A 57,671-nucleotide genomic window follows, 5' to 3' on the forward strand; every position below is an offset into this window, starting at 1 on the left:
TCCAGCCACCAATGGCCGCTAATAAAATGAAGCTAAAATGGTTGATCATATTCATGCTCGGCCCCATCATACCCGAAAGTTGTTGAGCACTTGTGCCAGCTACACGAAGCTGCTTGTTAATCGCATCGAGTTGATCGACAGCGGCGGCTTCGCGGCGGAACGTTTTCACAACCTTTTGCCCAGAAATCGTCTCCTCAATTAAGCCATTTAGCTCACCTAACCGCTGCTGCTGCTCTTTGAACAAGCGCTGTGTATGTTTCGTGATTTGCTTGGTGGTGAAGAGAACGATCGGAACCGTGATTAGCGCGATCAGCGTAAGCCAAATATTCAAAGTAATCATCATGATCAAAGACCCGACAATCATAATGATACTGGTCATGATTTGCGTTAAATTTTGACTGAGCGTGGTTGCAACGTTATCGACATCATTGGTCGTGCGGCTCATGAGTTCCCCGTGAGAGGTCTTATCAAAATAACTAATAGGCAGCTTGTGCAGGTGACGAAACAAATCCTGTCTCATTTGCCAAACGGTCCGCTGGGAAACCCCAGCAATCAGATAGGATTGGATCCAAGATGCGGCTCCGCTGACGACGTAACAACCGAGCAGCAGGAGGCAAAGCCCCAATAGTCCGCTCCGATCTCGCGGTATGATATAATCGTCAATCGCGACGCCAATTAGATAGGGTCCGAGCAGGGCAAGGCCGCTGCCGAGTACCGTCAGGATCGCAACGGTGAGCAGCCCAGCACGTTGAAGTCGAAGGTAGCCCCACATGCGCAGAAGGGTTGCGCCGATGTTCTTTGCGCGTGGTTTTTGTTTTTTAGCCATGAAGGGCAGCCTCCTTCCCTTGCTGGGAGTTGTAAATCTCTTGGTACAGCGCGCTTGTCGCCATCAGCTCCTCATGCGTTCCTCGTGCAGCGATGCGTCCCTCTTCCAAGACAAGAATTTGATCGGCCTGCAGGACCGATGAGACACGCTGCGCGATAATGATGCGGGTGCTGCCAGCCATTATCTCTTGCAGGGAACGCTGAATGCGTTTCTCCGTACCAAGATCAATTGCGCTGGTGCTGTCATCAAGCACAAGCAGTGGCGAGCGTAAAAGCAAAGCCCGTGCGAGCGCAATCCGCTGCTTCTGACCGCCAGAAAGGTTAACGCCACGCTGTCCCAGCTTGGCCTCGTAGCCCTCAGGCAGCTTGCGGATAAAGCTATCCGCTTCTGCTGCTTGGGCGGCTGCCTCCATCTCTGCATCTGACGCCTCCGGCTTGCCGAAAAGAATGTTGTCGCGAATCGTCCCGCTAAACAAAATGGATTGCTGCAGCACAATCCCAATCTGGCTACGCAGATGCTCGACAGGCAGCTCTTTCACATCCACGCCATTCAGACGAATATATCCGCTGGAAGCCTCGTAAAGTCGGGGAATTAAGCTAACAAGTGTGGATTTACCGGAACCTGTCGCCCCAAGAATCCCAATCGTTTGCCCTGGCAGAGCCTTGAACGAAATATCCTTGAGAATAGGCTGGTCGGGCGCCGTTTCGTACACAAATGATACCCGCTCAAATTCCAACTCACAGCCTACCGGTGGGGATGAGGTTGGTGTTTCTAGCGCCTCAGGTTTATCCAGAGCAGGCTCATTCGGATCCACCTTCGTATCGAGCACTTCACGAATGCGTTCGGCAGAAACCTGCGCACGTGAGATGTTCATCAGCGTATTGCTGATGGAAACCAGCGAAAACAACACTTGGCTAATATAGATGATGAACGCAGCCAAATCACCAATGGCCATCGAACCGCTCCATGTTTGGGCGCCTCCGAACCAGAGAACGGCTACGATACTCACGTTCAAAATCAACGTCATCAGCGGTCCGCTTGTAGCTAAAGCGCGTGCGGAGCTAAGACTGGCGTTCAGCAGATCCGTGTTCGCTTTGCCAAAACGAGTCCGCTCGAAGGCAGCGCGTACAAAAGCTTTGATCACACGAATCCCTGTGGTGCTCTCCTGCATAACCGTGTTCACGCGATCGATCTTCGTCTGCATCTGGCGAAAAAGCGGCGTAGACCGTTTCATCAATACATACAGAATGACGAATTGGATGGGTACGACGGCCAGAAGAATTAATGAAAGTCGCGGTGAAATGACGACGGCCATGATGATACTGCCAATAAGCAACGATGCTTCACGTATGAATTGACGCAATAGAATTTGCAGGATATTCAGCATTTGCATCACATCGCTAGTCAAACGTGTGATCAGAGATCCGGTTGAGAATGTATCCAATTGTCGGAACGACAAGGATTGAACCTTCTCGAAAACGCTAATCCGCAGGTCAGCGCCAAAGCTTTGAGCGGCTTTCACCGTGTAAAATGTACAGCCCACTCCGCCTATGAGACCAATGAGGGCAACGCCCAACATATGTAAGCCTGTCGACCAAACCAACGCGAGATTTCCCTCAGCAACCCCGTGATTCACAATAGTCGCCATAAGTCGAGGCTGCGATAAATCCATGCATACCTCCATCACCATCAGCAAGGGAGCAAGCAGCGTTATGAACCAGTAAGGTTTAACAAACGATCGTAGTTTCCACATGGCATGATGTCCTTTCCTTTGTTTGTCGGCTAACTAATTTACTCATCTTTGGGGCGAAGATTATCTTTCATTTGAAGCAGAAGACGGCGAAGTAGCAGCATTTCCTCTGGCAGAAAATGTGAAAAAGTGATCTCATCTGTCGTCTTGATCGCCTCTTTGACATGGACGGTGACTTCCTTCCCCTTCTCGGTCAGGTAGACACGCGTCACCCTTTGGTCGTTCTCGTCAGGGCGGCGTTCGACGAGGCCCGTTTTTTCCATCCGGTCCACCATGACGGACAGAGTGGCGCGTTTATTGTGAATGCGAGCGGCAAGCTCGCTATGGCTAAGTCCATCCTCTACGGACAAAGCAAGAAGTAACGGGGGCTGCCCTGGATAAACATCATAGGGATGAATGATTTGATCGATTGTATGTCGGTGCATTTTCAGCAAATGTGACATCAAATGCGTAAGCGATTCTGGATTATGGTGACGTGACAACAGAGCACTCCCCTTTTAGTTAGTCGGCTAATCAATAGTTTAGATAGATCAGCTCGTCCTGTCAATATGAGATTTAGCCATTTCACGTTGTTGCGGGCACTACGGATTTGAAGGATTAGTAGGGCAAGATGAGGATTGGGTGGGGTGCTGGCTGGTGGAGGACGGGAAGTTAAAGTAGCCCAGTTACCGCAGCCACGCGCATACCACCTCGCACGAGCACAAAAAATCCCTGGTCCACCGACCAGGGATTCCGCACTAACTTACTGCTGCGCGAAGCCTGCCGCAGCCAAAAACCGTCCGAACGCCGCTTGACCGGCTTCGTCTCTCTTGAAGACGCCTGCGTCGAGCAGGACGTCCATGAACTTGCTGCCGACCTCGGTCTGCAGCACCGCATTCGCCGCGTCGGCCGACAACGCCGCGCCATGCTTCGCGAGCAGCGCCGCGATCCAATCCGCATGCTTATGCAGCGGATGTCCTGCGTCGCTCAGCGTCTCGCGGCTTAGCTCGGCTTCGCCCGTGAGCAGCTTGGCGATGTCCGCCAGCTCCTCTTGCAGGCGGCCTGGCAGCACTGCCAGCCCCATGACCTCAATCAAGCCGATGTTTTCCTTCTTGATGTGGTGCAAGTGCTGATGCGGATGGAAGATGCCATCCGGATGCTCTACGCTCGTGCGGTTGTTCCGCAGCACGAGATCAAGCTCGTACTCGCCGCGCGCATTGTTGCGGGCGATCGGCGTGATCGTGTTATGCGGGATCCGCTGTCCGTCCTTCTCGCTGAACGCGAGGATGTCCGCTTCCGCATCACTGTAGGCACGCCAGTCTTCGAGCAACTTGCTAGCCAGCTTGTACAGCTGCTGCTTGTTATGCCCGCTCAGGCGCAGCACCGACATCGGCCACTTCACAATAGCGGCCTTCACGCTTGCAAACTCCGCATGTGAGAATGCTTTCTCACTAGGCGCTTTTTCCATAGGGAACTTGTGGCGTCCCCCTTGGAAATGATCGTGGTTCAGGATGGATCCCCCGACGATCGGCAGGTCCGCATTGGACCCGATGAAGTAATGCGGGAATTGCTCGATAAAGTCTAGCAAACGGTAGAACGTATTCGCCGTTGTTTTCATCGGAATATGCTTCTCATGGAAGATAATGCTGTGCTCGTTGTAGTATACGTAAGGTGAATACTGCAGGTACCACTTCTCGTTATCCAACTCGAGTGGGATGACGCGTAGATTCTGTCTAGCCGGGTGATTCACACGGCCTGCATAGCCCAGATTGTCTACGCAAAGTAGACATAGGGGGTAGCTGCTTTGTGGCAGCGTTTTGAGCAGCGCAATCTCCTTCGGATCCTTCTCCGGCTTGGAGAGGTTGATCGTGATTTCCAAATTCCCGTAGGCCGTTTCAGCTAGCCAGTAGGCATTCTTGGCAATACGATCCATCCGAATGTAGTTAGAGTTGATGGACTGCTTGTAAAAATACTCCGTCGCCGCTTCAACATTCTTCGTCTTAGCCAGTGTCCAGAATTGGCGCACCACTTCGGAAGGACGAGGCATCATCAGCCCCATAATGCGTGCATCCAGCAAATCGCGGTATGTCGTCGTATTCTCTTCCAGTAGTCCCGCTTCCCAAGCTGCATCCAACAGCTCTTCCAGCAAACCAACTGGACTGCTCAATTTCTCCGCAGGCACTTCGCCTTGGAAAGGCTCCGCCAGTCCGAACAGATCCAGCAAAGCATTGCGCGAGGTATAGACATCCAGCTGTTCGATCAACCCATTCTGGGTGGCGAATAGCAGAAGTCTTTCTATCGTTAACGCTGCGTATTGCGGCGTTTGTCGTGTGCGTTCCATCATGCCACTCCCCTTTCTCCTAAATAGTCCGAAATTTCCCACTTATACGCACCCTATCCGCCTCAAAAGGTAAGATAGTTCGATTTCGCCGAACTAATCGGCCATATTTCATGATGACAGCTGGTTTAGGGCCTTTTAAGTGGGTGAAATCGAACTAATAGCTCTCAATCCCGCCCACAGCTGTAATTAAGTAGGCAAAATCGAACTATTCCCTTAAAGTTCGACTTACAAACTCGTCACTTCCGCCGCATACCCCTTCGGGTGCTTCTGGTGCCAGTTCCACGCGCTCTCGATGATTGCTTCCAAGGAATCCAAAGCCGGCTTCCAGCCAAGCTCCGCTCTTGCACGCTCTGAGGAGGCAATCAGCGTTGCGGGGTCGCCCGCTCTACGAGGCTCAACAACCGCAGGGATCGCATGGCCTGTGACTTTGCGCGCGATATCGATCACTTGCTTCACGGAGAAGCCCGTGCCATTGCCAAGGTTGTAAATGTTGCTGTCCGCACCGCCACGCAGCTTCTCTACTGCAAGCACGTGTGCGCTCGCTAGATCGCTAACGTGGATATAGTCACGTACGCAAGTGCCGTCTTCTGTCGCATAATCCTCGCCGAAAATCGAGATGTGCGCTCGTTGACCCAACGCGACCTGCAAAATAATCGGAATCAGATGCGTTTCCGGGCTGTGGTCTTCACCGATTTTGCCGCCAGCATGTGCGCCAGCTGCATTGAAATATCGCAATGACACATATTTGATACCATGCGCAGTGTCGAACCATTTCATCATTTTTTCCATCGCCAGCTTCGTTTCGCCGTACGTATTCGTTGGCAAAGTACGATCGCTTTCCAGGATTGGAATGTTCTCAGGCTCGCCATACGTGGCAGCCGTCGAAGAAAATACGATGCGTTTTACGCCGTATTGTGTCATTTTTTCAAGTAAGCAAAGCGTGCCGTACACGTTGTTGTGGTAGTATTTCGCCGGATTGGTCATGCTCTCACCAACAAGAGAATTCGCTGCAAAATGAATAATGGCATCGATATTATTTTCAGCAAAAACTGTATCCATAAACTCCCCGTCGCGCAGATCCCCAACGTATAGCTTACCGCCAAGCACCGCGTCCTTGTGACCTTGCTGCAAATTGTCAACGATAACGACTTCCTCGCCTTTGGCCAAAAGCTCTGCTACCGCATGCGATCCGATATATCCCGCTCCACCAGTAACTAGAATTGCCATTTACAACGCCTCCTCAAGTTGCTCTACACCGTTGCCAATATCACATACGTAGAAGCTTGGTGTAAGCCCTGTAATTTCTGTATACTCCGCGCCGACTTGATCAATAAACGTTTGAACGCTGTCTTCATGCACCAAGGAAACCGTACAACCGCCGAAGCCTGCACCCGTCATCCGCGCACCAAGTACACCTGGCACTTTCAACGCTGCTGCTACCATCGTATCGAGCTCCACGCCCGTCACTTCATACAGGTCACGCAGGGAATCGTGGGATCCGATCATCAGCTTACCGAAGGATTCAAGGTCATTCTTTTCAAGTACTTCGATAGATTTCAAAACACGGTCAATCTCTTCCACAACATGCTCCGCTCTGCGACGAACGGTTTCGTCTGAGATCAGATGTTTATATTCGTTAAACTGCTCAAGGTTCAGTTGACCTAGCAGTGTGATGTCTGGGAATTGCTTTTGCAAGTAGGTCACCGCCTGCTCGCATTGGCTTCTTCTCTCATTGTAGGCGGAGTCGACGAGACCTCTGCGTTTGTTCGTGTTGCCGATCACCAGCTTATAGCTGCCGCTTTGAAAAGGAACATGACGATACTCGAGCGTATCGCACATTAGCAAGATCGCGTTGTCCTTCTTACCATTCGCTACAGCGAATTGGTCCATGATGCCGCAATTGACGCCGACGAATTGGTTCTCTGTTTTTTGAGCGAGAAGCGCGATTTTGACGGTATCGATCGGATATTTCTCTAGCGTCAGCAAGCCGAAGGCTGTAACAACTTCGATGGAAGCCGAGGAGGAAAGACCTGCACCATTCGGGATTTCACCGTGGAACAATAGATCGTACCCCTGTGTAACTGGGAAGCCTTCTTTGGCCAAATGGAAGAAGATCCCTTTCGGATAATTGATCCAGTCATCCGCTTCTTGATAGGACAAGTCATCTATGGAAATTTGTTTGCGCAGTGCCAAATTGGTGGACGCGAAGCCGATTACACGATCTTGTCTTGGACGAATGATCAAGGTCGTTCCGAACGTCAAAGCTGCCGGGAATACATAACCGCCGTTATAATCCGTATGCTCGCCGATCAAATTCACTCGACCAGGAGCGTGAAATGCTGAAATCTTCGCTGCCGTTTCTCCGTAAATTTCAATAAACGTGTCTTTTAGAGCTTGCAAATCTGCCATGTGTGGCACCGCCTTTAGTGGTTTTGGTATGTTTACTTGGTTTCATTCAAAATTAGTTGTGTAAGTTAATAACTTAAGTATAAGAGATGCGCCATGTATTGGCTATGGAGGCATGTAATTTCTACATGGAAAAATGTGATTTTCAAATTCCGTTTTATGTGTGATTTATGATACAGTGGAAGGAACGAATAGTCTTCGATCGGAGATGAAGCAGCGTCATGAATAAGCCAGAGAGTTATTACGTCGTATCGAATCCCCTTCCTGCTGGGGAGAGCGATTTCACGGTATTATTCGCAGGGGAAAGCCAGACTAAGCCTGAGCATCGACTAGGTCCGAAAGTCTATGATTACTACTTAATCCATTATGTCATCTCGGGTCGCGGTGTATTCTCCTCACATGGAGAAGAGTATGCGATTGGCGCTGGCGACAGCTTCGTCATAGAACCTGAACAGCTCATTAGCTACGTCTCCGATGAGATCGTTCCTTGGCATTATTGTTGGATCGCCTTTACGGGCGCACAGGCGGCAAAGCTCGTTGGAGAGGCGGGGCTCACACCTGCCAACCCCATCATCCATATCGCGCGCAATCGGCATATACCTGTGCTTTTTCGCCAGATCCAGCAGGCGCTCAAATCCAAAAAATCAAACGCTCAACTGAAAGCGACCGGATACCTAAGTTTACTGCTCGGAGAGTACTGCGAAGTCTTGTCTGCCCCCGTCGTAACCGGGATGGTTACTGATGCCGAAAGCGACCGTATCGTGCAGCAGGCGATCCACTACTTGTCCACGCAATATGCGGAGCCCATCACCATTGAAATGATGGCCGAGAGCTTAGGCTATAATCGCGCTTATTTATCGCGCATGTTCAAACGGCACACCAAAGTGACGCCGGTCACGTTCCTGCTCAAGCTGCGCGTGGATAAAGCACGCTTGCTGCTGCGGGAACGGCTGGAGCTCACCATCGAGCAGATCGCAGCCTCCGTCGGCTTCTATGATCCGCTGTACTTCTCCAAGCAGTTCAAGCGCTGGTATGGCGTCTCGCCGAGCGAGTATCGGAATCAGATCAAATCGCTCTGATTCTCGGTACGCAGCAATCGTATTGAATACGATTGAAGATACTTCTCTTACTGGGATAGTCTACGAATTTATTTATTTGTTAAAATGGAAGAGAGCCACATTGTTTATTCTAATTAGGGCATTCGTCTAATTCTATAGAACTTGATCTTATAAGACGACTCCTAGATGAAGGGAAATACCTATGATCGCTAAGACGAAGCTTCATATCCCCCATATACGCCAAACATTGGTATCCCGACCGCAGCTCCTTCGCAAATTAGACGGCGGGATAGACGTCAAGCTGACGCTTTTGTCCGCGCAGGCCGGCTACGGGAAGACGACCGCGCTTAGCGAATGGGCGAAAAGGTGTGGAGCCAAGGTGGCATGGCTCTCGCTGGATCAATCGGACAATGATTGGAAGCCGTTCTGGAGCTGCGTTAGGGCTGCCATTCAAGAGACGGTTCCCGGCTTCGGAGAGGCATCGAAATCTCTGATCGAGCAGGCGTCGGCTACTTCGATGGAGCAAGCAATCGCGATGTTGTTGAATGAGCTGCAGACAATAACTGACGAGCTGGTCATTATTTTGGATGATTATCATTTCATTTCCCTCCCTGCGATCCACGATTCGTTCGCTTTCATGCTCGAGCGGTTGCCTTCTCATGTTCATATATATATGGCAAGCCGTACCGATCTGCCGATTCCGGTCGCTAGACTGCGTGCTAAAGGCGAGTTTCACCACATCGACATGAATGATTTGTGCTTTGCATGGGACGAAAGCGTTGCTTTCTTCCGCGATACGATGGACGTAACGCTGACGCAAGAGCAAGTCCGAGAGCTTTGTCATCGGACGGAGGGATGGGTGAGCGGGCTGCAACTAGTGGCAATTTCCTTGAAGCGCAGCGGCAACATCAGCGAGTCCATCCGACAATTTTACGGGGGGCACCGTCATATCTCCGATTACTTGCTGGAAGAAGTGTTTCGGCATCTGCCTGTGTCTATGCGTAAATTCTTGTTGGAGACGTCCGTACTCGCCCGAATGAATGCTTCGCTGTGCGAGGCTGTAACTGGTCAACAGAACAGTCAAGAGCAATTGGAGAAGCTTGAGCGCATGAATTTGTTTCTCGTTCCATTGGACGAAGAGCGGAACAGTTATCGATATCATCATTTGCTATCCGATTTCTTGCAGCAATACGGCTCCGAAGAGAACCCAGATCGCTGGTTGCAAGCCCATAGGCGCGCGGCGAATTGGTACGAGCGTAACGGAAATTATGAGGAATCGGTGGAGCACTACATGAAGGGAAGACAGGCTGACGACGCGGTACGGCTGATCGAGCGTCATCTTCTTCATTTGAAAATGCAATCGAATAGCAGTATCTTGGTCCGATGGTTATCGGATTTGCCGGAAGAAGCCTATGCGGACAAGCCGAGAATTATGATGTTCTACATCTCGGTATTGGTCGTCGAAGGGCAATGGACCCACGCATTTGGACAAGCAGAGCAAGCACAACCTCGATTCGAGGCGTTACGAGAACGATTGGCCGAATCCGAGTGGCGCAGGCTGATGGGGGATCTCTATTATTTCTGCGGAATTATCTCCTATCTGCAACGAGATCTGTCGCGAACGTCTCAATACTTCGAGCTGATGGATGAATATCTTCCGCAAGGCAGCAGCTATCAGGCTTGGGGAGGCACGCGGTATCAAGCGCACGATCAGTTTAATAATCTTCTCGCGTTAAACAACGATCTTCCCGTGGTAGAACAATTCCTGCTGAAATGGATTAGCGCTTGGGAGCATAAAGAACCATATCCCTTCATCGGATTTATGTATGTGGCTTATTGTTCGCTGTTGTACGAGTGGAATCGATTGGAAGAAGCGGCTCTATATCTGCATCGGGCGATGGGACGAAAGGATCTCCTATCCTATGTCCGGATCGGTCTTCAGTTGACTTTCGCTTCTTCATGGCTCCATCAGTCGTTAGGGAATCCAGGGCGGGCATCGGAACTACTCTTTCAGTTGAAGGACAGTATCGATTCCCCCGATTTGGATGTCATCCTACGCAAGATTGAAGCTGAGCAAGCCCATCTTTCCCTACGTCAAGGCAAGCTTGGAGAATCGCTAACATGGTTAGCGCAATGCGGACTTGCGCCCACGGACGAGGTGTCGCTGTCTCGCATGGATGAGCATCTGATTCTGGCAAGAGTGCTTACTGCGCACGGTCGTACAGAAGAGGCGTTGGATTTATTAAATCGGATGTATTCTTTACTTGGCAAAGAGGAACGTCTGCGGGATCGAATTAAGCTTCTGATTCTACATAGCGTTGTACTTCAGCTTGCTGGCCAGCAGGCAACTTCGCTCGACAAGCTGGAGAGTGCGCTGTACTTTGCGGAGCCCGGCGGGTATATCCGCAGCTTTGTCGATGAAGGGTCGGCGATGGCAGAGTTGTTAACCGACTATAAAAAGCGGCTTTACGACGGCCGAATTTCGCAAGTATCGTTAGCTTATGTCGAGCGAATCCTTGGCGCGATGCCGGACCAATTCGAAATAGGCAATACGCACGGGAGGCTGTTAACGGAGCAGGAAGCCAAGGTGCTGCGATTGATGGCGGACGGATTGATGAGCAAGGAAATCGCAGCGGAAATGAATGTCGCGTATGAGACGGTGAAGTTTCATATGAAGAACATCTACCGCAAACTTAACGCGCATAGTCGCGTACAAGCGCTCCAGCGTGCCAAGCAACTGCGGGTACTTCTGTAATAATCCCATTCTATACTTCGTGGATACCTCCCCTTATGGGGAGGTAATTTTTTTGGAAAAATTGATTTATGATAGGGATGTAGCAGGTGCGTTGCAAACTGCAATTGCACCAGAATCACAGGGTTCTCGCTTGTAAAGTATCATTTATTCCTATGATAAGAAGAGGAGAATGACAATGGATTATAAGAACATCACGGTTGCCGGCAGCGGCGTCTTGGGTAGCCAGATTGCTTACCAGACTGCATTCAAGGGATTCAGGGTCACGGTATACGATATTAATGAAGAGGCACTCGCTAGCGCTAAGGATCGTATCGCGAAGCTCATGCCCCGCTACCAGCAGGATCTGGGAGCAACTCAGCAGGAGTTGGAGACCGCGTACGAACGTCTATCCTTCAGCTGTGATCTCACGATAGCAGTCGCTGATGCCGATCTCGTGATCGAGGCGGTTCCGGAGATCTTCCCGATCAAGAACGGCTTCTATAAGGAGCTCGGCGAAGTGGCTCCCGCGAAGACAGTGTTCGTAACCAACTCATCCACGATGCTGCCTAGTCAGCTCGCGGAAGTGACCGGCCGACCGGATCGATTCTTAGCCTTGCACTTCGCGAACGAGATCTGGAAGAACAATACGGCAGAGGTCATGAAGCATCCCGTCACCGATTCGAAGGTATTCGAAGATGTGATTGAATTCGCACGCGCGATCGGCATGGTCGCGCTGCCGCTACACAAGGAACAGCCGGGTTACATTCTCAATTCCCTGCTCATTCCACTGCTGGGAGCGGCTCAACGACTCTTGGTGAATGAGGTCTCAGATCCAGAGACGATTGACAAGACCTGGATGCTTGGAACAGGGGCCCCACTCGGTCCGTTCGCGATTCTGGACATCGTAGGGCTGACAACTGCATACAATATTGGACTCGCCAAGGCGAAGGTAACCGGGGATCAAGAGATGGAGAAGGTAGCGAGCCTTCTTAAGGAAGAATATATCGACAAGGGAAAGCTTGGGGTTGCTACTGGTGAGGGATTCTATAAATACCCGAATCCGAGCTTCCGCTCACCTGATTTTTTCAAGAACTAAGCCTTTGATCATCCATGTAGGGAACGGTCTCGTAGTTTCGTTACTTGTAAAAATAGAAAGGACGACTGGCTATGAGTAATAAGTTTCTGATTATTAATTGTGATGATTTCGGTCAAAGCGAACCGACGAACAAGGCCATTATGCATTTACTTGAGGAACGCAAGGTTTCATCGGCTACTATCATGGCTCCTGCCCCCGGGTTTGAAGAAGCGGCGGAATGGACGAGGAAGAGACGGCAGTCCAACATTGGACTGCACTTGACCTTAACCAGTGAATTCGACACGCTACGCTGGAAGAGCTTGACGGGTGACGCTTCCTTACATGATGAGAACGGATATATGCACCAAACAGTAGAGGCATTCGAGCGAAAGGTCAATACAGCTGCTGTTGTGAGGGAACTCGATGCGCAGTATGAGCTCCTGCGGAGATATGGCATTGCCATTACGCATGCTGACAACCACATGGGCAGCTTGTATGGCGTAGCTACAGGAAGAAGTCATCTCCCTCAGGTGTTGAGGAAATGTGCCAAGTGGAACCTGCCCTTCCGACTGTTCCGTAAAGTGCATCCTAGCGACACTGTGTTAGCCTCGATTCCGAACGTGGAACGGATCGTCGCTAAGACGTCAGCGCTGGCAGGTCTATTCGGTGTTGCGATCCCCGACTATTTGTTATCCCATCCTATTGCCATGGAAGATGGGGAAACGTATGAAAGCTTTAAGCGAATGATGATTGCCAAGATGTACAATTTGCCGGAGGGTATTAGTGAGACTTACATTCATCCAGGCGTAGAAGATACAACGATGCTGCAGACCATCCCTCACTGGGAGAAACGTGTCTGGGAGTACCGCCTCATGCTAGAAGAGGATTTCTCCTATGCCATTAAGGATGCCGGCGTCGTCTTAACCGACTACAGCTATATCCGCGAGCATGGAAGAGCATCCAAAGTATCCAGAGTAGGATCTGCCTGGACGCTAGCACGTGAGCTGATAAGAGGATGAATGGATTTTGAGAATAAAAAAGCGGTAGCCTAGGACTTTATTACTCGTCCTTGGCTGCCGCTTTTTCTTGTACCTAGAAAAAAATAATAAAGAACCGAACCTTTTTCTGATAGAGAGGCAATATAGTGGTGTAAGCTAACTCAGGAGGGCCCTCCGAATGCAGAATGACTATATGTACCAATTACTTATAAAAATGAAAGATGGTGATCAACATGCGTTTCATACCATGTACGATGCCACCTATCAAGACATCTACCGGACGGTCTCCTTTCTGGTGGATCATCACCAGGATCGGGAAGATGTCATGAATGAGATCTATATGCAAATGTGGACCTCACTTGCTAACTACGATACGAACCGTCCTTTCCACTTCTGGCTACACGGCTTGGTCATTCGTCAGGTGCAGAGATTTCGGGTCAAGAGCTGGCGGAGATTCCGAATTTTCGAACGCATCCGTGGCTTCTCTCGGGAAGAGTCTCATTGGGATCAACATACTGCTTTGATGGATGAGACAAGCCAAATGATATCGCAGACAATACGCAAACTGACCGACAAACAGCGGACAGTGATTATCCTCCGCTTTTTTCACGACTATACGCTTGAGGAAATTGCAACTTTGCTCGATATCCCGCTAGGTACAGTCAAGTCCAGATATCATGCTGGTCTCCAGGCGCTTCGAAAAAACTTATGGAATCTCCCCCCGGAAAGGATGGAACAAATCAATGACTATTGAACGCAAAATCCGTGAACATCTGCATAATGAGGCAGAAACTATGGAATGCCCTCCGGCCATTTCCAAACGAATAGAACAATCCTATTCTCAATATTCGCAACCAAAAAGGAGCAAAAAAAACATGAAAAAACGATTAGTTAGTGGAATAGTTGCTGCTGCACTTTTGATTCCAACCGCAGCATTTGCGGCCCCTACCCTGATTGAAATGTTGACTAGAACACCAATGACTGCTGAACAAGTTAAAGAGGATAAGGTTGGTAATGCTACCCTTGAGAAGTTGTATAGCGCATTTCCCGAAACAAAATTATTTGAGATTATCGATGCAAGCAGCGTTCAAGGCGTCCAAACAAGCATCATCCTGCAGGAAAAAGGAGGAACCGGCAAAAAGTTTATCCTACATACAAACAGTAGTTCGGGTAAGATTGAACACGTGAATCAAGAGAATTGGGAGCCTAAGGAGAAGCCACTCATCGCTTTAACTGATCAGGAAATCAGGGCAAAGGTAGATTATCTCATTGATAAAATGTATGGCCACATCGAAGAGTACGAGTTTGCTATGGAGCAAATGGAGGACACTGATCAGAAAACGTTGATGTTGAATTACACCAAAAAGGGATCAAAAGCACCGTTCTACCAGGTATTTGTTCAGGGCAATACGATCAGTCTTTCTCTGGTCGGAGGTGAAAAGACACCTTCAAACATGAAAGCAGAAGGTTTATTCGCTAAAGATGGTAAGCCTGATTATTATGCTGATTCCTTTTTAAATAATGAAGAACTGTTTTCTTTACTAAAAATGAGCCCAACCGAATTAAAAGAAGAGTTAGCAAAAGGTAAATCTGTAGAGGAAATTGCAGCATCCAAAAATATCCCTAAACAACAAGTGATTGATGTCATTGCAAAAGCACAGGCTGATTTGCAAATTCAAGGTGAAAACAAAGGTACTGTTCCTAAAAACAATCTTTCAAATGAACAATTGGCTAAAGCTATTGAACCAAAAGCAGCACGAGTTATTGAGCAGAAAACAGAAACACCATCGAAGAAAAATACGATCGTAGGCGAGACTACTACACCTTCAAACATGAAGGTACAAGGTTTCTTCACTAGAGATGGTAAGCCTGATTATTTTGCTGATGCCTTTTTAAATGATGCAAAGCTGTTTTCTTTACTAAACATGAGCCCAACAGAATTAAAACAAGAATTAGCAAAAGGTAAATCTGTTGTGGAGATTGCTGCATCTAAAAATATCTCTAAACAACAAGTGATTGATGTCATTGCAAACACACAGGCTGAATTACAAATTCAAGGTGAAACTAGTGGTGCTGTTCCTAAAAACAATCTTTCACATGAACAAATGGCAAAAGGTATTGAACCAAAAGTAGTACGAGTTATTGAACACAAATCTGAAACAACATTGAAGAAATAACAAGTCAAAGCGCATGAGGTTGGCACTAAACTCCCAATAACCTCAACGCTGAATAGTGACCCGTAAGCTGGCATTTTTAAAAAACGCCAACTTACGGGTCTTTTGTGTTTGAATAGAGCCTCACCTTAGTCTAAGCACTAAGATAATCCTTTATTTCCCTTGAACCTTTGCCGCCAAAAGCTCCGTAATTGCTTGATTCACCAACGCCAGCCTGCTCTCCGCCGTGTCCAATAGTCCCTCCAGCAATTCGGTAGAACCCTTATGTAAAGCGGCCTGAAGCTCATCCGCCGTCTCACTTAGTCGTGTCGCTCCGATGTTGGAAGCCACACCTTTCAGCGTATGCGCGAGCAGCAGCGCTTCGGGATAGTCTTCTTTCGAGATGGCATCTCGAATGCCTTCTACGGCGTTTGCGTGATTGGATATGAATTTATTCAATATCCGTTCGTACAGATTCGTATTTCGCCCTAGACGTCCCAAAGCTTCCTCTACGTTCAGAGCGGGCGACGCTTCAACTTGCTTAGCTGCTGCGACTTCCGAATACGCCTTCCCTCGCGAGCTCTGAATCGTTCTTTGTAAGACGCTGAATAACTGAATCGGTTCAAAAGGCTTTGAAATATACGCATCCATGCCGGCTGCTAACACCTGCTCCTTCACTCCCTGCATAGCGTCAGCTGTCATCGCAATGATCGGTGTCTCTTGATCAAACTCCCTAATATGTCTCGTCGCCTCAAAACCGTCCATGAGCGGCATCTGCAAATCCATTAATATTGCGTCGTACCGCTTGCTAGCCGTTCGCTTCAGCGCTTCGATGCCATTCTCCGCTACATCCACGCGAATATCCATCTCTTGGAGGATCGCCTGTGCCACCTGCTGATTGATTTCATTATCCTCAACCAATAATACCTCTGTGTTTCGAAGCAGGTGAAGCTTCTTCGCATCATCTTCGCCTTGCGGCAAGGCTTTCTTCATTTGGAGCTGTTCTTGAAATAAATTCGTGATTTGGTTGTACAACTGTGACTGACTCATCGGATAATACAGGACCTTTTTCACTGATGTCGTCTGAGACTTCAACTGAAGCTCCGATTCATGATAAGAGCTAATCAGCACGATCACCTGCACAGGTGTAGCATATTCCAGCTTTATTTTCTCCGCTAGGGAGTGAGCTTGCTCATCCTGCAGCTTCCAATCAATCATGACCAGATCATAACGGCCGTTAGAACGAATTTGTCCCAGTGCGTCTTGGGCAGAATCCACGGCGTTGACGATGAACTGAAACTGCTCTAGCTGACTCTTCAGAACTAGGCGCATTTCCTGATCAGCGCAAACGAGAAGAACGCGAAGGAATTTCAAATACGACGCAACCGGCGCGCTAAACACGTGCCCTGAGCCCTCATCGAACTTCACTGTAAAGATGAAGGAGCTTCCTTTGCCTAGCTCACTCTCTACATGAATGGTTCCTTGCATCAATTCCACGATACTCTTACTGATGACAAGCCCCAGTCCAGTTCCCCCATACTTACGGGTCGTCGACATATCGGCTTGCGTGAAGCCGTGGAACAACAGCTCTTGCTGTGCAGCTGTCATCCCGATTCCGGTATCCCTGACTTCAAATCGAAGCGCTACCCCGCTATCGTCTCTTGAAGAGACGCTTACCGAGATGGCGATTTCACCTTCATCTGTAAATTTCAAAGCGTTGTTCACTAAGTTGAGCAAAATTTGATTCAACCGAAACGGATCGCCATTCAGCACCTGTGGAACTTCATGATGAATCGAGAAATGCAGCTTAAGTCCCTTCTCATACAAAGAAAACCCAATAATATTCGAAATATTGCTCATAATTTCATACAAATCGAAATCGATGCGTTCCAGTACGATTTTCTTGGCCTCGATTTTCGAGAAATCGAGAATATCGCTAATGATCGTCAGCAAACTTTTCGCAGAAAGCACAGTCTTACCAACATAATCCTTCTGCCGCTCTGTTAAGTCCGTTTGCTGCAGCAAATAGTTCAAACCGAGGATCGCGTTCATCGGAGTTCGGATTTCATGGCTCATATTTGCAAGAAACTCGCTCTTCGCCCGATTAGCGGATTCGGCAGATTCCTTCGCATCAGCGAGCAGCATATTCTTACTCTCCAGCTCTGATGTGCGTTCCTCAACAAGCACTTCCAAATGATCTTTGTACTGATTCAGCGTAACTTCCGCCTGTTTGCGTTCTGTGATATCTACACCAGCAAGAATAGCTCCGCCAATTTGACCAGACTCATTCCAAATCAAGCTATTGTTCCACCCGAGAAGGCGCTCTTCACCTGAACTAATGGTGATCACAGACTCATAATAATCTTGTGCTGAATTACCATCCATAATCCCCTGATAATACTGTTTTCGCACTTCCCACTGTTGCTTGGGCACACAAATTTCAAACCAATTCTTACCTATGATCTCATCTTCCGCATACCCGAGCATACTGCAGCCTTTCCGGTTTAACAGTTCAATCCTGCAATCCCGGTCCAGCACAACGATCATAACGTCAACGAGATCTAGGTAGCTCTGCGCCTTCTCCTTCTCCTTCAGCAGCTTCCGCTCACCTTTCATCCGTACCGAGCGTGTCTGCATAGCAAGAGCAACACCGATTGCGATCGCCACAATGGTGAAAATACTACCCATCCACAGTGCGAGCTCACGCTGATTGGACGTTCTATCTACATCCCTTTGGGTACCTGTCAAATTGTAATCGATCCACTGCTTCAAGCCTGCATCCGCTTGCTCCCTAATGGGTGTAAGCCTATCCAGCAAGCTCTTGCCCATCACATAATCGCCTGATTGAACGGCATCAATGATAAGTTGGCCTTTCTGCAAATAGTCGATCGTTTTAATAGAAACAGACTTATAAATCGCCCTCTCTTCATCCGAGTTGAGGTAAGGCACATAGTTTTTATATTTCTCATCGAACTGTTTCCGAGCATCCTGATAAGCAGTTATCACCGTGAAAAGACGATCTTTGTCGGTTTCAAGCAACATCTTGTGCAAAAGTACTCTTTCCTGCGTAATAATGGCTTGCATTTCTACTATTTCGGCAATACTCGGCATCCAATTCGTTTTCACATGATCAATCGTTCCTTTGAGTGCAAACATTTGATAGAAGTTCGTGCCAATCACAGCGATCAATAATGCAATGATGATGCTAAAAGTCCAAATTGACTTTAACTTAGTAAGCGCTTTCATGATTACCCACCTCTCTTTCCCGATTATATCATATCGTCTATCATTCTTAGTTAAAAAGGCCAACCAGAATTTTCTGATTGACCCTCTAATTACCTACATCCCCTGTGTGATGCTAGTTCATATGTCTTACGCCTAACGCGTTTTGAATCGAGCCAGCGATTCTTGCAGTTCCTGTGCCATATGGCTTAAATCTTCCGCCGAGGTAGATATTTCTTCCATCGCAGCAAGCTGCTTCTCGGAGCCTTTCGAGATCCCCTGTCCATGCTCGTGAGACGCTTTGGTCATGTAAACAATTTCGCTCATGGATGCCGAAACCTCTTCCGTACCCGCCGACATTTCCTGTGATGCTGCGGAAACCTCTTGGATTTGGTCCGATATTTCTTGGAACGTCATCGTCACACGGTTAAAGACTTGTCCAGCCGCATCAATCAGCTCGGAGCCTTTCTCAACATCCTTCACACCATTGTTCATCGCTTGTACGGCTCTTGCTGTCGATGATTGCACCTCGCGAATCAGCCCGGAGATGTCCTTGGCAGAAGAGGACGACTGCTCAGCGAGCTTCTTCACTTCGTTCGCCACCACTGCAAATCCGCGTCCCTGCTCACCAGCGCGTGCTGCCTCGATTGAAGCATTGAGCGATAGCAACTGGGTCTGGTTCGTAATTTCGGTGATGACCGAAACGATTTCCCCAATTTTCTGTGAGTAGGCTTCGAGTGCTCTCATATCTTCAGCCGATCTGCCAACCGATTCATTGATGTATTTCATCTGTTCAACGGCTTGATTGATGGCTACGCGTCCTTGCTGCACTTCCAACATTGATGTATGCGAGGCTTCTGTCACAACAGAGGAAGATTCAGCAATCCGCTGCACGCCTACGGCCATTTCACCCATCGCGATCGATGTTTGCTCGGCCCCCATCAATTGGCCTTCACTTGCATTGAACACCGCTTGCATCGACGCCACAATCCGATTGGATATGCCGACAGACTCAGTTGCTGCTGCAGTCAGCTCCTCCGATGAAGCACCGAGTTGCTCTGCTGTGAAGCTAGCTTTGCCAACGATATCCGAGAACGAATCCAACATCTGATTCATGTTATTGCCTAGTTGTCCTAGCTCGTCACTGCGATTTATCGTAAGTCGAGGCGTCAAATCACCCAAGGCCATCTTCTTCACAGCTGCTGTAATGGCTAGGATTGGCCTCGTCGTCGCATTTGATACCACCACTGCAATAGCCGCTACTAGAATAGTCGTGATGACGGCCAGCCATACTGACACGCGATTCGCCGTTTTTACCGAGCTGTACACTTCCGAATCGACCACATTTGTGATCAAACGCCAGCCTGTTGAGGGAATCGTATCAAAGCTGATTTCTCGCGCAACGCCATCTTCACCTGTAAAGTTAAACTTACCGCTCTTTTCTTTCAACACTGTTTCCTGTAATTTAGCTACTTCCGACTTCGAAAGCACATCCGCTATATGCTTACCCGCTTTATCTTTGGCAGGATACGTAAGCAGTCCACCACTAGGCGACATTAAGTAGCCATATCCCGTTTCTCCTATTTGAATGGTATCGGTGTACACATTGAGGTTATTCGTGGTCAGCGGCGTGAAAATCCCGCCTATAAAATTTTGCTTATCATCCAGCATCGGAACAAATAAAACAATAATGTTATTCCCTGTTGCCTTACTGACGAGAAGATCCGTACTCACGGGCTGCTTAGTTTGCTTCGCTTGCTTGATGTAATCACGATCGGATACAGGTATTTTCTGTCCGGCAGAGGTCACAGCAACCTCGTCTTTGCCCACATAGACATACTGTTCCACGTCTTTATTGGCCTGCTCAAATTTCAGGAGTGTTTTAATAATTTCCTTCTCGTTGCCACTCTTGATCTCCTCGAATTTCAGCATTTCTTTCAAAATCGCGATTTGACGTTGGATAGAATAATCAATGGCCGTTACGTTAGCCTTCAGGACACTTTCTTCCTTGGAGTGAACCTCGTCTGTCACTACATTTTTCAAATAATAGGACGAAAAGATGGTGCTAAACAACATGGGTACCAATGCAATCACTAGAAACATGATTGTCATTCTTGCTTTGAACGAAGTAAAGGATACGGCTTTCACCCACCCTTTGACATTCATTCCTCGTTGCGTATTCATTTTCTCTTACTCCTCCTTCGTGCTAGTCGCTTCCTCATTATGTATGCCAATTACTGACTATTTAAGAAATTCAGATTTGTTTCGACATTTTCCTGCATAATGCGACATTAGCAGATTTCCGCCTCAAGTCTATCGGCTTAGATATAGGGGGACACAACTAAAAAAGCCAGCGAGGATACGCTGACTTTGAGACAGTTATGCTACTGGTTAGTAGTTATGCTTCGTATGATGAACGATTACCTTGTGCCAAATGCTTTTCCAATTCTTCTTACCAATACGTTCCTCATAAATGGTTGCTCTTTCTTTTGTTGCTTCAAAATAGGGTGTTGGTTTTAACCATACATGTAACACGTCTTCAATTCCACATGGAGCGGCTAAGATCACGTTATTTTGATCGTCCAAAGTTAGCCCTAATGCGGTCGCTGTTTCTGGAAACTTCGAGATCGCGTCAACGGATGATGAATACGGTGGCAGGTTATTTACAACGTGCATTCTCGCTTCATTTTTGACCGACCAAGGGATTGCGGGATTTATCTGTTTAAGCTTTTGTTCTAATTGCTTTTCCACAGCTTCATCGAGATTGCTCCTATCGAAATAGATGACATCCACATCAGGCATGGGAGTTCTTTCTGTAAAATCATGAAGCGTATCCCAAATCTTAGAACGAACAAATCCCGCACATACCCACCAGTCAGGCAAATTCAGAGATTTGGCGTTATGTAAGATCCCCATCATCCACTCATCCTTTTTTACGAGTTGAATGATATCTTGTTCACTGTGTAATTTCAGAACTATCGCCTCCCGAGTAATTAGTTACATTATATACCATCTGCTTCTGTTCGTGGCTATCGAGACCCATTCGCACCGTTACGCTAACGGACCTGACGGACACTAAGACCAAGGAATCGAGCGAATTTGAATGCTAACGGACACTCGAAACGTTATTTGCCGAATGGTGAGTTAAATAGCGGCTAGTATGTCCGTTAGAAACTGGGGGTGATCGAGCGGGAGGGTTATTTAGCGGAGGAAGGCCGAGCAAACCCGCGGAGGATGGCGCGACGTAAAAAAAAGAACAACCACTCCTCCGGAGTGACTGTTCTTTGCCCTTGCTATGTCTATCTCTTACCTGGATCGTACGGCTCACCTAGAGCCGAAGGTGCTTTCGCGCGGCCTACAGCCCCTGCCAATACAAGAATTGTCAGGACGTACGGCAGCATGTAAAGGAATTCCTGCGGAATGTTTTTAGAGAAATCGAACAACCGCATGAAGTTGTTGAGCGCTTGCGCCATCCCGAAGAATACCGCGGCGCCCAGCGCGCCAAATGGATGCCATTTGCCGAAAATCATCGCAGCCATCGCAATAAAGCCTTGGCCGGAGATCGTGTTATGCGAGAACGCACTTGTCGTCGTCAACGTAATTGTCGCCCCGCCAAGTCCGCCGAGGAGACCGCTGATCAGTACAGCGAGATAGCGGACGCGTTTCACTTTAATCCCGACCGTATCCGCGGCACTCGGATGCTCACCAACGGCACGCAGGCGCAGGCCGAACGGTGTTTTGAACAGCACATACCAAGTTACGAAGACTAGTATTAACGCAATATACGTTGTTGGATAGGCTGTAAAAAGTGCATAGCCGATATACGGAATTTTGGACAGCAGCGGTACTTCCCATTTGGAGAATACATCGTTCAATGTCTCGGTTTGACCTGCGCCATTGAACAATACTTTTACCAAATACAAAGTAACACCGGCTGCCAAGAAGTTGATGACCACGCCGCTGATCACTTGATTCGCTTTGAACGAAATCGTCGCAACCGCATGAATCAAAGCGAAGATCAGGGCGAATAGCAGCGCACACAGGAGTCCAAGCCATGGAGACCAGACACCCATATTAGCTTCTTCCGCGTAGTAAGTGCCGACCGCCGCAGCGAACGCACCGGAAACCATCAAACCTTCGATCCCGATATTTACAATCCCGGAGCGCTCTGAGTAAATACCACCTAAAGCCCCGAAAATAAGCGCTGTGGAGTACACGAGCGTTGTATTAATAAGCTCACTAAATTTCGTAAAAAACGCATTGAGCATACTGAGCAGGTCCATGTTACGAAGCCCTCTCTTTCTTGCGTTTGCCATAGAACGGGAGCAGTACCCATTTAACAATACCTTGGGTAGCCACGAAGAAGATCACCGATCCAATAACAATACGGATAATTTCTGGTGGTACATCCGCACCAAAGCTCATCCCCGCAGAGCCATAAGATAATCCACCGAAAAGGACAGCGCCCAGCACGACCCCTACCGGATTGTTTGCTCCGAGCAAGGATACCGCGATACCATCGAACCCATACCCCGGCGTGCCTGCAGCAACGACTTGATAATGGAATACGCCCAGTACCTCGAATACACCGGCAAGTCCTGCAAAAACCCCGGAAATAAACATCGCCTTAATGATGTTCCTATTCACGTTCATGCCCGCATATTTCGCTGCATCGATATTATGCCCTACCGCGCGCAGTTCGTAGCCTTGCTTCGTTTTCCAAAGAATCAAGTAGAATACCACTGCGGCTAGAATCGCAATCAAGACGCCCCAGTGGAGCCTCGCGTGATTCGTCATTTCTGACAACCATCCAATACTCAGCGATGCCGAGTCTTGAATCATATAGGAGCGCTGTTGCTTCGGCTCAAGCAGGAAGGTGTTCACGATATAATTGGACAGGAACAATGAAATCCAGTTCAACATGATCGTCGTAATAACTTCATTAACGCCGCGCTTCGCCTTCAAATAACCAGCAATAGCGCCCCAAAGTCCGCCAACTAAAGCGCCGACAATAACCGCAAGCGGCGCATGAATGATCCATGGCAGACCATGGATTTTGACACCAATAAAGGTAGCTCCCGTCATTCCCATCACGAACTGACCTTCTGCACCGATATTGAATAGTCCCGTACGGAACGCGAACGCAACGGATAAACCGGTCAAAATAAGTGGCGTAATCGCCCGAATCGACTCACCGATATCATACGGACTGCCCAAAATGCGAGAGAACAGTGAGCCATAGGCAGTAATCGGATTGTACCCGCCAGCCAGCATGACAAGCGCTCCGAATAGCAGTCCCAACACAATCGCCACAAGGGGATTTACTGCAGATTCACTTGTGAAAATGCGAACAACTTTATTCATGTCGGGCTCCTTTCTCGGTACGCTTACTGCCTGCCATCAGCAGACCGATTTCCTGATCGTTCGTATCCTGCGGCATCACTTCGCCCACGATCTCTCCTTCGTAAATAACAGCAATTCGATCCGAAACATTCATAATTTCATCCAGCTCAAAAGAAATCAACAGAACGGCTTTTCCTTTGTTCCGCTGCTCAATCAGCATACGATGAACGAATTCGATCGCACCTACATCCAGACCACGTGTTGGCTGTGCCGCAATTAACAGGTTTGGATTCTTATGTATTTCCCTCGCAATAATCGCCTTTTGCTGATTACCGCCTGACAAGGAACGAGCCTTGTTGTAAATACTCGGTGTGCGCACGTCGAACTGCTTAATCAACGCCTCTGCATGCTTATCGATGGCCTCATAGTTAAGGAAGCCGCCTTTGTTATACGCAGGGTGGAAATACGTTTCCAGCACCATATTTTCGCTCATCGTAAAATCAAGCACAAGCCCGTGTTTATGCCGATCCTCAGGGATATGCGACAAGCCGGCCTCCGAAATTTCTCTCGGCGTCTGATTCGTAATATCGCTGCCCATGAGCAGCACCTTACCGCCATCCACGGCACGTAAGCCCGTCAACGCTTCGATCAATTCACTCTGACCGTTGCCGTCTACACCTGCGATACCAAGGATTTCGCCAGCTTTCACTTCAAAATTAAGCCCTTTAAGCGAAGCTAATCCTTGCTGATTACGCACCATTAAATCTTGCACCTGGAGAACAGGCTCTCCAAGTTTCACAGCTTCCTTGCTCACTTTGAATGAGACATCGCGTCCGACCATTTTCTCGGCCAGAATTTGCGGATTCGCTTGGGCGCATGCCAAGGAATCAATCACTTTACCGCGACGAATAATCGTCACCGTATCGGCGATCTCCATAATTTCTTTCAGCTTATGTGTAATGAGAATAATGGACTTGCCCTCTTTCACAAGGTTACGCATAATGACCATCAATTCACTAATCTCTTGCGGCGTTAGTACAGCTGTAGGCTCATCAAAAATTAAAATATCGGCGCCGCGATACAGCGTTTTCAATATTTCGACACGCTGCTGCATACCGACCGAAATATCTTCGATTCTGGCTTTTGGATCCACACGTAAACCATATTGCTCGGAAAGCTTGCGCACTTTATCCTGCGCTGTTCGAATGTCAACGTTCATTCCACGTTTGGGTTCCATCCCCAAAATGATGTTTTCAGTTACTGTAAATGGTTGTACCAGCTTAAAATGCTGATGCACCATCCCAATGCCGAGCTCAATCGCTCGATTCGGACTATCAATAAAAACCTCGTTGCCTTGTACAAAAATACTGCCTTCATCCGGCTGATATAAACCAAATACAATGTTCATCAGTGTTGATTTGCCTGCACCATTCTCGCCAAGCAAGGCATGAATTTCGCCTTTTTTCAGCTTCAAGCTAATGGCATCATTGGCTACGATGCCTGGAAACCGTTTCGTAATGTTGCGAAGTTCAACAACTGGGACTGCTTCACTCATCAGATCACCCTAAGGATCAATTTTTTATTTCATATGCCCTCTAAAACTAAAGAACAAGGCTAGTTAAGTTAAACTAGCCTTGTTTGTACAGAAGCAAACCTATCGTTCAAGCCATGATCGTCCGTTAGACGCTTATGGTTTTTCAGGAACTTTGATTTCGCCGCTAATAATTTTGGCTTTGTACTCGTCAACTTTTTTCAAGATGTCAGCAGAAACGTTTTTCTTGGATGTTTCAGGAAGGCCTACGCCATCGTCTTTCAGACCCAAAGTAACGACTTTACCACCTTGGAATTTGCCAGAAACAACATCTTTGGATACACGAAGTACAGCGGAGTCAACACGTTTCAACATGGACGTTAGTGTAACTTCATCACCAAACTCAAGGGATTGGTCTTTATCTACACCGATAACCCATACTTTTTTACCGTTTTTCGCGCGATCTTTCGCTTCGTTGAATACACCGTTACCTGTGGAGCCAGCTGCGTGGAAAATGATATCAGCGCCATCGTTGTAGATTGTTGCTGCTGCCGCTTTACCAAGATCAGGCTTGTCGAAAGCGCCTGTGTAGTTGATTTGAACTTTAGCATCTGGTTTTACTGCTTTAACGCCAGCTACGAAGCCAGCTTCAAAACGTTTGATAACCGGGATGTCGATACCGCCAACGAAACCGATTTTGTTCGTTTTTGTTGTAAGACCTGCAACCACACCAACAAGGTAAGAACCTTCTTGCTCGGAGAAAGTAACAGATTCTACGTTCGGAGCTTCTACAACGTTATCGATGATCGCAAGTTTCGCGTTCGGGTTTTGTGTTGCTACTGTTTTAACAGCGTCACCCATCAAGAAGCCAATACCCCAAGTCAGGTTGTAGCCATCTTTAACGAATTGATTCAAGTTAGGCGTGTAGTCTGCATCACTTTTACTTTCAAGGTTTTTCACGTTAGCGCTTGTTTGTTTTTTCAGTTGCGTCAAGCCTTCCCAAGCGCTTTGGTTAAAGGATTTGTCGTTTACGCCACCGATATCTGTAACCATGCCGATTTTGAAGTCTTTACCTGAGTTGTCGCTAGCTACTGCACTTGCTGCTGGTGATGCGGATGAACCTGTCTCTTCTTTTTTGGCACAACCGGAAATCACTAATGCAGAAACCGTTACAGTCATAAGAACTGTTGAAAAAATCTTCTTCATCGATTTTACCCCCATCGTATCATCATTTAATTGAAACCATGAAGCCCACACTCTAGGTTGACCAGATTCAGTTAAATTATGTAAGTTGACTCCAAATTAAGTGTAACATTTTGATTCCTAACATAAAAGAGAATCTCGCAATGATTCACACAATTCGTCATGTCACACAAGTTAACATGTTCATTTTGTTTTCCTCGACAATATAGGTTTCAAGTCCCAATTATTGATTATACAACCAGTGGTTAATAAAATCTAGATTGCTCTATGTTAATTTTATGACACTTGTCGCGTCACAAAACGCTAGATTAGAAGGTTAAATAACTTTGGATCTTTGTTGATCTCGATATAGCCATAATCCTTGCGAGATAGACGCTCAATGAGTCCTTCGTAATCGTCTTTATTTTTCAGCTCGATCCCTACCAAGGCTGGTGCATCATCACGATTATTCTTCTTCGTATACTCGAAACGCGTGATGTCGTCTGAAGGTCCTAATACTTCCTCCAGAAATTCACGCAGAGCTCCTGCACGTTGCGGGAAATTCAAAATGAAGTAATGCTTCAATCCTTCATATACAAGGGATCTCTCTTTGATCTGCTGCATCCGATCGATATCATTATTCCCGCCGCTGATGATGCATACGACGTTCTTTCCGCGAATTTGTTCGCGATAGGCATCCAGTGCAGCCACCGGCAGGGCCCCCGCAGGCTCAATCACAATCGCATTACTATTGTAGAGTTCTAAAATGGTTGTACATTCTTTGCCTGAAGGAATAATGACGATATCCTCCAGCTTTTCTTTGCAAATGTCAAACGTCATCTCGCCTACCTGTGCTACGGCTGCCCCGTCCACAAACTTCTCAATCGATGGCAGCTTCACTACGCTTCCCTGCTTCAGTGCTTCCGTCATGCTAGCCGCACCCTCCGGCTCTGCGCCAATGATCCGCGTTCGAGGGGACACACTCGCTACATAGGTAGCTACTCCGGCAGCCAGTCCACCTCCGCCAATCGTGGCAAAGATGAAATCCGGCGTTTCTGGCATCTGATTCATGATCTCCAGCCCGACTGTCCCTTGTCCAGCAATTGTACGCACATCATCGAACGGGTGGATAAACACCTTATTCTCCTTCAGGCAATAGGCCTTAGCTTGGGTCGAAGAATCATCGAAGGAATCGCCAACGAGGATGACCTCCACGAAAGAGCCTCCGAACAGCTTCACTTGCGAAATCTTCTGACGCGGTGTCGTTGTCGGCATGAAGATTTTGCCCTCAATCCCTAGCTGCTTACAGGAATAAGCCACGCCCTGCGCATGGTTCCCTGCGCTCGCACAAACAACACCCGCGGCGCGTTCCTCTTCCGTTAAGCTCTGGATCACATTGTAAGCTCCGCGAATTTTGAACGAACGCACGATTTGCATATCTTCACGTTTGAGATAAACGTTACATTCATACTGGCTGGAGAGCAGCTCATTGCGTTGCAACGGCGACGGTTCGATCACCCTGCTGAGCACATGATTGGCTCTAATAATATCTTCCAAACCCACTTTACCAGATACAACCATCTTCCCAACACCCTTTCTTTTTTACAGCTTCGAATAAGTTTTATCATGTATTGTATCATATGTGATGCGTTATGTACGCAAATATCGTGGGTAGTAATCCTCGAATAAACAAAGCCGCCCCTCGAAGTCAATTGACCTTGAGGAGCGGCTCCTTTATACGTCCAAGCTTACGGATTAATGACCAATCATCATCGGAACTTCAGCCGTATTCTCGGAATCGCCTTCCAGCTTCTTAGGCTTCTGCAGCATCAAACCAAGCAGACCGCCAAGAATAGCGATACCGAGCAAAATGAGGAACGTATATCCGAATGCAGAAGCATATAAGCCTACATCTGGCTTTTGTGCGCCTGACTCAACCATCAAATCCTTAAATTTCGTACTGAAAATCGTCATTAAGATCGCAATGGCGAAGGACATCATGACTTGCTGCGCCGCGTTCGTCAAAGACGTTACACGACCAACCAAGTTCTGCGGCGCTGATTGAATCAAGTGATTATTCAGCGGCATCATGAAGAGTCCCATACCCGCTCCTAGAAGCGTAAGCGGCAGCATAACCGTGCCTACCCCTGAATCACCAGAAATATTGGAAAGCAAGAATGCCGAAATAGTTGTTAGCACCATTCCCGCTACGACGAGCGGACGGGAACCAAAACGATCAGACAGCTTACCGCCAATTGGCATGAACAAACCGGAAGCCAAAGCTTGCGGAAGCATGATCAACCCCGTTTTAAATGGGCTGTATCCATGTGCTTGTTGCAAGAATAGTGGTACAAGGAACATCGTACCGAACATGGCAATCTGTGAAATCCATTGTACGATAATCCCTTTGGTGAAGTTTCCTGAACGGAATACGCGAAGCTCCAAGAGCGGATTCTTCTGTCTCAATTCAACAATAATAAATAGAATAAGTGCTACTACACCGACTCCTGAACCGATCAGCGTATCAGCATCTGTCCATGTGGATTTCCCTGTTATTGGATCAATACCACCATTGGAAACACCGTAAACAAGTGCCGCGAAAGCTAGAGGTCCTAACAGCATACCCAGCAAATCAAGGGAAGCAACGCTCTGACGCTGCATATTTGGCAATGTACGAATACCTAAAATAATGCCAATAACGCCGATAGGCAGATTAATAAGGAAGATCCACTGCCAGCTATGATACTCAACTAACCAACCAGCAACAACTGGACCAAGAGCTGGACCTAGTAAGATTGGAATCCCCATCATACCCATGACGGCCCCAACTTTGCCTGGTGGAGATAAACGATAAATGAAGGCCATGGCAATCGGCACAACCACACCGCCGCCTAAACCTTGAATAACACGGTAAGCAATCAACATTTCAACCGAGTTCGCTAGTGCACAAAGACCGGAGCCAATTGTGAAGAGACCTACGGAAATTAGGAAAATTTTCTTGGCACCGAAGCGATCCGATAACCAGCCTGCTAACGGAATAACCGCGGCTTGTGCCAATGCGTAACCAATAACCGTCCATTGAACAAGTGATAAGTTCAACAATTTGAATTCTTCTTGCAGCTTAGGAAGGGCAACGTTTACTGCTGTTCCGTCCAAAATAACCATGAAAATACCAATTACAATCGCTACCAGCGGCCCCAATATGCTGCGCATTGAAAATGGAGCTTCCGTTTCTTTCGATGTTGCTTGTGAAGACATGTAATCCCTCCATCCGATTAATTGCTCTCTCTTGTCTATCGTTGACCGCATATAGTATACCCTGTACAATACAATAGTGGCAGACGTATACGAACATCAATAACTTATGTTGTAAACGGACAGATGTCCGTTTACATTCATGATGCTAACAGAAATTTCGTTTCTTTGTCAATACGAACACAATAAATTCACATCTAACGAGGTGGTTATAGATGTCCATTCGTCATGAACGCAAGGACGCCATGGAAAATCGCCAATTAATACTCCAAACCGCCAAACAACTCTTTCATGATTATGGCGTTCAATCGGTCAGCATGCATCAAATTGCCAAAACAGCAGGTATTGGACAAGCAACCCTCTATCGCAGATATGCGGATAAAGGCGACCTGTGCTTCGATATCCTTCAACAATATGGGAAGCAATTTATTAATGAGATTATGATGTACCTCGACAAATATAAGCTAGCCGCACCCATTGATCGACTAACGGGCATTTTGGAGCTATGGATTGATGAAATTGAAGAAAAAGCTGAGCTCATCGTAGCCATGTCAACCAAGCTTGATGTGAACTGCGAGGATGGCCGCAACTTCTTCCTATCTCCGATCTACCATTTCATCCGCGATAAATTGTCAGAGCTTATCGTACAATCTCTTGGACCTGAACAAGGTCAGCAAGCGGAGCCAGATTTTGCAGCCCATACGATCATTTGCTCACTTTCGCCGATCGGCTACTTTCATATCAAGAACGAGAAAGCCTATACGAAAGAGCATATGAAGGCGCATTATCGTCAGTTGATCTGCTTACTTTTCAAGAAAACCTAACGGCATAACAAAGACCTCTCAATGTTGGATTGAGAGGTCTTTATCGTTTTTACTGATGTCGGCTCAAGATAGATTAATAGTAATACCGCGGCTTCTCCTGCAGCTCCGATCTCGTCTGCAAGAAACGGTAGAACGCGCTGGCTGCCTGTGCTTTCGTTACTTCTTCCTGCGGCGCAAAGTAACCATCGCTGAGTGTCATAATATTCAAGCCTACGACAATAGCGGCATCACCCACGTGCTCCAGCTTCGCAGCATCTGCGAATTGGCTATTAAATACGCCGTCAAATTTCGTTAGACTGTGATAACCCAGCGCTTTCACGATCAATTGCGCCATCGCTTCACGATCCATCGTCGCTTCCGGATTAAATTCTTTCCCTACATCAAGCAGCCCGCGGTCAACCGCATTTTCAACATAGGCAAAATATTTGGAACCATTGCCCACATCCGCGAAGGAAGCCGCTCGATCAGCTCCGTAATAGATGCCGCCGTTGCCGCCGTTCATGGCGATGACAAGCATTTTTACCAACTCACCGCGCTTAATCGTTTGATCAGGATTCACTTTACCGTCCTTCACATCCAAGGCTTGATAATCAAGCATCAGTTGAAGTTCATTTTGTGCCCAGTGTTTATCAATATCACTCACGATGACCTTATCTAAGGAGATGACTTCGCCGGATTGCGCACTGCGCCATTGACCGGAGACGGCATCTAGAAGGAAGCTCTCGCGATTCGAATTTTTGGAAATAAGGGAATATACAAGCTTCGCTTTCGCTTCCCCTTTGGCATTCACCGCAGCTGACATAGGAATCTCCCCTGCAGCCATCATTACGCGGTATTTCTCAATTGGCATTGGGCCGTAGTATCCATTACCCTCCAATACATAGCCAAGCTTCACATCGAACTGCGCCAGCCACAGATCCTTTGCCTTATCGATCGAAATGACCTCAGGCTTCTGTGCAGGATACGCCACATCGCTTAGGGATACATAATAGTTCAAGATGCCTCCTGTTACACGGTCGATGCTGACCCGCACCTCTTCATTGCCCACGGCAACACCGTCAATAACACGTTTGTAGCTAATTTCCCAAGTACGCATCTGCTTCAGCATATCCTCGGAGTAATCTTTCTGAACACTCAGCACAAGCTGATCCGTAGAAGCAGGAAGCTGCGCTTTGACGAAGTCCGTGCTTTTGGCAATCGCATCGTCCAACGCAATTTTACCCTCGATCGGCTTGTCGTTTTCACTGCTATAAGGCACGTAGAAATTGAAATTGATGATAGCTCCAGTTTTACTATTCACAGTTGCCCAAACGTTACTTCCCGCAATCATTTTCCCACTGGCTGATGTATCCGTCGTTGACTTGCTCCAACTCATATTCCAGTTCGAGGATGTCTCGCCTGTTTCAGGATTTTTTGATTCATTATAGTTAGCTTCTTGCAGCTTGTAGTCAGAGGATAGATTAAACGTCGATACAACTTTCTTAACCGCCTCTTCCTTCGTCAAATTCAAGGTAGCTGGCGGATTCGTTCCCAACGGCTTATCGGTTAAAGGCTTATTACCGCCAATCAAGCTAGTAGTCGGATTCCACACCTCTCCTGTCACAGCATCCACAGCAAATCCATTCATCATATAGGCAATAATCGGAATTCGCTTCCCTTGGGTGTTATACGGAATGGAATACTGCAAGGAAAGCTCGGCTTTCTCACGTAATAGCTGGGCCGCCTTTTCCTTCGAAATCGGCGTGCTCGTTTGATCAAAAATCACAGTATCATCCCAATTGTAACCATAGCTCGTAATCTGACCGTCACCATTGACGTTGACATTGAGGCCATTGCCTGAGAAAGGAATCCCTCCTACAGAACGATCATAGCGGATATTATATAGATAATTGCCGTCAAGCGGGGTGCGGAACGCTTTTTCTACCGATTCATCGTAGATAAGCTCCTTCTGCTTCTCCGGGTTTACTTTGGCAACGAATGCAGCAGCTAGCTCCTTCGCAGCTTGAAAATCCACCTTAGGCGGATACGATGGCTTATGATCAGGATCATTGTCATTCATGTTGTAAGACACCAACGTTCCATCCAGGCCATTAATGGAGATATTGGCGTAGCCATAGATGCGATCCTTCACCTTTTTCGTATAGTTAATGTTCCAGGTAGGAATATTCTTGCCATTCACCCCATAATACGCGTTTAAACTAATCGACTGGAATGTATACTCCGCGGGCAGTGTTATGTATGTTTTTGCGTGTTCTAGCGCTTGTTCTTTAGTAATTTTGGCATCGAGCGTCGGGGTATCAACTTGACCTGGGAAGGCAGGCGATGACATGGCGGCCGTTCCTGAACCGGATGCAGATTCCGCCCATACCCCTGTTGGGGCAACTGAGAGCAGCAGTGTCGAAGCGATTACCATCGTGCCTGCTTGTTTTAATAATTTCAAAGTCATCTTCCTCCTTAGTGTTCTCCATACAACATCTGGAGCTACGGACTGGCAGCTGCTTGGACGTATCCAATTGCCATATATTACTTGACGGAGAATTTTGGAAAAAGGTTGCAATTGTTAAAGATAATTTTAACAAAAAAAACACATGCTCGAACATCCCCTTGCGCGAATGATCCTGCATGTGTTGATTTGAAATTAGGAAGCTACTGATCGGAATTGGCCTTCTCCTGGCTAAGCGTCTGCATCAAATCTTTTAACTCTCCTTGCGTCAAATCCCGCCATTTCCCAACCTTCAAGGAGCCTAAATGAATATGCATAATGCGCACACGCTGCAGCCTCACAACGCGATATCCGAACGCTTCGCACATACGGCGAATTTGCCTATTCAGTCCTTGTGTCAAAATAATCCGAAACACCCGCTCATTCACCTGAACAATTTCGCATGGTTTCGTCATCGTGCCTAGAATGCGCACCCCGCTAGCCATACCTCGTAGGAACATCTGGGTGATCGGACGATTCACCGTTACGATATATTCCTTATCATGATTGTTCTCCGCACGGAGAATCTGATTCACAATATCCCCGTTATTCGTCAGCAGGATGAGCCCTTCCGAGTCCTTGTCCAATCGGCCGATGGGAAAAATCCGCTCCGAATGTCCCACGAAATCCACAATATTTCCGCGTATATGCGCTTCCGTCGTGCTGGTGATACCCACAGGCTTATTGAGGGCAATGTATACGTGCTCTTTCTTCTCACCAATCGCACGCCCGTCGACCTTTACCACATCTCCAGGACCTACGACACTACCCAGCCCAGCAATTTCACCATTGATCGTTACACGCCGCGCCTCAACCCACTTATCCGCCTCACGTCTGGAGCATACGCCGGTTTCACTAATATACTTGTTAATTCTCATGCCCCTGAAATTCCCTTCTATCCCGTCTTCATTCGAGTTCAATACCTTCTATTATGCTGGATTCCGCGCGGCGGTTCAAGTCGCCCCTGTGAACAGTCCAAGGAATACTAGCACCTTCGATATCTCTCTATCAAAAAATGACATAAACCGACTGGTAGATTCATCCACACCAAATCTCAGAATCTAGCATTGATTACTATAGAAGGAGGGGATGACCAATGAGCGCAAAAAAAGCAAGAATCGTAAAAGCTGTATCCACACCACAAAAAGCGAATCGTAAAACAGATCTAGGTAATGGGTTCCGACGTTTCTTCTACTATCGTACGATCTCGCCGAACACTTATCTTACCTTCACGTTCCGAGGCGGGGCTTATAAACCGGTAAGCGGCGGATTTTTTATCTCCAATCAAAACACCTTAATCGCTTATGCAACTAGCTTCTACAACCAAACCGACACTGATTATGTAATCACCGTATACAACCCTACTCTCTTCACACGTGCGATCTCCTTTACAATAGTAGCTAAGCTGTAAGCAGTGAACACAAGGCTTCCCCGTCCTCTAGGACGGAAACGTAAAAAGCGTGTAAGAAACTAAGACGACCCCCCTTATGCCTGTGACGGAGTGGCGGGTCTTTCTACTTCCTGGGTTTTGTTTGTTATACTAATTAAAAAGATTACATATCGAAGGAGAACGTTAATGCACTTTCTACTATTAGGAGCAACGGGCCGTGTGGGGCAGCGTGTTCTAGCACAGGCTTTGCAGGATGGACACGAAGTAACCGCTATCGTGCGGAGTCTTGATAAAATAACCCTGCGTTCCGACCGACTCACCTTGCTGCAAGGCGATGCTTGTTCCGCAGCAGATCTGGAGCGCGCCATGACTGGCGTAGGCACAGTAGTGAGCTGCCTTGGCACCGATGGCGGCACGGTGCTGACCATTGCTACGCCTCTGCTCATCGGGGCGATGAAGGCTGCTGGCGTGAGCCGCGTGGTCACCGTCGGCACCGCTGGCATTCTGCAGAGCCGGGAGCACCCGGGTCTGCTGCGCTTTCAGGCGCCGGACACGCGGCGCTCCTCGACACGCGCAGCCGAGGAGCACCGCAAGGCGTGGGCGCTGCTCGCCGCATCGGGACTGAGTTGGACGGTAGTGTGTCCAACGTATTTGCCCGACGGCGAGGCGCAAGGTCAGTTCCGCGCGGAGCGCGAGTACTTGCCGGACGGCGGGACGTCCATCTCCGTCGGCGACACCGCGGCGTTCACCTACCGCGTCGCGGTGGAGGGCACGTACGTGGGTTGCCGCGTGGGGTTGGCGTATTAGTGGCGACGCTGGATTGCGTGAGCGCTAGCAAATAACGTTACGCCACAACGCTATTCATCTTTAATGGACGATCAACTGCACAATAACGTTACGTGATAACGCTAATCGCTCCTAAGTCGAAGCTTCCTGCGTATTTCAACAATTTAGCGTTATTCCATCACTTTATTGCAAGTAGAAATGAGAAAAAGCCCGAGATAAGATGATGCCATCACCTTAATCTCGGGCTTTTATCCGTGCGTGTCTAACTTGAGGATGAACGCTAATTCAGCGCCATCCGTTTTTTCATGATTAGTTGTTGCGTCTTCTAGACAACTCTCTCATATTCAGGCCTGACACGACGATTCCACCGAAGCGGAATACGTAACCAAGCAAAGGAATGAGACTTAAGAAGGCCAAAGCAATGTTGATGATGGTTTTCAGCGTAGTCCCATTGCCCGTTAAGATGGCAAATACCAGATTAACGAAGACCAATGGAATCACCCACGCGCATGACCAAGCATACACGAATGGGATTAACCCCAGTAAATACCCCACTGCAATCGCAATTTCGGATAACAGCTGCAGCAGGTTTAAAAGACGAATTGTATCTGAGCGCATAAACTCTCCTCCAATTTCACACAAGTATGAATTGGTTCTATTGTAGCATATCGGAAAGTCGGAGTCGTTAGCCTTTTGTCGAGATTCATCCTCGACCAGCGACCTAGTCATTGCGCCCAGTCAATCCGCCTACAAGCTGCTCGGCACCGCGTCTTCCGCAGCCGCAGCAATTTCCGGATGTCCAGCCTGCAGCTGGTACATCTGGTAGTACCGCCCGAGGAGCCCCATGAGCTCCTCATGTGTGCCACGCTCGACAATCTCGCCGTGGTCGAGCACAAGAATTAAGTCGGCGCTGCGAATCGTCGACAGTCTATGGGCAATGATGAAGGTGGTCCGCCCCTTCTTCAACACATCGAGCGCGGCCTGAATGATGGCCTCGGTCTCCGTATCGATGGAAGCGGTCGCCTCATCGAGGATCAAGATCGCCGGGTCGAACGCCAGCGCCCGGGCAAAAGAGATCAGTTGCCGCTGCCCAGCCGACAGCGTGCTGCCCTTCTCGATGACGGGCTCATCGAGGCCGTGCGGCAGCGCACCAAACATTTCCGCTGCGCCAACCTCGCGCAGCGCCGCCTCCACCCGTTCCCGGGTGATGGACGGATCGTCCAAGGATACATTGGACGCAATCGTCCCCGTGAACAGGAACGGATCCTGCAGCACGATGCCCATGTGCTGGCGAAGCTGCTGCTTCGATAGCTCGCGAATATCGCGGCCATCCACCGTGATGCGGCCTTTGCTGACCTCATAGAAGCGGAAAAGGAGGTTCAGGATGGAGCTTTTGCCTGAGCCGGTGTGCCCGACAAGTGCAACCGTCTGCCCTTGTTTGGCCTCGAAGGAGATGTCTTTCAGCACATCCTCCCCTTCTTTGTAGGCGAAGCGAACGTGCTCGAAGCTCACGTGGCCTTTGTAGCGGTCCGCTTTTTCAGCCACAACATCCACGCCCTGCTCATCCAATAGCTCAAATACACGATCCGCCGACACGAGCGCACGCTCTAAATTCGGCAGCTGATTCACGATACCTACCATCGGATGGAACATCCGGTTGAGGTAATCGACGAAAGCGTAGAGCACACCAACGGTGATTAATGCATTTAGTGAACTGCCGCCCACGTACCAGATCAAGCCGAAGAAGAACAGGTTCCGCACCACGTTCATTAAGTTATGAGAGGTTAAGGAGTTCAGGCTGAGCAGCTTATTTTGGTACCGTGTATATTCCTCGTTCAGAATTTCAAATTCTTCGGTTGTTTCCTTTTGCCGGCGAAAAGCACGAATGATGGTCATCCCTTGAATTGCCTCATTGATCATGCCGTTGATGGCGCTAATGCGCTCGCGAATTTCATGATTGATCGTGGAAGCGTACTTCCGATAGACAATAATCCATGCCACCAACAGCGGGATCACAGGCAGCGTGAAGAGAGCTAAGCGGTAGTCTAATATGAAAATAGCAGCGATGATACCCACAATATAGATCGTACCTGTAAAAAAGTTCGCCAATACCTGCACATACAAATCCCGTACAGATTCGGTGTCATTGGTGATGCGTGAGACGATTTTACCTGCAGGCTGATTATCAAAATAGTTGATCGGTAGCCGTTGAATTTGTGCGAACACGTCCCTGCGCATACGCTGAATGATGCGGTTCGCCGCAGATTGCAGTAGAAATTTCTGCCCGTACGTAAAGCCCGCTCCTACAAAAATTAAGATCACATAGAACCCCGCGAGCGTCATTAAATTCGCCCATTGCGGTTTATAAAAATTGTAAAGCTCCTGCGCGCTCAGACGCTTCACCGCGTATTCGGCTTGCTTCCCATCTTGTGTGACGAGCAGCTTGCTATCGTCCGTTAGCTTACGAACACCATCCCATGGGAGGGCCTGATCTAACCAGACGAACTTGCCTCCTACTTGTAAAATACGAACCTCTTTCCCTTTCGGCTCGCCTTCCGCGAAGTTATCACTCCGCTTATAAAAAGTTGACTCAAACGCCACTGCCTTCTCACTCTTTGTCGCAGATTGGGTCTCAAACCACGGCTTCTCGATGCCGAGAATGTGATTGTCGATCATGTGCTTCGCAATGAACGGTCCCGCCAGCTCAGTCGCGACGGCCAAGGATAAAAATACCAGGGCAATGAGCAAGGTTTGCTTGAATCTAGCCGCGTATTGGAACAACCGTTTCCCGGTTTGTTTGGTTGATTTTGATTTTGATTTCGTTTTCGTTTGTTGCATCAGGAGTCTCACCTACTTTTCTTTTGTATCTTTATATTTAAGGTTTTGATTCGCCAGTCGTCTACTTTATCCCACCGTCTGCTCTTCCAGCTGCTGCCGGTCATACTGCTCTTTATACCAGCCGCCACGCTCAAGCAGCTCCTCATGTGTACCTTCTTCGATGATATAGCCCTCATCCAGCACAACAATCCAATCGGCATGCTGCACGGCGGAGAGTCTGTGCGTGGTAATTAGGGTAGTTTTGCCAGCGCGTTCGGAGCGAATGCCGCGAATGATCTCGGCCTCGGTCTTCGCGTCCACCGCAGAAAGAGCATCGTCGAGTAGGAGTATCTCCGGATCGACGTACAGCGCACGCGCGATGGATACGCGCTGCTTCTGACCGCCGGATAAGGCGACGCCTTTTTCCCCGACGAGTGTTTGCAGACCTTCCGGCAGGAACTCGACGTCCTTGCGGAATGCGGCGAGATCAAGCGCGCGCATAAGCTCTTCTTCGGTGCCTTGCCCCTTGCCGAACATGATGTTTTCGCGCACGCTTTTGGAGAAAAGAATCGGCTCCTGCGGCACATAACCGATCCAACCATGCAGCGTGTCGATTGCGATCTGTTCGATTGACGTATTTGTAATCGTGATGGCGCCTTGACCGACAGGGTACTCCCGAAGCAGCTGCTTCAGCAGGGTTGTTTTGCCGCTGCCTGTTCGGCCGACAATGCCGAGCGTCTGTCCGCGTTCTAAGTGGAACGTCATGCCCACCAAATTATCAATGGATGAGGACGGATAACGGAAGGTTACCTTTTCGAAATTGATGGAATCCGGCTTCAGCTGCGTCGCAGCGTTCGGCACTTCTTTGACATCTGGCTTGTAGCCAAGGGTTTCATTGACACGATCTAGCGATGCATTTCCGCGCTGCATAATGTTCATCAGCTCGCCAATCGCAAACATCGGCCAGATCAGCATACCCAAGAAGGTGTTGAAGGACACCAGTTCTCCGAGCGTCAGCTCACTGTGGAACACGAGGAAGCCTCCGTAACAAAGTCCAATGAGGTAGGAAATGCCTACGAGAATTTTGACCGTTGGTTCAAAAAGAGCGTCAATGACCGCCACGGCGATATTTTTCCGATAAACGTCGTCCGTCATCGTCGCGAAATTGTGTTCACTTGCTTTCTCCTGTACAAACGCCCGAATCACCCGAACACCTGCAATGGTTTCCAGTACGCGGTCGTTCATTTGACCAAAGGCATCCTGAGCAAGAATGAATCTCTCATGGATGCGCCCCCCATAGATCGTAATCGCGACAGCCATAATCGGAAGCGGCAAAATCGAGGCCAATGTCAGCTTCCAGCTAATGAAGAACCCCATCATGCTAAGAATCGTTAACATGAACAACGTGGAGTCCACGAAGGTTAGAATCCCGAACCCCGCTGTCGTCGACACCGCCTGCAAATCGTTCGTGGCTCTCGCCATAAGGTCGCCTGTGCGGTTGCGCTCATAGAACGTTGGCGTCATTTTCAGGAGCTGCCGCATGAATCGGGAGCGCAGCACGCGCTCCAATACAAAGGCGCCGCCGAACAACTGATATAACCAGACATAAGACAGCCCGTAACCAGCTACAATGAGTACGCCCCAAAACACAAGTAATTGAACCATTTTGGCCCCAGTTAATGTGCCCATGTGTATCCCATCAATCGCATAACCAATCAGCTTCGGCGGCATGACATCGATAATTCCTACGATGATGAGTAGCCCGATGGCGAGACTGTAGCGTTTCCAGTTCATTTTGAAAAACCAAGCTAATTTTTTTAATACCGTAAACATGTGTAAGTTCACTCCTCTCAAATGGTGCTTTTGCATAGGCTCGCATAGACACCTAAAGACGCAAAAAGACATACCGCACGCAGCGATATGCCTTCTATGAAACAGAAAAGCGCTCGTTACGAACATCTTCGTAACCCGCGCTTCTTAGACTTAACGTATAGGAAGGGGTGCTTAGCAGCCGAGCATGCAAATCAGATGCTCGGGCCAGTCAGCGGGTTACCATCTATGAAATTAGGTTGGACGTATGTCCGCTTATGATGTGCGTTAACAACAATAACCATAATATCCATGGTGAAACCCCCTTTTGCGTTTTATGAGTTGGGCACGTTAGGTGCCTCTTAACATTTCCAAAAGATGTCTATTCGATCCTTACAGGGTGATCTTACCATCCCTCTTCTGAATGTGTCAATCGGAGAAAAAGACTATAACGCAACTATCAGAGCCCGATATTTCCGATGTCTATACTCGTGATGAGAAGGCTTTCAAATGTCACACATGTTTCATAATCAACGCGCATATTGATAGATTAGGAGTTCATCGCGCCTCAAAGGAGTGAATGTACATGGTCGATCAAGTGTTTGCATTAATGGGATGGATTGTGGGATTCGGAACGATTATAGGCGGTGTTATTACAGCTACAGCTAGGTTTGTCTCAAAGGACTCAACAGCGTATGACATGGTTTTCGTATGGGACAACCGGTATACGTTGGAGGAGTTAGAGTTGGAGTTAAAATAAAAGAGGGAGGGTGTCCCAAAGCCATGTGGCGGGGACCCTCTCTCTTTCAGTTCATACAGTTGTTAAACCTGCAAAAGTGCAAACGTACAACCTTTTTTATCGATATAGCTTTTCCATCTGAAATGCTTGCAAAAGTGCAACCATTTCTGCCCAAATTATCATTTGGGTACCCTTTTGGTCCTAAAAGATGCACTTTCGCACTAATTTATCGATGTTTAGCCATTTACCCCAAAAATAAGTGTACTATAGCATTTTTGACCATTTACACTAACAAAGAATAAAGGAGCTAAGCGCATACACGCACTTAGCTCTTTTCCATTACTTAGCTTGCAACTCCTGCGGCGCAGTCAGCACATCGCGTTTTTCAAATTCGGCAATAACCTTGAATTGGTCACCATCAATGTCTATCGTGAGCGTGCCGCCTTGCAGTTCAACGATGCTCTTGGCAATCGCGAGGCCGAGGCCGGAGCCTTCCGTTCCGCGAGACTGGTCGCCGCGTTTGAAGCGTTCGAACAGCTCCTCTACACCATAATTGAGCTCGTGGAGCGAGATATTCTGAATGACGAGGATGATGCGCTCTTTATTTTCCGTCAACGTGACGTAAACCCGTGTTCCCGGAAGGGCATATTTCAAGGCGTTGCCGATGAGATTCTCGAAGACGCGCCATGTTTTCTTGCCATCCAGCAAGGCATACATGTGCGGGCTTTGCACATTCACTCGGAAGCTCAGCGTGGATGCCTCGATTTTGTCGCTGAACTCTGCCAAAGCCTGTGTCAGCAGGGCGGAGACGTCGACTTTTTCCCAGTAAAGCTCCGTTGCTCCGCTTGCCATCTTCGATGCCTCGAAGAGATCCTCGATGAGTACCTTGAGCCGCTGCGTTTTCCGATCGAGCACCTCGAGGTAGTGGGTGGATTGGTCAGCGGACAAACCTTCCTTTTTGAGCAAATCAACATAATTAATTATGGAAGTTAACGGTGTTTTCAAATCATGTGAAACATTCGTAATCAGCTCTGTTTTCAGACGATCACTGACACGTTGTTTCTCCAACGAAAGCTGCAGGCCGTACTTCATATTGTTAATGTTCATCGCCATGCGGGAGAGCTGCCCTTTTCCTTTGGCAGGGAGGGTCACATCAAAGTTGCCTTGCGACATTTGTTCCACGCCTTTGATAATGGCACGAAGCTGCTTAACTTTTCGCATCATATAAGGCAGTACCACGAGTAGGAACATGATGTACCAGGCGAACGTGAAGACGATAATCGCCTCTTCTCCAGTAGAAGCAACCACAATGATGGGCAGGAAGCCCATGATAGCGATAATCGCCATAAAGACCAACAGTTTGAAGCGTAAACCTCTCTGCTCAAGGGTATCTTTCGTGGTTTGCCAGAAGGACGCCGTTAGACTGCTGCTCCACTCTTTGGAGAGCTCTTCTGGATGTATAAGCAATGCGAAAGCACCACGAAGGCCACTGCTCACAATGATAAGCAAAGCGGAAGCAATGATAACGATACTTATTTGATATAAGCTGACATATGTCGGCGACCAGTAATAGAGCTCACATTCCATCAGGATACCAAACAGCGCAATTGTCGCGATGAAAGTCGTCCAAGCCCGAACATCGACCGGAAAGCGTTCCCTTACCGCCGTTTGGATATGGTTTAGCGTCATGTCATCAGCCCGATATTTCCTTGCCAAGTAGGTTAGCGCGATTGTGAGAACCACAAGTGCTGCGAGCAAGTAAACCGTTGCTGTCGCTTGCTGATTCTTGGACTGGTAAGTGAGATAATCCGCTTGAATAATGCCCGAGCCTTGCGATGGGTTTAAAATGTAGTACGTAGCATTGACCTGATCATAATTCATTGGGTACGACATTCTGTTCTGTTCATCGATTTTGGGTAATGTCAGTGTATACATGAATGCTTGTTGATCCCGTAATTTTTGCAACGCCTCAGGCGCGATATTGCTATAGGTTTCACCAGTTTTCAAGTTTTTCACGACGTAATAAAGCGATTTTAGACGGTTATCCAGATTCGTCTTGGCTGTCATGAATTGCTTTTGCTTAGCCGTGATTGCTGTCTTAAGATTTTGTTGAAAAGTCGCTTCCTTCTCCTTATTCAACTCCGCAATTTTCGTATCTCTTTCAGTTTCCAGTCGATCTACTTCTGCATTGTCATTACGATTTCGAGCAATATTGATACGCGATCCGTACTTCTCCTGCAAATTGTTGAAGCGATCTTGTACGGTCCGCTCCGCTTCACGCTTCACGTTATAATATTCATTATTGCCAAGCTGTTCTTCCGGCGTTTTCTCGCTAAAATGCGGAGCCTCCAAATGATACAGCTGAATGTTCTGATAGACGGAGTTCATTTCCCTGGCGAATGCCCCGCTTTTGAAATAAGCGTCCTCACCGAAGTACACGCTGTTCTTATAGACATTCGTTGCTGCGAATAATGTCAATGTCCACATGACAAAAACACTGACAAGCAGCACCAGTGAGAGTGATTTACTTCTCCATTTTATAGCCAACACCCCACACCACCTTCAAATATTTAGGATCTTTCGGATTGATTTCGATTTTCTCGCGTATTCTGCGCACATGCACAGCCACGGTATTCTCGGCGCCAAAGGCATGATCTTTCCACACCTTTTCATAAATGTCATCGATGGAGAAAACGCGGCCTTTATTCACCATCAACAGCTCCAAAATTTTGAATTCTGTTGGGGTCATGCGCACTTCCTCGCCATCGACCGTGACTTCCTTAGTAACTTGATTGAGCACAAGGCCGCGGACACTCAATTCCTCGCTTTCCACCTTTTCTGTACCAAAGGGTCCTAACGTTGTGTAGCGTCTTAACTGCGACTTCACTCTAGCGATCAGCTCCAGCGGATTGAATGGCTTCGATAAATAATCGTCAGCACCGACATTGAGGCCCACAATTTTATCCGTATCCTCCGTTTTGGCGGAAAGCATGAGAATCGGGACATTACATTTCTCTCTAATCTTGAATGTCGCTTGAATCCCGTCCATCTGCGGCATCATAATATCCAGGATGATCAAATGGATCTCCTTTTCTTCCAGCACACGCAGCGCTTCCAGACCGTTGTTCGCTTTGCTGACTTCCATTCCTTCGCCTTTCAAATAAATCTCAATCGCTTCCTGAATGTCGATATCGTCATCGACGACAAGCACCTGGTATTTCGTCACGTCCACGCACCCTTTTTTCTTAATCTCACATCAACCCACCGTACTTGCCTAATGATAATTGACACTAGTTACAAAATTGCTATTAAAATTCTTACGAAATTATGAAGACAAGACTGACAAGCTATTCGTCTCTTTAGTGTAGCACGGAAGTACCCGTTTCATCATAATGTCTGTATAAGCAGAAAGCGTTAAGAAACGCAAAAAAGCCGTTTCCGCTGTAGCTGTGAACTACGGGATACGGCCTTTCTACCTAATTGCCTTCATGTCAAAATGTGTTTATTCCAAATTTCCCAGCCGTGCCTTATCCTCGTCCAAGGATTCCATGGCTTGCTGCACAGCAGGGCTATCGGATTGGAGACTTGCCTGGGCTACGGCATTTTCGGCCTTGGAAATGGCATTCTCGGCTTCTTCCGTCGTTTGAGCTGTAGGGTGAGATAGTGCATGATTTACGGCTTGATGAACGTTATCGACGGAATTTTGTGCGGATGAGATCGGATTCTGCGATTGTAAGCTTGAGTCAACCTTTGTCATAGCGTGGTCCTTACCTCCTGATGCGTTATGCATTACCTCTGCTAGGATGAGGAATATGAAGGTATTTTATTCGCAGCTTGCTCGCTTTCCCATGTGACAACCCTAGAATAAGCTCATGAGAAGTGTTATTTGGCTGGTGCAGGAGAAGCCTGGCCACCCTGTTGCTGCTGCGCTGGGCCTCTCTGTCCTTGGCCGCCCTGAGGTCCGCCATTTCCGCCAGTGCCACCTTGCATCCCTGGGCCACCGCCGCCAGGTCCACCCTGCATCATGCCAGGACCGCCTTGCATATCACGGTGTACCATTTTGCCGCCAAGATGTCCTGTATAGCTAACGAGAACCACAACGACAAGAGAAGCAACTAGGAAGATCAGGTTGCGACCCAGCTCAAGCTTTTTCCACACCAGCAATCCAACACGCACAGCGGCTAAAATAATAGCAGCAAACATCGTTAGCTTTGCGTAAAATTCATGGGAGCTAACTAACGTATTCCGTGATTCCGGCCCCGTCAAAACACCGGCAATCGCGCCAAGCGCCCCGACAACAAGGCAAAGCATACCTGCGGAATGCCACTCCTTCTTTTTAAGAATAAGAGCCGCAACATCGAAAACAAAACTAAAAATCAATAACGCAATCGGAACGTGTGTGAATATAAAATGTAGATTTTTCAGTATGTAGTCCATGTTATTCTCTCCTTCGTATCGTAAAAAATAGTTACACTACAAATTGTAGTGTTAGAGGGTAAAGTTGTCAATTCTTTTCAGACAAGCCCTATCTGAGGATACGAAAAAGAAAAAGAAAAAGAGGCTTATTCACATAAGCCCCATTACTAATATGAAAATAAGTGCAGATATCGCCAATCGAATTAATGGCCAGCGCAAGGTCACCTGCCTCTGCGGGTCCAAAATATGCTGTATACGCACATTCATCGACGTCTCAGCAAAAGAAGCATGTGAGAGCGGAAACCGCGGCTTCGTTGTTTGCTTGAGCAGCTTAAGCAGCGCACTGCCTAAGTCCGTGGCTTGTTCCATCCGTTCGATGGCATACTTATCAGCGCGGAGTTCGATCATCATGGGATATTTGTAAGCAATCCACCCAAAAATAGGGATATACCGCATCGACTTCGAGATCAGCGCAAGCAAGAAAATAGCCGCAGGATCTCGGTGCTACATATGGCATTTCTCATGCTCAATCACGGCGCGAAGCTCATTAGGCTCCAGCATGTCCATGAGTCCCGTCGATACGAGGATACGCGGCTTCCATAGCCCGATTGTCATAGCAAGAGGTGCTTTGTCTCGAACGATTTGGAGCTGCTGAGATGTAAGCTCGAAGTTCGCCGCATATGCTGCGGAGAGGGCAGTGTCACGATATTTCTTCACGAGCTTATTCGCCTTGACGACATCATAGCCATGCTTGACGGCGAGCCAAACCATCATCCCCATCGTGTAGAGGATCAATAAGTTCACCAAGGTCATCGGTATCGGCCCAGGCACGTGCAGATATTGAAAAAGAATCATACACAAATCAAATAGATTGCGAGAGGGTCGTAAGTGAAATAAATGCCCAAGAAGGAAGGCTACCATCTGCCATACAATCGTGCCTCCGATCACCAGTGCAGCCGCGTACAGCCATTTGAACCGCGATTCTGTCATCGTTATCGATCCTTTTTTAGAAGATGAATGTGCTTCTCCAACTGGTCAAGCAGCTCAGGATCAACTTTATCGAGCGCATCAACCATATGGGTAACCGCTAATGAGCCAAATTGTTCAATGAGGTCGTATGTCAGCTCTTTGGATTGCGTTTCCATGAACTCGTCGATCGTCACAACTGGCTTATAGTGAAACGACCGTGCAACCGAGTGCTTCTGTAAAATCTTTTTGTCCACTAGACGGTTCATCACCGTCATCACGGTATTGAAATTGATCGCTTTGTCTGCGTCAAGCTTCTGTTGGACGTCTTTGATCGTCATTTCCGAAGGGCTGGTCCAGAGAATCTCCATGATTTTGGACTCTAGCGGTCCGAAAAAGCGATTAAGTCCGCTTTCCTTTAATTTAAAGTTTTGCATTTTCACCTTTGGCACACTCCTTACACTATAGATTGTAGTGTGGCGATAGGCCGGAAGTCAAGAATCTACGCATTGCGTGAGGAAAACCTTTTGACATCTGGGGCAAAAGGCGATATACTACTTACATAAAGTAAGTTGTTAAATAATATATAGTTAAGGAGTGATTCACATGAGTATTCATATATATCCGGCTAATGAACAAGGCGTAGGTGCATTTGATGGCGGCAAATTCGTTGAACAACGGGCGATCAGCTTCCCTGGCGAAAAGACAGCTGTAGACCGTGTCGGCCCTTTATTCTACTGGGCTTGGGGCAAAGCATCCGATGTATCGGAAATCGGCATGCACCCGCACAAAGCGTTCGAGATCGTTACGTACGTGATCGACGGGCTCGTGGAGCACCGCGATTCCCTCGGTTCCTTGGAAACCGTGACGAACGGCGGCGCTCAAGTGATTCAGGCGGGCTCGGGTGTTTACCATTCCGAGGCTTTCCGCAGAGCGGGCAGTGAGGCGATGCAGATTTGGTTCGAGCCTCATTTGAGCGAGACCGTGAAGAAGCCAGCCACGTACAACCAGTACAATCATGAACAGTTTCCCGTTAATGAGCAGGCTGGCGCTACGCTGAAAGCCGTGATCGGCGGGGACGCCCCTATCCAGCTCGATACCGATGTACGGATGTACGACTGGGAGTTTGAGCCTGGCGCAGCATTCAGTTACGATTTGGAGCTGGGACGCAGGCTCGCATTCCTGGTGATTCGCGGGGAGGGGGCAGGCGCCGTTGCCGCGGTGGGGCAAGGGCAAGAAAAAGATCAAGAGCAAGAGCGGAAGACCCTGTCCCACAAGGATTTTGTTGTGGTGCAAACGACAGGAGAAGGCGAAGCGCTTAACCTGCGTGCAGGCAATGAGCAAGGCCTACGGATCATTGCCATCGACGTGCCGGAGAATCCAGGGTACGCACTGTATCGGAAGTAAATCTCCGTCTCTAGCTGCACCTCCCAATCCATATGGATGGGGGGTGTTTTGTTGGGTCTACTTTCCCCAACCAGCCAGCCCTTGCCCACCGAATAACTGGGTTTCTCCATCTAAACACCCTTCTATGAAATCAGATCAAATTACATGTACTCTTTCCATTTAATCCCATAATCTACCTTCCTTTTATGGAAGAAAGCAAATTGACACTTTCGTCATGCATCTTGTATGATCAAAGAAATTATATTGATAACGATAATCATTATTATAAACTGGAGCGTGCTGACGATGCCCATCGAAACGAACGTCGATTTCTCGCTAGTTGAAATGTACTTTCATATTTCGCCAAAAGGAATGAAAGAACCCCTCCTGCACATCCCTGGACGGCAGCTTTTAGATGGACCGACGATGCTGGACATCCTGCAGCAAGGGCAAACGTTGCTCCGCGGCAAAGGATTGGACATCTCTGCGTCGTACTTGGGATTGACGCTGTTCAACCTAGTGGCTACAATCCAGCTATTCCTTGCCCAGTATAATCAATGGTTACATTTCGAATTAGACAATATTGCACTTGAAATCGAGAATCATGGCGACCATGCGCATGTTGGATATAAAATTGTAAATCTGGAGTGGAAAGAAGTTCCAACGGAAGATCGTGATCTTTTCATTGAATTGGAGATGCGCAAGCTATTCTCCAACCTCATCACACCAGTGATTACAGTCATCGCTGAACAAGCGAAAGTGAATCAAGCCATGATTTGGAACCAATTTGCGGCGCGAATGACGTTCGTTCGTGACTATGTGATGGAAAATGACCCGCGCCCCCAGGTTCGCGATCAGTTCACTGCTGATTATGAGGTGTTGACGAAGCAGTTGACGGCGGACGTTTTTGGCCGCAAGGTCCATCCCTTCGTCCATGAGCCGAAGTACATAGACAGCCCTTACCAAGAAGGCAAGAAAATTCTAATGCGCTCCTCTTGTTGCATGTACTACCGCCGCGAAGAAGGAACAAAGTGCTTCAGTTGCCCAATCCTCAAGGAGTCACAGCGCGAGGAAATGTTCATTGAGATCAAAAATAAGCAAGCTACTGCTGGTTAAGTAAAAGATCAAAGCCCCCGAGAGCCTTCTTGGGGGCTTTTGGTTTTCAGTCTAGTTGGAAGCAATCTCTTGAGTACATGCCCCCAACCCTGCCCGCGAAACGGAACGTAGATCCCCTATTTTAGCTAAAATCACGAAGATGGTCTCGAAGCGGAACGACAGTACCTTTTTTATTCAAAAAACGTCGCTAAACCCACCCAAAGTGGAAAATAGCGTCTCTACGTTCCCTTTAACCCCAAAACAGCTCCTTCTCCACTAAATAGCGAACTTACGTTCCGCATCCAAGGAGTATCCGCATAATGGGTACCACAGTTAGTGGCATGAGAAATTCTCGCCAGCTTCCAAGCCAACGATGTGGGAGTCGGCACAGCTAGCTGAGCATCCAGAAAACAGAAAAAGCAGCGGAATCCCGCTGCTTTCCCCCTCGCACCAGCGAGGCTCTATTTCGCACCGTTCACGAAGCTGAACGAAGCAAACGCCTTCTCCAACCGCGCTACATTCGCATCCGTGCTGACCGCAGCATCAATACGAAGAGTCACCGTGTACGTGACTTGTTTGCGATTAAACAAATACACCGTTTCGGTATACGGGATATGCTCTTTTGAATAGCTAACCTTGTACTTCTTCGCTTTCACATCACCGAACAGCGTAACATCCTCTGACGTGTACGTATAGTCACTATCATTCGTATGACTTTCCTTCTGCTCGTCCTCGGCATCCTTCAAAACCTCGGCGTAAGCTGTTTTGCTATCCGTCTCTACACGCAAGTAACCGCCTGTGAAGTTGAAGGTCTTCGTCGCCTGATCGTTGCCATCGTAAGGGCGGTTCGTTGTCCAATTTTCAGGGATGCGCAAGCTATAGTTGAATTTCTCGTTCTTGTACAGCGCTGTGCGATTCGGATCAGCAATCTCGTCAAGATCCTGAATAAAGCCGAGCTCGCCATCCATCGTCTCTTTATCCACGAAGATAGACGCCACCACGTTATCCCAAATCTTCTCCAGCTCATCACCATGCTCATCTTGCGGATAGGTCATTTGCACTTCATATTTGTACTTGTCTTTGATGAAGAAGAGCGAACGCCCCGCATTCCACTCGTCCCCCAAGGAGCTCGCGAAGCCTACCTGCCATGCCGGAACACCGTCCACAGTGACTTCAACAGGCTTATCTACACGGCGATAATTCGCCGTATATTGCGCTTCAAACTCATCAATCTCCCGATCCACCCAGTCCTGAAGGGTATCACCTGAAGAGGCCGAGGTCACATTGACATGGAGTGTTTGGGAATAATCTTTATTGAAAAAGGACGTACTTCCCCGATGATCCTGCTCCCAATCCGCAGGCAAATCGATCGATAACCCGTACTCACTGGTGTACGTCACATCATCGGAATTGAACACAGAAATATCTTTCAGAGAGTTATCTGCCGTATTAAAAGTAAGCTTAAAGCTGTCGAGCAGATCATTATAGCTATTTTGTTTGGAACGATTCGTGTACTGCTCTTTGGTTACGAATAATTGTACGGTATACAAGCGGCCGCCATGCTGGTAGCCTCGTGTCTGAATATAGCCGTCTTCTCCTGAACGACTTACGATTTTGGCGTAAGGACTGTCCGCACGCTTCACGTACTGACGCTCCAGAATCGTTGCGCTATCCGCGTAACCCGAGTACTCACTGTCATCACCACCCGCTACTTTGTTCAGCAGCGCAGATGGTGACAGCTCGTCGCTTTGATCGCTATCGATGCGAATCGAAAGCGCGAATTCACCTTTCGCATCGACGAAGCTTACCGAGTCGCCGTCATCGGATTGTTGTCTTTTGACAAGACCCGCCGGGTACTTCATCGACCAGCCGAAATGGCTGTCACCAATCTTCGTTTTGCCGCTATCCGCGTCCAGAGAACTCCCCTCGGCATCCTCGGTTAACGTCGCTTCTGCGCTATGCAGCTCGCCTAGCTTTACAGTTTTGGTAATCGTCGTACTTCCAGATTGCAGCTTGATATCCACTGATTGGCCTGGTAGATAGGTTTTAATGGCCTCGTTGTAATCGACGAGCGTCTTAACCGCGCTTGGACCGACGGAGATCAAGACTTCATCTTGTTCAATACCCGCTTCAGCAGCAGGTGAATCCGCGTCCACATAGGACACTCTTAAGCCCGCCAAGCTTGGCAAGCCAACAACAGCCTCCCAGCTTTCTTCCAATTCTAGCCCTGTATACGCGCGTTTCACTTTGCCATACAGTTCAAAATGCTTCAACACAAACTTCACGGTATCCACAGGAATCGCAAACCCGAGATTTTCCACACCGATATCGGCGTATTTCATCGTATTAATCCCGATGACTTCGCCTTTCATATTAATTAAAGCGCCGCCGCTATTGCCGGGGTTGATCGCTGCATCCGTCTGAATCAGCTGATACTGAGAGCTCACCGAGCGATCCAGACCGCTGACAATACCGACCGTAACGGAGTTACGTAAAGCGAAGGAGATCGGCGTTCCAATCGCCGCCACCGTTTCCCCAACTTTGATATCCGAAGAGGAGGCAAAGGTTGCCGGCTTTAAGCCGACAGCGTCGATTTTGACTAACGCCAGATCGCTCTCCTCATCGATATTCGAGGCATGCCCACGATAGGTTGTTCCTTCGGAGGTTACGACGACGATATTTTTCATATTTTTCACAACATGTGCGTTCGTTACTATGACACCGTTTGAGGCCACAATTACACCTGTCCCGTGTGCGAGGTTAAAGCGATTTTTCTCTAACGACTTGTCCATCTCGGAAGATGGCTTTCCAATAATGGCAACTACAGAAGGCGAGGCTTTCTCGATAACCTGCGGAACCTCTGCATTGATTTCAGCTGCGTAAACATGCGAAGACATGGGCTGTGCCAAACTCGTCACCAGTACGAAGGCTGCTACCAGCGGTATGCCCCCTTTTTTCATCCAAGCTGTCCATTTCCCCATTGTGTCGTTCCTCTCTTAACAAAAGTTGGCAATAGCTAGAATCTAGCACAATTCTGATAGAGAGACAATAAAAATTTCCACAAAAAGGTAACTTTATTGACATTCCACAATGCGTTCCGGATGCGTATATACGGTTAAATGATCCCTCCGAATGAAGCCAACGACTGTAATGCCTAAATCTTGAGCCAGTCGAAGGGCTAGATCCGTTGGCGCTGATTTGGATAAAAGAATGCCGACGCCGATTTTGGCTGCCTTTAGTACAACCTCGGAAGAGACTCTTCCGCTGAAAGCAAGTACTTTATCTCGAACCGGGATCCGCCCTCGAAGGATGTGTCCGTATATTTTATCTAGCGCGTTATGCCTGCCGATGTCGGCTCGGGTCACAAGAAGCTCATTCGCCGTGCACAGCGCCGCGTTATGCAAGCCTCCCGTAAGTCGAAACTCAGCTGATTGTTCCTGAAGCTCACTCATCAAATGGAAGCATTGAGGAATGGTCAGACTGAGCTTAGTTGTCACCGTTTTGGCGGTGCGCATATCATTGTGAAAATAAAACTGACGGCTTTTCCCGCAGCAGGAGCCGATGAATCGCTTGGACACCATCTGACGGCTTAGCTGATGAAGATGCCGCAGCCTCACGTGGGCGAAGCCGCGGTCCTCCTCTATGCTTAGAGATTCAATCTGGTCCACGAATCGGATCATGCCTTCAGAGGCAAGAAAACCAGTAACCATATCGACGGTATCACATGGTGTGTAGACGAGTGTAGCGAACTCTTCGTCATTAAGTACGATTGTCAAAGGCGCTTCAATCGCGATGGTGTCCTCTGCGGGAAGCACCTCCGAACCATTATAGCGATGAATAGACCACGTGGTGGTTGATGGTGATGGAGAGGAGGAAGAGTCCGCAGGTAAGGAGCTTGCGGGAAGCGTGACTTCACCGATTTCATGCTGCGAACTGCTTTCAGACTCCATATGTTCTAGCTCCTTCTCATCCACGTTCACCCCTCCATTTCGGTTTCCAGCTCTAAAATGCGCTTCTCGACGTAACGCGTGTCTTTGTGTGCGTGATAGGTCTCCGCCTTCTCAACGATGACGGCCGTGTTATACTCCGGAATGCCCGCAAAAGGCTCATACACCCCCTTGGGTATCAAACTGTTACCCTCTGGCCAGTGCACTTCGATATTGCCCGTTCGGATGTCGGCCTGCTTGGCTCTGCCGTGCATGCTGCCATAGCCGTTGTAGACGACAATGGCTTCGCCTTCTTGTAAAGCAAGGCCGCGCATATCTTCCTGCCCCATCAGCACATCGTAGCGATCTGCTTCATTGAAGGGATCGATGTCGCTGTAGATCATCGAATTGAACTGCTTCCCGCGGCGCGTCGTAACCGCGAAGTGCCCTTCCGGCTTCCGCAGCTCCGGAAGCTCGATCGGCAGCAGCCGGCCGCGGCCATCCGGCGTCGGACAGATGCCGTCCTCGCACAGCCACGCGCCGCCGGACTGAAACACATCGCCGCGCTCCCGCAGGTGCTGGATGCCGTCGTAGCTCGGCGCGGCCAGCGCAATCTCCGCGCGGATCGCTTCTGCACTGCCGCAGCCAAGCCCCGCTGCGGCTTCGGGCTTCACCCGGCGCGCGAGATCGACGTAGATGTCCCACTCCGCACGGGCTTCGCCGATGCGGGGACCGGCGATCTCGGGCGAGAAATAAACCATCCGCTCCGTCGAGGTGGATGTGCCTCCCCCAGTCTGCTCGTAGCGCGTCATCGCGGGCAGCACCACTACAGCCTCCCGCGCGTCTAGCAGCGTGGAGGTGTTGAGGATGATGTCCTGGTGGACACGGACGTCCATGTTGGTAAGTGCGTTCCGGACGAACTCCGGGTCCGGCATCGTCTCGAGAAAGTTGCCTCCGGATGTGTAAAACAACCGGAGCTTCCGCTCCTGCTCCTCTGGCAGGAGCGCGTTCTCGAGGGTGACACCGACGATGTCACCCTGCCAGCTCGGCAGCTCGAAGCCCCAGAGCTGCTCAATGCGCTTGCGGTCGGCGGCGCTGTTCATTTCGCCGCCCGGTAAGGAGAAGGGATCGGCGCCCATCTCGCCGGATCCCTGCACGCCGCTGTGGCCGCGGATGGGCATCAGCCCGCAGTGCTCGCGGCCGAGAAAGCCCCGCAGGAGGGCGAGATTCGCCACCTGCGAGATGTTGTCCGTGCCGAAGCGGTGCTGTGTGAGCCCCATGCTCCACACGAAAACCGCGCTAGCGGCACGGGCTAGTAAGTGCGCGAGCTCGCTCATGCGCTCGCGGGTGAGTCCGGACGACTGCTCCAGCGTCGTCCAGTCCTGCTGCGCCACGTGGGCGCGCAGCTCCTCGATGCCGTTCGTGTGTGCTTGCACGAACGCATGGTCAATGGCGGAGCCGGGCTCGCGCTCCTCCATCTCGAACCACACCTTCATGATGCCGTTCATGAAGGCAATATCTCCCCCGATGTTTACTTGGTATACATCGTCTGCCAGCTTCGTGCCGAATAACGCCGATTCGGCAATGGAAGGGATCCAGTACTGCTCCATCGACGGCTCGTAGTACGGGTTAATGACAATAATCTTCGTCCCTTTGCGCTTGGCCGCATACATATACTTCGTCGAGACCGGTTGATTGTTCGCGGCCACACTGCCCCAGAACACAAGGACGTCCGTGCCGATCCAGTCCTTGTAATTGCAAGTCGAAGCGCCCACGCCTACGGAGCGCTTAAGCGCCGTCTTCGACGGGGAGTGGCAGATGCGCGAGGCATTGTCGATGTTGTTCGTCCCGAGCAACCTCGCCACCTTCGCTGCCACATAATACGACTCGTTCGTAATCCCCCTCGCCGTCAAATAAAACGCCATCTGCTTCGGGTTCAATCCGCGCATCTTCATGGCAATCGTATCCAGCGCCTCATCCCATGTGGCACGTCGGAAACGTCGCTCCCCCTTCCTGCGGATGAGCGGGTATGGTATGCGCCCGAGCTGACGAAGCTCGGTTGAGCTCAAACGGCTCAACTCGTCTATGTCTGCATGCAGCAGCTCCTCGCGAATGGCTGGCATCGTGTTCAACCGCAGCACATTCAGCCGTGTCGTGCAGATATGCGGCCCCGCCAGCGTCTGGTCGTACAGCCCCGACACGCCTAATGCGCAGCCATCGCACACGCCTTGTGTCAGAATCCTCACCGCATAGGGCAGATTGTCTCGATTTTGCCAAGCGATTTTAGCGGTTTCGCGAATATGCTTCGGTTTTACTTTGCCGAGGCCGAACGGTATTTTGCTGACCCAGAGCTTCGGGTCCGGCTTTGACGGCAGTTTGATCGGCCCCGTGTGCTTCGTTTTCCCCAATTGAAACGCCTCCCATGCGTGGTTATATGATTTAAGCGAGCCATTTCTGGCTTAGGTTGTCTTGAATTCCCTTGTCTTGCTTGTCTGTATCATCTTTTTGCATCTATTCCCTCGCCAATCGCACCACTCATCGCCCATCACCACAAATAATTGCGAAAAGGCATCTTTTTACCCGCCAATTCACCTGTTTATGAGAAATACGTGCGAATCTGCAACTATTTCTGCCATTTCTGGCATTTTCAGCTTATTTCTCTCCAAAAGGTTGCCTATTCGCAACCTTGCCTCCCCTACTAGGAATCTAGCGTGAAATTGTTGCACATTTGCATCTTGATCTTCTGTCTAGCTATTCTGTCTAGCTGCTAACTGGCTGAACGCTTTACCTGCTAACTCGCCAATAGACCGCCCTGCCCCTCTGATACGCTAGACCTTTCGCTCTACTCCCCATGCTCCTCAACCCTCTAGAAGCAAAAAACCACCGCAAAACAACCCCAAGCCCCTCTTACGAGAAGAGTCTCGGGTTGTCTCACAGTGGTTAGTCTCCAGCAGGTTCGCTACCAAGTGCCAAGCACCTTACTTATGTATATGTAGATGTACGAGCGGTTAGTTATCCGGTTCTTGTGCCAAATTTCTTCTCTAGATCCTCATCAAAGACGAATACTGACATGCCAACATCCTGCTCAATATCGATATCCACGAAGAGCTGGACGAACTTGGCGCCAAGCAGTGATTCCATCTCTACAGGCGGATGATCCTTGTAGATCTCTTTGACCATTTCTGTGCGTGCCGTGCGGAGCATTTGCCTGCCATCGCCCGTCTTCGCCATAAACTTCTCAACAGGGGAAAGGTTCCCTGCCATTTCACAAATCGCCCAGCTTTTGCAGAAGGTTGTCGTTACACGTTCTGGCCCTTTGCCCATATGCCTCTTGCGATACGCCTTCACCAGGTTACTGAATTCGGCCTCCATGCGATTCATCGGCAAGCCACCTCTATGTTTACGTTTACATGCTTATCCTAGGTTCATCATAGCAAGAAAGCGTATACCTGACAACACCTTATGATTCGTCTTCCCACATCAATTGGGCACTTCCTTTAGGCTACCAACCATGAAAGGGAACTAGTATGCTCTATTTGCAGCTAATTGCTCGAAATGCATATCGAAGGGGAACTACGGTGCCTTATTTGGTCGAAAAACGCCCTATTTGATGAAAATCGACCAAATAGAGTACCACATTTCCCCTTGGCACCACATCTAATCGACTTCAGCGAAATAGCGTATCTACGTTCCCTTTCGACAGCTGCGACTCCTCTATTCCTCATCTTCCCATTTGCGCGAGTAAGCTTTCTTCGTGATCCAAATCGTCAGCCCAATAACAATAACAATGGCTATAACACTTCCAATAACCGCTCCAACCACCTGTAACACTCCCCTTTTATCTGCTCATTCATCCCATTGTATCAAAAGTCATCTAGTCAGACAGTGCTGTCTTCGACAATTCCACGATAGAACGCTGGCGCTCAGGTTGCTCTCACTCATGCCCCTTAGAACAAATCCAACTGCCTCGGCGCAAGCCCCTCGTAGTCTAAGCCCAGCATGCTCATCAACGCTTTCGCATTTCCCGCAGCATGTCCACCTGAGTTGTTGTTGAAAATGATACAAATCTCCCGCGTCTGCTCCTGCAAGCGGAGCAACCTCACCTTCCACTCCAACAATTCCTGCGGATTGTAGTCGTACAAATACCGCACATCGCGCCAGTTGGCCTCGTTCGTCTGCACCCAGCCCCCGCTATTCCGTCCGTGGAAGCGAACCATCGTCATGTCGGGATGCGTGGCCTCCAGGACGATCGGAACGGATCCAATTCCTGCCTGCGGCTCGTCGCAGATGCTGTGCATCCAGCCCTCGCGCTTCATGAAGGCCAGCGTTTTGTCCCGCATGTCCTCCGTGAACCAGCTCTGATGGCGGAACTCCAGCGCGAGTGGCACATCGCCCATTCTCGCCTTCGCCTCCCGAATCACATCCACATTGGCCTTGTTGCAAGCAAACCAAGGCGGATACTGAAACAGCACGGCCTTCAGCTTCCCCGCTTCTTGAACAGGACGGATCGACTGCAAGAAGGCCTCGAACATCTGATCAGCCCCGCCTGCAAAAGGATTTTCTCCCCGCAAATGGCCAGTCATCCCTTGATAAGCCTTAATAATAAATCCAAAATTCGCGGGTGTCTCTTGGACCCATTTTGCATAATTACGTTCAGGCTGTACGGCGTAGAATGAGGTATCTACCTCCACAATCGGGAAATGGGATCCGTACGTCGCCAGCTTCCCTCTGCTCCCGCCCAAGTCGTGGTCACCCCAACCCGCTAGGCCGATGTTGATCATTGTTATCACCCCGTGCAATCACTTGTCTTCATGCAATTCTTTCATCTATCATAACATCCTCCTCCACCATACCAAAAATATTCATTGTTCCCTCTATTAATGGAAGCGTTTACCTAAGTGCTTGCTGCATTTATGTATTGAAATGCAAAAACCAGCAAACACAATCATAAGTGTTTGCTGGTTTCTTTATGAAGCGTCCCATCAAGGTTACGCCTATTTCATGTACAAGTTATCATTCATTTACAGCCAGCCAATGGCCAGGCTGCACTTCAATAAACCGCGACCGATCCAGCCCGTACGGATCCTGGATCGTCGAATCAATGAGTGGCACGAACGCCTTACGAGACTCCACCGCCGGATCAGGAACCGGAATCGCCGCAAGCAGCGACTTGGTATACGCG

At 48.7% G+C, this 57,671-nt stretch carries 44 protein-coding genes and 2 pseudogenes (2 of these 46 cut by a window edge); 13 read left to right on the forward strand and 33 right to left on the reverse strand.

What is annotated here, in order from left to right; all coding sequences use genetic code 11:
* The 6 genes from AC58QO_RS19265 to AC58QO_RS19290 all read right to left on the reverse strand — a co-directional run.
* A protein-coding gene (locus tag AC58QO_RS19265; RefSeq protein ID WP_497268333.1) for an ABC transporter ATP-binding protein crosses the window boundary here: on the reverse strand, window positions 1–826 show its 5' portion. Its footprint begins 944 nt before the window's first position; only the first 826 of its 1,770 coding nucleotides appear in the window; its start codon is at window positions 824–826; the stop codon falls past the left edge of the window.
* Complete coding sequence (locus AC58QO_RS19270) at window positions 819–2,579, reverse strand: ABC transporter ATP-binding protein (protein WP_497268335.1); 1,761 nt, start codon at window positions 2,577–2,579, stop codon at window positions 819–821. The genes AC58QO_RS19265 and AC58QO_RS19270 overlap by 8 nt, the downstream gene beginning before the upstream one ends.
* A gap of 38 nt (window positions 2,580–2,617) precedes the next feature.
* Window positions 2,618–3,058, reverse strand: a complete 441-nt coding sequence (locus AC58QO_RS19275; RefSeq protein WP_497268337.1) for a MarR family winged helix-turn-helix transcriptional regulator — start codon at window positions 3,056–3,058, stop codon at window positions 2,618–2,620.
* Between the two features lie 260 nt (window positions 3,059–3,318).
* Entirely contained in the window at window positions 3,319–4,899 is a 1,581-nt protein-coding gene (locus tag AC58QO_RS19280; protein WP_497268339.1) for a UDP-glucose--hexose-1-phosphate uridylyltransferase, read from the reverse strand.
* Between the two features lie 222 nt (window positions 4,900–5,121).
* Entirely contained in the window at window positions 5,122–6,123 is a 1,002-nt protein-coding gene (gene galE / locus AC58QO_RS19285) for a UDP-glucose 4-epimerase GalE (protein ID WP_497268341.1), read from the reverse strand.
* Entirely contained in the window at window positions 6,124–7,305 is a 1,182-nt protein-coding gene (locus AC58QO_RS19290) for a galactokinase (RefSeq protein ID WP_497268343.1), read from the reverse strand.
* 218 nt (window positions 7,306–7,523) lie between these two features.
* Between AC58QO_RS19290 and AC58QO_RS19295 the strand changes: the two genes are divergently transcribed.
* The 7 genes and pseudogenes from AC58QO_RS19295 to AC58QO_RS19325 all read left to right on the forward strand — a co-directional run.
* A complete protein-coding gene (locus AC58QO_RS19295) occupies window positions 7,524–8,381 on the forward strand; it encodes an AraC family transcriptional regulator (protein ID WP_497268344.1) in 858 nt (285 codons plus the stop codon).
* Between the two features lie 181 nt (window positions 8,382–8,562).
* On the forward strand, window positions 8,563–11,115 hold the full coding sequence (locus AC58QO_RS19300; RefSeq protein WP_497268346.1) for a winged helix-turn-helix domain-containing protein: 2,553 nt from the start codon (window positions 8,563–8,565) through the stop codon (window positions 11,113–11,115).
* Between the two features lie 175 nt (window positions 11,116–11,290).
* Complete coding sequence (locus AC58QO_RS19305; protein ID WP_497268347.1) at window positions 11,291–12,190, forward strand: 3-hydroxyacyl-CoA dehydrogenase; 900 nt, start codon at window positions 11,291–11,293, stop codon at window positions 12,188–12,190.
* 71 nt (window positions 12,191–12,261) lie between these two features.
* Entirely contained in the window at window positions 12,262–13,188 is a 927-nt protein-coding gene (locus AC58QO_RS19310) for a polysaccharide deacetylase family protein (RefSeq protein ID WP_497268349.1), read from the forward strand.
* A 157-nt stretch (window positions 13,189–13,345) separates the two neighbouring features.
* Window positions 13,346–13,921 (forward strand): sigma-70 family RNA polymerase sigma factor, encoded by a 576-nt coding sequence (locus AC58QO_RS19315; RefSeq protein WP_497268351.1) that lies wholly within the window; start codon window positions 13,346–13,348, stop codon window positions 13,919–13,921.
* A gap of 121 nt (window positions 13,922–14,042) precedes the next feature.
* Window positions 14,043–14,960: pseudogene (locus tag AC58QO_RS19320) on the forward strand (hypothetical protein); the annotation flags it as partial.
* A 24-nt stretch (window positions 14,961–14,984) separates the two neighbouring features.
* A pseudogene (locus AC58QO_RS19325) lies at window positions 14,985–15,344 on the forward strand (hypothetical protein); the annotation flags it as partial.
* A 150-nt stretch (window positions 15,345–15,494) separates the two neighbouring features.
* Here the strand turns inward: AC58QO_RS19325 and AC58QO_RS19330 are convergent.
* The 9 genes from AC58QO_RS19330 to AC58QO_RS19370 form a co-directional block, all read right to left on the reverse strand.
* Entirely contained in the window at window positions 15,495–18,566 is a 3,072-nt protein-coding gene (locus tag AC58QO_RS19330; protein ID WP_497268353.1) for a response regulator, read from the reverse strand.
* A gap of 132 nt (window positions 18,567–18,698) precedes the next feature.
* Window positions 18,699–20,726 (reverse strand): methyl-accepting chemotaxis protein, encoded by a 2,028-nt coding sequence (locus tag AC58QO_RS19335; protein ID WP_497268355.1) that lies wholly within the window; start codon window positions 20,724–20,726, stop codon window positions 18,699–18,701.
* Between the two features lie 207 nt (window positions 20,727–20,933).
* Window positions 20,934–21,461, reverse strand: coding sequence for a nucleotidyltransferase family protein (locus tag AC58QO_RS19340; RefSeq protein ID WP_497268357.1), 528 nt, complete (start codon window positions 21,459–21,461; stop codon window positions 20,934–20,936).
* 380 nt (window positions 21,462–21,841) lie between these two features.
* A complete protein-coding gene (locus tag AC58QO_RS19345) occupies window positions 21,842–22,825 on the reverse strand; it encodes an ABC transporter permease (RefSeq protein ID WP_497268358.1) in 984 nt (327 codons plus the stop codon).
* A gap of 1 nt (window position 22,826) precedes the next feature.
* A complete protein-coding gene (locus AC58QO_RS19350; protein WP_497268360.1) occupies window positions 22,827–23,906 on the reverse strand; it encodes an ABC transporter permease in 1,080 nt (359 codons plus the stop codon).
* The gene (locus tag AC58QO_RS19355) at window positions 23,899–25,440 is read right to left on the reverse strand and encodes an ABC transporter ATP-binding protein (RefSeq protein WP_497268362.1); all 1,542 of its coding nucleotides are present in this window, start codon (window positions 25,438–25,440) and stop codon (window positions 23,899–23,901) included. The genes AC58QO_RS19350 and AC58QO_RS19355 overlap by 8 nt, the downstream gene beginning before the upstream one ends.
* Before the next feature lie 132 nt (window positions 25,441–25,572).
* A complete protein-coding gene (locus AC58QO_RS19360; RefSeq protein ID WP_497268364.1) occupies window positions 25,573–26,622 on the reverse strand; it encodes a BMP family lipoprotein in 1,050 nt (349 codons plus the stop codon).
* Between the two features lie 300 nt (window positions 26,623–26,922).
* On the reverse strand, window positions 26,923–28,179 hold the full coding sequence (ilvA, locus tag AC58QO_RS19365; RefSeq protein WP_497268366.1) for a threonine ammonia-lyase IlvA: 1,257 nt from the start codon (window positions 28,177–28,179) through the stop codon (window positions 26,923–26,925).
* 174 nt (window positions 28,180–28,353) lie between these two features.
* Window positions 28,354–29,856, reverse strand: coding sequence for a DHA2 family efflux MFS transporter permease subunit (locus tag AC58QO_RS19370; RefSeq protein ID WP_497268368.1), 1,503 nt, complete (start codon window positions 29,854–29,856; stop codon window positions 28,354–28,356).
* 212 nt (window positions 29,857–30,068) lie between these two features.
* Between AC58QO_RS19370 and AC58QO_RS19375 the strand changes: the two genes are divergently transcribed.
* Window positions 30,069–30,677 (forward strand): TetR/AcrR family transcriptional regulator, encoded by a 609-nt coding sequence (locus AC58QO_RS19375; RefSeq protein WP_497268370.1) that lies wholly within the window; start codon window positions 30,069–30,071, stop codon window positions 30,675–30,677.
* A 73-nt stretch (window positions 30,678–30,750) separates the two neighbouring features.
* Here AC58QO_RS19375 and AC58QO_RS19380 read toward each other — a convergent pair whose 3' ends face one another.
* Window positions 30,751–33,117, reverse strand: a complete 2,367-nt coding sequence (locus AC58QO_RS19380; RefSeq protein WP_497268372.1) for a YcdB/YcdC domain-containing protein — start codon at window positions 33,115–33,117, stop codon at window positions 30,751–30,753.
* A gap of 206 nt (window positions 33,118–33,323) precedes the next feature.
* Complete coding sequence (gene rluF / locus AC58QO_RS19385) at window positions 33,324–34,037, reverse strand: 23S rRNA pseudouridine(2604) synthase RluF (RefSeq protein ID WP_497268373.1); 714 nt, start codon at window positions 34,035–34,037, stop codon at window positions 33,324–33,326.
* A gap of 218 nt (window positions 34,038–34,255) precedes the next feature.
* Between rluF and AC58QO_RS19390 the strand changes: the two genes are divergently transcribed.
* Together AC58QO_RS19390 and AC58QO_RS19395 are read left to right on the forward strand one after the other, a co-directional pair.
* On the forward strand, window positions 34,256–34,570 hold the full coding sequence (locus AC58QO_RS19390; protein WP_497268375.1) for a hypothetical protein: 315 nt from the start codon (window positions 34,256–34,258) through the stop codon (window positions 34,568–34,570).
* 165 nt (window positions 34,571–34,735) lie between these two features.
* Window positions 34,736–35,356 (forward strand): NAD(P)-dependent oxidoreductase, encoded by a 621-nt coding sequence (locus AC58QO_RS19395; protein ID WP_497268377.1) that lies wholly within the window; start codon window positions 34,736–34,738, stop codon window positions 35,354–35,356.
* Between the two features lie 288 nt (window positions 35,357–35,644).
* On the opposite strand, the gene AC58QO_RS19400 is transcribed toward AC58QO_RS19395, so the two are convergent.
* The 3 genes from AC58QO_RS19400 to AC58QO_RS19410 form a co-directional block, all read right to left on the reverse strand.
* Window positions 35,645–35,953 carry a hypothetical protein gene (locus tag AC58QO_RS19400; RefSeq protein WP_497268379.1) on the reverse strand — a complete coding sequence of 103 codons (309 nt, stop codon included), beginning with the start codon at window positions 35,951–35,953 and terminating at the stop codon, window positions 35,645–35,647.
* Window positions 35,954–36,082: 129 nt separating this feature from the next.
* A complete protein-coding gene (locus AC58QO_RS19405) occupies window positions 36,083–38,173 on the reverse strand; it encodes an ABC transporter ATP-binding protein (RefSeq protein ID WP_497268380.1) in 2,091 nt (696 codons plus the stop codon).
* A 66-nt stretch (window positions 38,174–38,239) separates the two neighbouring features.
* Window positions 38,240–39,985: an ABC transporter ATP-binding protein gene (locus AC58QO_RS19410; protein ID WP_497268382.1), complete on the reverse strand. Its 1,746-nt coding sequence runs from the start codon at window positions 39,983–39,985 to the stop codon at window positions 38,240–38,242.
* A gap of 562 nt (window positions 39,986–40,547) precedes the next feature.
* On the opposite strand from AC58QO_RS19410, the gene AC58QO_RS19415 reads away from it, so the two are divergent.
* Entirely contained in the window at window positions 40,548–40,721 is a 174-nt protein-coding gene (locus tag AC58QO_RS19415) for a hypothetical protein (protein ID WP_497268384.1), read from the forward strand.
* A 318-nt stretch (window positions 40,722–41,039) separates the two neighbouring features.
* Here AC58QO_RS19415 and AC58QO_RS19420 read toward each other — a convergent pair whose 3' ends face one another.
* From AC58QO_RS19420 to AC58QO_RS19450, 7 genes are all read right to left on the reverse strand, one after another.
* On the reverse strand, window positions 41,040–43,247 hold the full coding sequence (locus AC58QO_RS19420; RefSeq protein ID WP_497268386.1) for a sensor histidine kinase: 2,208 nt from the start codon (window positions 43,245–43,247) through the stop codon (window positions 41,040–41,042).
* On the reverse strand, window positions 43,225–43,926 hold the full coding sequence (locus AC58QO_RS19425; protein WP_497268388.1) for a response regulator transcription factor: 702 nt from the start codon (window positions 43,924–43,926) through the stop codon (window positions 43,225–43,227). Before AC58QO_RS19425 ends, AC58QO_RS19420 begins: the two co-directional genes overlap by 23 nt.
* Before the next feature lie 276 nt (window positions 43,927–44,202).
* Window positions 44,203–44,457, reverse strand: a complete 255-nt coding sequence (locus AC58QO_RS19430; protein ID WP_497268390.1) for a hypothetical protein — start codon at window positions 44,455–44,457, stop codon at window positions 44,203–44,205.
* Window positions 44,458–44,582: 125 nt separating this feature from the next.
* The gene (locus AC58QO_RS19435; protein ID WP_497268392.1) at window positions 44,583–45,137 is read right to left on the reverse strand and encodes a DUF2231 domain-containing protein; all 555 of its coding nucleotides are present in this window, start codon (window positions 45,135–45,137) and stop codon (window positions 44,583–44,585) included.
* 129 nt (window positions 45,138–45,266) lie between these two features.
* Entirely contained in the window at window positions 45,267–45,596 is a 330-nt protein-coding gene (locus AC58QO_RS19440) for a M48 family metalloprotease (RefSeq protein ID WP_497268394.1), read from the reverse strand.
* Window positions 45,597–45,620: 24 nt separating this feature from the next.
* Complete coding sequence (locus AC58QO_RS19445; protein ID WP_497268396.1) at window positions 45,621–46,106, reverse strand: M48 family metalloprotease; 486 nt, start codon at window positions 46,104–46,106, stop codon at window positions 45,621–45,623.
* 2 nt (window positions 46,107–46,108) lie between these two features.
* Window positions 46,109–46,525: a BlaI/MecI/CopY family transcriptional regulator gene (locus AC58QO_RS19450; protein WP_497268398.1), complete on the reverse strand. Its 417-nt coding sequence runs from the start codon at window positions 46,523–46,525 to the stop codon at window positions 46,109–46,111.
* A 163-nt stretch (window positions 46,526–46,688) separates the two neighbouring features.
* Here AC58QO_RS19450 and AC58QO_RS19455 point away from each other — a divergent pair, with 163 nt between their 5' ends.
* Window positions 46,689–47,489, forward strand: coding sequence for a pirin family protein (locus tag AC58QO_RS19455; RefSeq protein WP_497268400.1), 801 nt, complete (start codon window positions 46,689–46,691; stop codon window positions 47,487–47,489).
* Between the two features lie 285 nt (window positions 47,490–47,774).
* Window positions 47,775–48,584 carry a (2Fe-2S)-binding protein gene (locus tag AC58QO_RS19460; protein WP_497268402.1) on the forward strand — a complete coding sequence of 270 codons (810 nt, stop codon included), beginning with the start codon at window positions 47,775–47,777 and terminating at the stop codon, window positions 48,582–48,584.
* A gap of 440 nt (window positions 48,585–49,024) precedes the next feature.
* On the opposite strand, the gene AC58QO_RS19465 is transcribed toward AC58QO_RS19460, so the two are convergent.
* The 6 genes from AC58QO_RS19465 to AC58QO_RS19490 all read right to left on the reverse strand — a co-directional run.
* Window positions 49,025–51,544 (reverse strand): trypsin-like peptidase domain-containing protein, encoded by a 2,520-nt coding sequence (locus AC58QO_RS19465; RefSeq protein WP_497268403.1) that lies wholly within the window; start codon window positions 51,542–51,544, stop codon window positions 49,025–49,027.
* Between the two features lie 93 nt (window positions 51,545–51,637).
* The gene (gene fdhD / locus AC58QO_RS19470) at window positions 51,638–52,537 is read right to left on the reverse strand and encodes a formate dehydrogenase accessory sulfurtransferase FdhD (RefSeq protein WP_497268405.1); all 900 of its coding nucleotides are present in this window, start codon (window positions 52,535–52,537) and stop codon (window positions 51,638–51,640) included.
* Window positions 52,538–52,539: 2 nt separating this feature from the next.
* Window positions 52,540–54,897 carry an FdhF/YdeP family oxidoreductase gene (locus tag AC58QO_RS19475; protein WP_497268407.1) on the reverse strand — a complete coding sequence of 786 codons (2,358 nt, stop codon included), beginning with the start codon at window positions 54,895–54,897 and terminating at the stop codon, window positions 52,540–52,542.
* A 604-nt stretch (window positions 54,898–55,501) separates the two neighbouring features.
* Window positions 55,502–55,870, reverse strand: a complete 369-nt coding sequence (locus AC58QO_RS19480; RefSeq protein WP_497268409.1) for a Na-translocating system protein MpsC family protein — start codon at window positions 55,868–55,870, stop codon at window positions 55,502–55,504.
* 566 nt (window positions 55,871–56,436) lie between these two features.
* Window positions 56,437–57,270 (reverse strand): DUF72 domain-containing protein, encoded by an 834-nt coding sequence (locus tag AC58QO_RS19485; RefSeq protein ID WP_497268411.1) that lies wholly within the window; start codon window positions 57,268–57,270, stop codon window positions 56,437–56,439.
* A 232-nt stretch (window positions 57,271–57,502) separates the two neighbouring features.
* On the reverse strand, window positions 57,503–57,671 hold the final stretch of the coding sequence (locus AC58QO_RS19490) for an ABC transporter ATP-binding protein (RefSeq protein WP_497268413.1). 1,565 nt of this gene lie beyond the right edge of the window; the window shows 169 of its 1,734 coding nt (coding positions 1,566–1,734); its start codon lies beyond the right edge, outside the window; it ends in the stop codon at window positions 57,503–57,505.

The sequence above is a fragment of the Paenibacillus sp. J31R30 genome (genome assembly GCF_059692115.1).

Coding starts and splice junctions, on each gene's coding strand:
- galE (WP_497268341.1), bottom strand. CDS start 6,123: ATGGCAATTCTAGTTACTGGTGGAGCGGGATATATCGGATCGCATGCG.
- AC58QO_RS19410 (WP_497268382.1), bottom strand. CDS start 39,985: ATGTTTACGGTATTAAAAAAATTAGCTTGGTTTTTCAAAATGAACTGG.
- AC58QO_RS19395 (WP_497268377.1), top strand. CDS start 34,736: ATGCACTTTCTACTATTAGGAGCAACGGGCCGTGTGGGGCAGCGTGTT.
- AC58QO_RS19350 (WP_497268360.1), bottom strand. CDS start 23,906: ATGAATAAAGTTGTTCGCATTTTCACAAGTGAATCTGCAGTAAATCCC.
- AC58QO_RS19415 (WP_497268384.1), top strand. CDS start 40,548: ATGGTCGATCAAGTGTTTGCATTAATGGGATGGATTGTGGGATTCGGA.
- ilvA (WP_497268366.1), bottom strand. CDS start 28,179: ATGGTTGTATCTGGTAAAGTGGGTTTGGAAGATATTATTAGAGCCAAT.
- AC58QO_RS19485 (WP_497268411.1), bottom strand. CDS start 57,270: ATGATCAACATCGGCCTAGCGGGTTGGGGTGACCACGACTTGGGCGGG.
- AC58QO_RS19315 (WP_497268351.1), top strand. CDS start 13,346: ATGCAGAATGACTATATGTACCAATTACTTATAAAAATGAAAGATGGT.
- AC58QO_RS19295 (WP_497268344.1), top strand. CDS start 7,524: ATGAATAAGCCAGAGAGTTATTACGTCGTATCGAATCCCCTTCCTGCT.
- AC58QO_RS19305 (WP_497268347.1), top strand. CDS start 11,291: ATGGATTATAAGAACATCACGGTTGCCGGCAGCGGCGTCTTGGGTAGC.
- AC58QO_RS19435 (WP_497268392.1), bottom strand. CDS start 45,137: ATGGACTACATACTGAAAAATCTACATTTTATATTCACACACGTTCCG.
- AC58QO_RS19310 (WP_497268349.1), top strand. CDS start 12,262: ATGAGTAATAAGTTTCTGATTATTAATTGTGATGATTTCGGTCAAAGC.
- AC58QO_RS19345 (WP_497268358.1), bottom strand. CDS start 22,825: ATGGACCTGCTCAGTATGCTCAATGCGTTTTTTACGAAATTTAGTGAG.
- AC58QO_RS19455 (WP_497268400.1), top strand. CDS start 46,689: ATGAGTATTCATATATATCCGGCTAATGAACAAGGCGTAGGTGCATTT.
- AC58QO_RS19445 (WP_497268396.1), bottom strand. CDS start 46,106: ATGACAGAATCGCGGTTCAAATGGCTGTACGCGGCTGCACTGGTGATC.
- AC58QO_RS19270 (WP_497268335.1), bottom strand. CDS start 2,579: ATGTGGAAACTACGATCGTTTGTTAAACCTTACTGGTTCATAACGCTG.
- AC58QO_RS19480 (WP_497268409.1), bottom strand. CDS start 55,870: ATGAATCGCATGGAGGCCGAATTCAGTAACCTGGTGAAGGCGTATCGC.
- AC58QO_RS19405 (WP_497268380.1), bottom strand. CDS start 38,173: ATGCAACAAACGAAAACGAAATCAAAATCAAAATCAACCAAACAAACC.
- AC58QO_RS19430 (WP_497268390.1), bottom strand. CDS start 44,457: ATGACAAAGGTTGACTCAAGCTTACAATCGCAGAATCCGATCTCATCC.
- AC58QO_RS19370 (WP_497268368.1), bottom strand. CDS start 29,856: ATGTCTTCACAAGCAACATCGAAAGAAACGGAAGCTCCATTTTCAATG.
- AC58QO_RS19330 (WP_497268353.1), bottom strand. CDS start 18,566: ATGAAAGCGCTTACTAAGTTAAAGTCAATTTGGACTTTTAGCATCATC.
- AC58QO_RS19460 (WP_497268402.1), top strand. CDS start 47,775: ATGCCCATCGAAACGAACGTCGATTTCTCGCTAGTTGAAATGTACTTT.
- AC58QO_RS19280 (WP_497268339.1), bottom strand. CDS start 4,899: ATGATGGAACGCACACGACAAACGCCGCAATACGCAGCGTTAACGATA.
- AC58QO_RS19360 (WP_497268364.1), bottom strand. CDS start 26,622: ATGAAGAAGATTTTTTCAACAGTTCTTATGACTGTAACGGTTTCTGCA.
- AC58QO_RS19340 (WP_497268357.1), bottom strand. CDS start 21,461: ATGATGGGGATCTTACATAACGCCAAATCTCTGAATTTGCCTGACTGG.
- AC58QO_RS19400 (WP_497268379.1), bottom strand. CDS start 35,953: ATGCGCTCAGATACAATTCGTCTTTTAAACCTGCTGCAGCTGTTATCC.
- AC58QO_RS19375 (WP_497268370.1), top strand. CDS start 30,069: ATGTCCATTCGTCATGAACGCAAGGACGCCATGGAAAATCGCCAATTA.
- AC58QO_RS19335 (WP_497268355.1), bottom strand. CDS start 20,726: ATGAATACGCAACGAGGAATGAATGTCAAAGGGTGGGTGAAAGCCGTA.
- rluF (WP_497268373.1), bottom strand. CDS start 34,037: ATGAGAATTAACAAGTATATTAGTGAAACCGGCGTATGCTCCAGACGT.
- AC58QO_RS19290 (WP_497268343.1), bottom strand. CDS start 7,305: ATGGCAGATTTGCAAGCTCTAAAAGACACGTTTATTGAAATTTACGGA.
- AC58QO_RS19465 (WP_497268403.1), bottom strand. CDS start 51,544: ATGGGGAAATGGACAGCTTGGATGAAAAAAGGGGGCATACCGCTGGTA.
- AC58QO_RS19390 (WP_497268375.1), top strand. CDS start 34,256: ATGAGCGCAAAAAAAGCAAGAATCGTAAAAGCTGTATCCACACCACAA.
- AC58QO_RS19300 (WP_497268346.1), top strand. CDS start 8,563: ATGATCGCTAAGACGAAGCTTCATATCCCCCATATACGCCAAACATTG.
- AC58QO_RS19355 (WP_497268362.1), bottom strand. CDS start 25,440: ATGAGTGAAGCAGTCCCAGTTGTTGAACTTCGCAACATTACGAAACGG.